The sequence below is a fragment of the Paraburkholderia sp. GAS448 genome (assembly GCF_050435685.1).
Lineage (GTDB): Bacteria > Pseudomonadota > Gammaproteobacteria > Burkholderiales > Burkholderiaceae > Paraburkholderia.
Genome location: NZ_JBNDKT010000001.1, coordinates 566,986 through 624,656, shown reverse-complemented (window position 1 = coordinate 624,656; position 57,671 = coordinate 566,986). Strand labels below are relative to the sequence as shown.

Here is a 57,671-nt window from a genome sequence, read left to right as displayed (position 1 = left end):
TAGATCTGTTGTTCGGGATCGGTCGGTACGATATTGCCGAACGCGTCCTGTTTGTGATCGAGCGCCGCGAGCAGGTAAAACGGCGAATAGCGGCTGCCGTTCTTCGCAATGGCCTGCCAGTAGGTGACATCGTTCCAGCGCTCATCGATTTCAACCAGCTTTGCGCGGATCTGGGCCGGCGCAAGCGCGTGGCCCGCGTCGTCGTTGAGCGGCATCGCGCGCGCGGTCTTCGCGACCATCGAACGATAGCCGGGGATTTCCGTGTTCAGGCGTCGCGCAAGCGCGCCCATCGATTCGCCGTCCGCGACGGCTGTCAGATCGGTGGCGAGCGCAGCGAACGCGGCGTCTGACGGCGGCGACTTGCGATCCCAGTCGCGCAGCACCGTCACCGTATGCGGCAAGGCAGTCGCGATCTCGGGGTTTTGCACCGCACGCGTCAACAGCGCACCAATCGGTACAACGAAAATCAGCAGTAGAAAAATCGCCAGCGGCGCGACCAGCAAGAGCGCCATCGCGCGCTTTCTTGCTTCCGCGGCCTTGAGCTCGCGCTTCAGTTTGTTCGACGATTCGGGCGTGGAATCGGCGGCGATCGTCATCGTGGTCACAGCTGTCTCCTGCTTTCTATGCATGGCATCGAATCGCGCAACACAGGCCTGCATGCATGCGCGTTTCTGCTTCGATGCGGCGCTGCTTCGCGTGCGAAGCAGCGCCATCCGGGGTTACTGCACACTACGTCCAGCTGGCACTTCCCTGTGCTTACTTCGCGGCCCACGAAGAGAAGCGTTGCTCCAGCTCGTCGCCGTGGTCAGTCCAGAACGTCAGGTTCTGCAGCACGGCGTTCTTGCCGTTGGCGGGCGAGTTCGGCAGATTGGAGAGCGTCTTCGCGTCGAGCGACTTGATGGCCGCGTCGTTCACCGGGCCGTACGCAATGTGCTTCGCGTATTCCTGCTGCGGCTTCGACGACACCGTGTAAGCGATGTACTTCTCGGCGAGATCCTTGTTCGGCGTGCCCTTCGGAATCGCCCAGTAGTCGAGGTCATAGATGCTGCCGTTCCACACCACCTTCAGGTTCTTGCCTTCCTTCTGTGCGGCGTCGATGCGGCCGTTGTACGCCGTCGACATCACCACGTCACCCGCGACGAGGAACTGCGGCGGCTGCGCACCTGCTTCCCACCACTGGATATTCGGCTTCAGTTCGTCGAGCTTCTTGAACGCGCGGTCCTGGCCTTCCTTCGTGGCGAGCACCTTGTACACATCCTTCGGTGCGACGCCGTCGGCCATCAGCGCGAATTCGAGGTTGTAGCGCGCGCCCTTGCGCATGCCGCGCTTGCCCGGGAATTTCTGCACGTTCCAGAAATCGGCCCAGCTTGTCGGGCCGGTCTTCAGCTTGTCGGCGTTGTACGCCATCGCCGTCGACCATACGAAGATGCCGACGCCGCACTGCTGCGGCGCTTCAGGAATCAGATCCGACTTCTTCGCGATCTTCGACCAGTCGAGCTTTTCGTACAGGCCCTCGTCGCAGCCGCGTCCGAGGTCGCCGGATTCGACTTCGACGACGTCCCAGTTCACGTGCTTCGCTTCGACCATCGCCTTCACTTTGGCCTGCTCGCCGTTGTATTCGACGGCGGTCACCTTCGCGCCGGACTGCGCGGCGAACGGCTCGTTGAACGCCGCCTTCTGCGCGTCGCCATTCGCGCCGCCGAAGTTGACAACCGTCAGCTCGGCAGCCATGGCCTGCGCCGAACCGAGCGCCAGTGCAAGCGCACCGACGGCGATGGCGCAGCGCGATTTCCCGATCTTCAACATGGTGTGTTCCTCTCTCTCTTCTGGTGGTCCGTCAGGGTCGTTATCGTGCTTGAGTACTGCTCAACTCAGGCGAAAACGCGCAGATGCTCAGGCGCGAATTCGAGTGCGACCGGTGCTCCGGGCGCAAAGGTATCGAGTGCTTCGGTGCCGAGCGGCACCTTGACGAAGCACTCGTCCTGTTCGGGCAACCCGCAGCGCATGCGCACGTGGTCGCCGAAATAGATGAGGCCGCGCGCCTCGCCGGCGAGCGCGTTCGAGCCGTGCCGGCTCGCGCCGCCGGCGAGCTTCATGCGCTCGGGCCGGATACACGCGACGGCCGGTGTGCCCGCCTGCGCGCCGCCGATGTTGCGGCCTTTCAGGCGCGTGCCGTCGGCCAGGTGGAATTCGCAGAACTCGCCGTCGACATGGGCGATCGTGCCGCGCAGCTTGTTGCTGTCGCCGATGAAGTTCGCGACGAACTCGTTGCACGGCGATTCGTACAGGCTGTCGACGGTATCGAGCTGCTGCACGATGCCCTTGTCGAACACCGCGACGCGGTCGGACATCGTCAGCGCTTCGCCCTGGTCGTGCGTCACGTAGACGAAGGTCACCCCGAGCTTTTCGTGCAGCGATTTCAGTTCGTACTGCATGTGCTCGCGCAGCTGCTTGTCGAGCGCACCGAGCGGCTCGTCCATCAGCACAAGCTTCGGTTCGAACACCAGCGCACGGGCGAGCGCAATACGCTGCTGCTGACCGCCCGACAGTTGCGCCGGATAGCGCTTCGCGAAGCTCTCCATGCGCACCATCCTGAGCGCGTTATCGACACGATGCGCGCGTTCGTCCGCCGACAGTTTGCGCACCGTCAACGGATACGCCACATTCTGCTCGACTGTCAGGTGCGGGAACAGCGCGTAGTTCTGGAACACCATGCCGATGTTGCGTTTATGCGGCGGCACCGTGTTGAGCAGCGTGCCGTCGAGCCAGATCTCGCCGCCCGTCGGAAATTCGAAGCCCGCCAGCATCATCAGGCAGGTGGTCTTGCCCGAGCCCGACGGCCCCAGCAACGTCAGGAATTCACCCTGATAAATGTCGAGATCGAGTTGCTTGACGACGAGCGTTTCACCGTCATACGTCTTGCGCACACCTCGAAAGCTGACGATCACATCGTTCGTTTTCATCGACTACGTCTCCTTCGTCATCCCGGCTGGCTCCCCTCGAAAGAGGAAATTGCATTAATCGCGTGATCCACTATAGCCCGTCCCGGTTCTACAATATGGAACCATTTCATTATTCCGGATAGAACCACTTGGACACGGTCATTTTGTCTGACTGGCTCGCCGCACGGCTCGACCGGGTGGCGGCCGAACCCGTCTACCGGCAGGTGCTGCGGCTGATGCAGCAGGCCATCCTGACCGGCCAGCTGCCGCCCGGCGCCAAGCTGCCAAGTTCGCGCACGCTCGCGGGCGACCTCGGCATCGCGCGCAACACGGTGCTGCACGTCTACGACCAGCTGACCGCCGAGGGCTACGTGATCTCGACGACCGGAAGCGGCACCTATGTCGCCGACACGCGCCCGGACAGCGCCGCGGTGGGCGGCCGCAAGACGGCCGCCACGGTCGCGGCACAGGTGCCAGCCAGCGTCGCCGGCGTCACGGATCTTGCTGCACTGCCGCAGCCGCCAAAGCGTGAACGCCGCTGCCTGTCTTCGCGCGGCAGCCGGCTGATCGACAAGGCGGGCGTCTCGCTCAAACAGTGGGGGGCGTTCATGCCGGGCGTGCCGGATGTCGCCGAGTTTCCGGCGCGCACCTGGAGCCGCCTGCAGGCCCGCCTGTGGAAGGAAGCCAATCCCGATCTGCTGACCTACGCGCCGGGCGGCGGCTACCGGCCGCTGCGGCGCGCGCTGTCGGACTATCTGCGGGTCGCGCGGTCGGTGAACTGCACGCCGGACCAGATCATCATCACAACGGGTATTCATCAATCGATCGATCTCGCGGTGCGGCTCCTGACCGATGTCGGCGACCGCGCGTGGGTCGAGGAGCCGTGCTATTGGGGCGCGCGCAGCGTGCTGCAATCGTCCGGGTTAACACTCGTACCGGTGCCGGTCGACGAAGAGGGGCTGAACCCGCGCGAACAGGATGTGCAGGATCCGCCGCGCCTCGCACTCGTTACGCCATCGCATCAGTATCCGCTTGGAATGGTAATGAGTCTCGCGCGCCGACGCACACTGCTCGAATACGCGAGACAGCACGGCGTCTGGATCATCGAAGACGACTACGACAGCGAGTTCCGTTACGGCAGCCGCCCGCTCGCGTCGCTCCAGGGGCTGGACGATGCGGGCCAGGTGATCTATGTCGGCAGTCTGGGGAAGATGCTGTTTCCGGGTTTGCGGATCGGCTACATGATTGCGCCGGAGCATATGGTCGATACGTTCCGGACGGGCGTCGCGGAGCTGTATCGCGAAGGGCAGCTGATGCAGCAGGCCGTGCTCACCGAATTCATCATGGACGGCCACCTGACGTCGCACGTGCGGCGCATGCGTGCGTTATACGGAGAACGCCGGCAGATCCTGATCGACGCGATCACCGCGCAGTTCGGCGACGCGTTGCCCGTCATGGGCGACGAAGCCGGCCTGCACCTCGTGCTCGGCCTGCCCGACCACGCAAACGACCGCGAAGTGGTGGCGGCGGCCTACGACGCAGGCGTGATCGTGCGGCCGCTCACCTCGTACTACAGCGGCGAAGGGCCGATGCGGCGGGGGCTGCTGCTCGGCTATGCCTGCGTGCCGAATGAGAAGATCGGGCCGGCCTTCGCGACGCTCGCCCGCATCATCGAACAGACGGCGCTGCGCGTGCCGACGCGCGCCGCCTGATCTCCGCGCCGCCGAAAGCGCCGCTCATTTCAGTCCGAAATCGACGCGCGTCGGCGCGCCCTTGTCCTTGATGCCGTCCGCGTTGAGCTTCGGCGCGACGATGAAGACGCGGCTGCTGTCGATCTTGCCTTCGAAGTACTGCTGGATCGCTTGCGCACGCCGTTGCGCGAGATCGCGCAGGTTCGCCTCGGTGATCGGCGCGTGTTCGGCGAGCGCGGCCTTCATCTCGTCGTCGGGCAGCGTCTTCGTCAGGCCAACGAAGTTGCGTGGCTTCTTGAAGTCGCCATCCTTATAGGCCTTCGTCAGATACTTTTCGTACTCTTTCTCATCGACTGCGATTGTCGACGGATCGATGCTCTCGCCGTTGCCGACCACGTCCTTGACCTTCTGCTGCTTCACCAGACGATCAACGTACAGCGAGCGCAGCGCCGGCTCGTCGACGGCCGGGTCGACGCGGCCGATCAGGTCGATCTTGATCGACGGCTTGTCGGCGAGCGCCTTGGCGATCGTGTCGAGCTTCTGGGTGGCGGCGTCCGTGAGCTTCGCCGAGCCCGCATCGAACTCGACGTAGCCCATTTCTTCGCCACCGCCGCCAAACGCGTTGGCAAGCAGCGAGAACGGCGCGGTCACGGCCTTCTCCAGCAGGTTCAGCACCGCGTGCCAGATCAACCCGCCGATGCTGAACTCCGGATTCGAGAGCGAGCCGGAGACGGGAATGTTCACGTCGATCTCGCCGCGCGAGTTCTTCAGCAGCGATATCGCGAAACGCACCGGCAGCTTCGTGGCGGTGTCGTTGTCGATGTGGTCGCCGAACGTCAGCTGGTCGATGAACAGGTGGTTATTCGCGGTGAGAAGATCGTTGTCGAGCTTGTAGTGCAGATCGACGTTCAGCTTGCCCTTCGTGATCGGGTAACCCGCGTACTTCGCCGAGTAGGGCGTGAGGTTCGTCAGCTCGATGCCGTGCGCGCTCGCCGTCAGGTCGAGCGCAGGCTTCGCGATCAGCGGATTGACCGTGCCGCGAATTGAGATCGGACCATTTGCGGCCAGTTTCGCGGCGACGTCGACGGGCGCGGGCGTGGTCAATTGCGTGCCGAACGCGCCGATGGTCCCCTGAATCGAGACGAGGTTCGCGGTGAAATTCGGTTTGATGAAGTTGTCGGTGTACGTGACCCTGCCGTTCTGCAGAACCAGCTGACCGAAGTGCATCTTCACCGGGCTCTGCGGCGGCGTCGCGGCAGTCACGGTCTGCGGCGTGGCCGGTGCCGACGCGGGTTCTGGAGCCGATGCGGCTTGCGGCGTCAACGGGATGGGCTCCCTGCCACCGCTCTTGTCGCGCGTCAGCGATTTCGCGGCACCGCTCTCCTGTGCGACCACGTCTTTCAGGTTCAGCTTGCCCTGTGCATCGAGCAGGACGCGGCCATAGAAGTTCGAAAAAGTCACCTTGCCAGCGTCGACGTTGGTGCCGTGCTCGTCGTAGTTCGCCTTCAGGTTCGTCAACGCGAGCGAACCCCAGCCGGCAAACGGATCGGAGGTTGCCTTGTCGAGCATACGGACGTCGACGAGCGCGGTGTCGCCCTGATACGACGCCTTGAGCGCGCTTTCGCCTTGCCTGTTTTTCGCACCTTGCGACAGCGCGAGTTCGCCCTTCGCGTTCAGGAGCGCGCTCGCGATCGTCGCGTTCAGCTTGTTGCCAAAGTACGGCTCAAAAGCCGCCGCGTCGAGACGGTCCGCGTCGATCTTCAGCCCAAGCTTCAGCGGCGTCGCGGTGACATCGCCAGTGACGCCAAGCGTGCCCTTGCGATTGAGCGTCGCCTGAAGGTCGACGGGCAGCGGCTTGCTCAGGTCGTCGGTGATCTGTTGCACTTTCAGCTGCAACGGCGTGAAGCTGAGTTTGACCGGATGCGGCGTCGTGTTGTCGGTGAAGTTGGCGGAAGCGTCTTTCAGGTTAAGTTCGCCGATCCGGTATTGCCACGACGGCCCCTGCTCCTGCGCCTTCTGAACCTTGTGCAACGCCGTGTGCTCCGGCGCGGCTTCGTGCGGACCCGCCAGCGCAGCCAGATCGATGCTGCCGTCCTTCAGGCGCTGTGCCTCCACCGTGAGGCCCGTTACGTCGACGCCGGTGATATCGGCTTTGCGCCCCGAGACGTCGACCTGTTTCACCTTCACACTGCCCTCTGCGAGCGTGACGACGGGTTCTTTCGTGCCGCGCGCCGCAAGCTTCAGCGATTGCAGATTCAGTTCGCTTTCACCGACCAGCAATTCCGGCGGCGACTTCGCCCAGTTCGCGCTCACGTTCGCGGTCGTGCCGAGCGTGCCGTCCATGACCTGCGCGGCCGTCACACCGTCGAGGTAAGGTTGCAGGAACGGCAGGCGCACGGCCTTGAGGTGGATTTTCGAGTCCGCGGTTTTCGCGGCGAGACCGAGCAAGCCGGACGCGTTCAACGAACCACCGTCCTTGAACGCCATCGCCAGCGTGTATTGCGCCAGCGGCTGACCGAGCGTCGAGAAGTTTGCCAGCGTGACATCGATGTTCGCGAAGCCCAGCGTAACCGGCGTCGCCACGCCATGATCCGCAACCTGCACTGTGCCGTTGTTCAAGGCGAAGCGTTTGATCGACAGATCGAGCGGCGGTGCGGCCTTCTGTTCCGCCTGCGCCGGCGAAGCACCGACCGGCGCGCTGGCGGACGTGCCGGCTGCCGCGGCTGAGGCGCCCGTTGCGGCCGAGGGCTGCGCTCGCGCGCCGGCCTGACCCTGCGCTTCGCGCGCCGGCGCGAACATCCGCTGAACGTTCGACACGCCATCCTTGTCACGCGACAACGCCACGTTCGGCGTATCGAGCCGGATCTCGTCGAAGCGATACACGCTCTTGAGCGGCTCCAGCGATGCCGCGGCCACATGCAATCCGTGCGCAGCGAAGAACGGCGCCTTGCCCTCATCGACGATATCGATATCGGCGAGATCGGTGGTGCCGGTGACGCTAAGCGTCGGCGCGTCGCCCGTCATCACGAAGTGTAGCTTCAGGTCGCTCGAGAGCTTGCCCGCCTGAATAACGACAGGCAGCTTCGCGGGCACATATGACATCAAGCGCGGCACGTCGAGCCCGTCGAAACGAAGCGCGACTTCCGATTCACGCGATGCGGAGAACGGCTTCGTTCTGCCGTCGATAGCAAGCGGACTGCCGTCGACCCGCGCACGCAGTTGTGGCTGCACGAAAATGTCCGTCTTCGACGGCAGTGTCGCGATGAAAGGAATGCCGAGCGACCAGCGGTCAACCACATGCTGCACGCCAAGCAGGCGGTCGTCGAATTCGATGCGGCCGTTTTCGATGTGAATATTCGACACCGAGAAGGGCGTCGGCTTGCTCTCCGGATTCGACGGCTGCTTCGTAAACTTCTCGATCAGATCGGTGAAATTGAAGCGTTGCGCATCGTAGCGAACGATATGAAAGCGCGGCGAATCCACCCTCACTTCATCGATGATCGGCGACGCACGAAACAGCGACGACCACGACGGCCGTACGATCAGCCGCTCGATGTCGATGAAATTGCCCGCACCGCCGCGCTCGCCGATATGGATGCGGTTCGCTTCCAGATTGAGCGTGTACGGATTGAGTGCGACGCGGCCGATGGTGGCAGGCCTGTCGAGTTGCTTGCTCAACTGTTGCTCGGCGATGTGGCGAATCAGCGGAGGCGCCGCAAAAAAGCCGAACAGACCGAACAGCACGAGGAAAATCAGCAGGCCGAAGATGATGCGTCGGGTTCGACGGGCTTGCGCGACGCCGCGCGCGGCCTGCAGGGAAGAAACGAGGGTTGCCTTGTTGGTGCTTGCCATGCTTGGTCGCCGGTGATGCGGCGGCAGCCCACCGCGATGACGTAAGTCCAGATTGCGGGAAGTATACTTCGCTAAACTTGCACGACAACAGCAATGTCAGGAAAGGTGAATCGTACGCAGTGCGTTTCGTGCCGCGTACTACCGCGAGTCGTGCGCCACCTGGTGCGGACCCGCGTCTGTCACATCACTGACGCACGACGGCCGGCGGCTGCCACGTGCCGTCAGTGGCCTGCGGCTTTGGCGCATACAGGCGCATCACAAGCTGAAAGTCTGCGCGCGGCGCCGGCAACCAGTTCGCGGATTTCCCGCGCGCTGACGAGACAGTCACATCCAGCGAACCGTCCCGATTGCGGTGCGCGCCGTTGCGGTCGCCCACCGCGACGTGCGCCGGTGCGCTTTCGCCGAGTGCGCCATCCTTCGTGTAAGCCGTAATCGACCAGAAGCCGCGCACCGGCGGCAACTGGTTCGGCTCGAAGCGGATCACATAGCGGTTCGCGCCATTGAGCGCATGACCATCGCTATCGAGCGCCACCATCGCGCGCACTTCGTCGTCCTTTGTACCGACGCCCGGCTGCGTGAACGCCGCGTACGCACGCAGCGCATAGTCGGGTCCATAGTTGCCGACACCATCGCCGAACCATTTCCAGCCATTGGCCATCAGCAGGTTGGACGGAGGCGTGGCGACGCGTTCGCGACCGTCGGCGAGGCCCGCAGCGATCGCGTCGCTGGCGTTCTTCGGCAACTGCACCGGCTCACCGGGGTTCACGCCGAGATTGCCGAGAATGTTCAGCGCATGCGGGTCATCCGGCGACGGTGGGTTGTCCTGCAAGGCCTGCGCCAGCCGGTTGAAGAAGCCATTGGCGTCGAGCGCGGCGACCTGCGTGGCCGGCGTACCGGATACGCCCATATCCGGCGGATTGCTGCGCGCGACCACCGAAGCCACGCGCGTATCGCCGTTGAACACGCTGAGCGGCGCGACGCGGATCGCGCGTTGCAGTTTGCGCACAGCCGTCAGGTCATGCTTGCCGTTCGACTGCACGCGCACGTCGATCCAGACATAGCGCGTCGGTACATCGATGCGTTTTGCATTCGCGGGCAACGTGCCCTGCCAGTCCTTCTGGACAAACGCAATCGTTTTCGCTTTCAGGCCGCCAACACGCGCGTCGGTTTGCGCGCCCGTCGACCAGATCACGTTGGTCCACATGTCGAGCGCGCGGGCGTCGACATAGCGGCCATGCGAATCCGGCAGCGACAGGATCACAGGTTCGTCGCTGACATCCAGCCAGCCGGTCGAATCGAGCGTGTCGAGACTGGGCGTCGATGGGCTGGTGGCGCCGACGGGCGGCAATGCCTGGGCGTGACGCAGCGTGTTGACGGGCGCCTGCCCCGGATCGGTGCCGGTGGCCGCTTCGCGGGCCAGGTCCATCAGAACGAGCGGATAGGCGAAAACATAGGAGTCGGCGACTTCGTCCTTGATCCAGCCGGTAGTCTTTGGCGCGACGGTGGGTGAAGAGGCGCATCCCGCAAGAAACGCAAGGCCGGCGAGCGACGCGCAGGTCGAGGAAAGAGAAAACAGTTCTCGTCGAGTTTTTATCATTCGTTGATTCTTGCGGAACAGCGGTCCATTGGGTGCCGACGCTCAGCGCGGTCCTGTTCGCATGGCGCCCCCCCGGGTCCGATGCGAAGCTGTGCGAATCTGATGCCGACATCGGGTTGTATCGTATCCTTGGCGGCCAGGCAAGAGCAACGGCTCGCGGATACTGTTCCCGTGAACGCGACGCCGATTGTTGCACTATCGTAAGCGGTAAGCGGTCTCGCCCCGCAATTGTTGCCGTCCTTTCGCATCCGGAGCTTGTATGTACATCCCTGCCCACTTCGAAGAAAACCGCCCTGAGATGCTGCACGGGCTGATGGCCGAACACCCGTTCGGTACGCTCGTCACTCATGGACCCAATGGGCTCGATGCCAACCATCTGCCGTTCGAATTCGATCCGGCCAGCGGGCCGCATGGCACGCTGCGCGCGCACGTCGCGCGGGCCAACCCCGTCTGGCGTGAGGCTGCCGACCGGCCCGACGCGCTGGTGATCTTCCAGGGTCCGACGGCGTACATCTCGCCGACGTGGTACCCGAGCAAGCATGAGACGCATCGCCAGGTGCCGACCTGGAACTATATGGTGGTTCACGCGCATGGCCGGATCGCCGTGCGTGACGACGAGGCGTTCGTGCGCGGTTTCGTCGCCCGGCTGACCCGCAGGATGGAAGCGGGCGAGCCGCAGCCGTGGAAGATGGGCGACGCTCCAGCTGACTATCTTTCCCAGATGCTGGGGGCGATCGTCGGCATCGAGATCGAGGTGACGCAGCTCGTCGGCAAGTGGAAGCTGAGCCAGAACAAGGCCGGCGCGGACCGGCGTGGCGCCGCGGACACACTGCGCGAGCGAGGCCGCGACGAGCAGGTGGACATCGCCGACGCGATGCTGAAAGCGCCGCCCGCGCTCTGAGCGTCGCCAGGTTTCCCGGTTGCTACGTGACGACGCCGCGCCCGGGTTGCCCTTGGGTGGCGGATGAGCGTATCGGGCGCTTAAACAGTGCTTGACCTTCCCACCATGGGAACGTCGAAACTGGTTTCATCGGGCGGACCCTTTACCGCCAGCGGAACCGGAGCAAAACATGACCGATCTTTCCACCCCCCGGCGTGTCGCGCCCACACCGGATGCAGCCACGGCGGCTTCATCTGTCGAATCAGTCGAACTCGACATCGGCGGGATGACGTGCGCATCGTGTGCATCGCGGGTTGAAAAAGCGCTCGCGCGGGTGCCGGGCGTTACACGTGCCACCGTCAATCTGGCTACCGAAAAGGCCACCATCGAGGCCGAAACGTCTGTCACGGCTGACACGCTCGTTGCGGCTGTCACGAAAGCCGGCTACGAAGCGACGCCGGTCGTTCATGAAAGCGCCGCCCCCGCCGCCGCCGATGAAAAGCCCCGCGACAGCGCCCGCCATGACCTTTACGCCGTTCTGCTGGCTGCGCTGCTGACGCTGCCGCTCGTCGTGCCGATGGTCGGCGAATGGTTCGGCCTGCACGCCATGCTGCCCGTCCCGGCCCAACTTGCGCTGGCGACGGTCGTCCAGTTCGGTTTCGGCGCGCGCTTTTATCGCGCGGCGTATCGCGCGGTACGGGCTGGCGCGGGAAACATGGATCTGCTGGTCGCCCTCGGCACGTCGGCCGCGTACGGAGTCAGCGTCTACGAAATGGTGACGCATCCCGGTGACACGATGCATCTGTATTTCGAGGCGTCGGCCGTGGTGATCACGCTCGTGCGCTTCGGCAAATGGCTCGAGGCACGCGCCAAACGGCAAACCACCGATGCGATCCGCGCGCTCAACGCGCTCCGGCCCGATCGCGCACGCATTCGCGTCGGGACCGACGAACGCGAGGTGCCGCTCGCGCAGGTGCGCGTTGGCACGCTCGTCATCGTGCTGCCGGGCGAGCGTGTGCCGGTCGACGGCGCGGTGCTCGAAGGCCGCACGCACATCGACGAGTCGCTGATTACCGGCGAAAGCCTGCCGGTCGCAAAGCAGCCCGACGACACCGTCACCGGCGGCTCGATCAACGGCGAAGGCGCGATCGTCGTCACGACGACAGCGATCGGTGCGGAAACGACGCTCGCGCGGATCATCCGGCTCGTCGAATCGGCGCAGGCGGAGAAAGCACCGATCCAGCGACTGGTCGATCGCGTCAGCGCGATCTTTGTGCCGGCGATCCTGGTCGTCGCGGCACTGACGCTCGGCGGCTGGCTGATCGCCGGCGCGGGCGTCGAAACTGCCATCCTCAACGCGGTCGCCGTGCTGGTGATCGCCTGTCCGTGCGCGCTCGGCCTCGCGACGCCGGCGGCAATCATGGCGGGCACCGGCGTCGCCGCACGTCACGGCGTGCTGATCAAGGACGCGCAAGCGCTTGAAATCGCGCATCGGGTGAACGTGATTGCGTTCGACAAGACCGGGACATTGACGCTTGGACAACCTTCGGTCACGGCGTTCGAGGCGATCGGTATCGATAGCGGCGAGGCGCTCGCGCTCGCCGCTGCGGTTCAGCGGCACAGCGACCATCCGCTCGCCCGGGCGGTGGTGGCCGCGTATGAGCGGGCACAAGGCGAAACGAAATCCGCTACAGCTTCGCGTGCGGGTGCTTCCGTGGCCGCGTCCGCCGCGCGGGCGGTGGCCGGTCGCGGCGTCGAAGCGCATGTCGACGGCCGCACGCTCGCCGTCGGAAGCGGCCGCTGGCTGCAGGAAACCGGCATCGTCCTGCCGGATCAGTTTGACGCCCGTGCCCGCCAGCTCGAAACGGAAGGCAATACGGTTTCATGGCTGATGAGCCTGGACACGCCGCCCGCGGCCCTCGCACTGATCGCCTTTGGCGACACCGTGAAGCCGACCGCGCGCGAAGTTGTCGCCCGCCTCAAGGAAATGGGCATCAGGAGCGTGCTCGTCACCGGCGACAACCGCGGCAGTGCGGCGAGCGTCGCCGCCTCGCTCGACATCGACGAGTTCCATGCCGAAGTCCTGCCTGACGACAAGGCCCGCGTGGTCCGCGACCTGAAGATGCGCACGGCGGGCATCGTCGCGATGGTCGGCGACGGCATCAACGACGCCCCCGCACTCGCGGCCGCAGACATCGGCATCGCCATGGCCACCGGCACCGACGTCGCCATGCAGGCCGCCGGGATCACGCTGATGCGTGGGGATCCGGCGCTCGTCGCCGCCGCCGTCGATATCTCCCGGCGCACCTGGCGCAAGATCCAGCAGAACCTGTTCTGGGCGTTCGTCTACAACCTGATCGGCATACCGCTGGCCGCATTCGGACTGCTGAACCCCATGTTGGCAGGCGCGGCGATGGCGTTCTCGAGCGTCAGCGTGGTGACGAACGCGTTGTTGCTGAGGACATGGCGCGGCGCTCGCTCGGAGCGCTATCAGGGCAGCGCCTCAGCCAGCTCCGAGGAAAGCCCGTTGAAAGAAAAAGTGGCCCAAAGCTAAAGATGCCCTGGTGACCTGCCGTTAAAGGGATTGGCTGCATTGTCGTCGCACGTGCCGCGCAGCAAAAATCGTCCTGTCCTTTTACGGCAAAAATCCATGGATATTCTTTCTCTGCGTCGCGCCAGCGTTGGCGCCCGGCTGGCCATGCTCTCGTGCGTCCTCGTCGCGGTGATCTTCGCCGTGTTCACGTGGGCCGTGACGCGGTCGGCGGGCCACCAGGTCAATGAGCAGATGCTGTCGCGCATCGCCGAAAAAGACCGCTCGCTCGCCGCGACAGTCGCGCTCGTCGACAGCGGCCTCTCGGCTGAAGTCGGCCGCTCGATGTCGCTGTTCGCGAGCTTCCTGCCAGGCGGATATTCGCTCGACGAAACCCAGAAGGTCGACATCAACGGCGTCGCCACGCCGACCATCAAGGCCGGCGACAAACCCCTGAATCTCGACTTTTCGATCCCAGACCAGTTTCTCGAACGCAGCGGCGCGATCGCGACGGTATTCGCGCGCAACGGCGACGACTTCGTGCGCGTGACGACGTCGCTGAAGAAGCAGGACGGCTCGCGCGCGATCGGCACACTGCTCGATCGCAAGGGTCCGGCGTACGCACCGTTGCTGGCCGGCAAGCCTTATACCGGCCTTGCCGCGCTGTTCGGCAAGCGATTCATCACGCAATACAAGCCGGTGACCGACGCCGGCGGGCGCGTGATCGGTGCGCTCTTTGTCGGCATCGATGTCGGCCCGCAGATCCAGTCCATCCAGGCAGGCATTCGCCAGCTGAAGATCGGCGAAAGCGGCTATTACTTCGTGCTCGACGCATCGAACGGGCCGGATCGCGGCAAATTCATCGTGCATCCGGCGGCGGTCGGCCAACCCGCTGACGAAGACAATGCGCCGTACAAACAGATGCTTGATGCAAAGGAAGGGCAGCTCGCATACACGTCGAAGGACGCAACACTCGGCGAAACCGGCGAGCGCGAGAAGTACGTGTCGTTCATCACCGTGCCCGAGTGGCAATGGCTGATCGGCGGTATCGCGCCGCGCGACGAGGTGATGGCGAACGTCAACGCGACACGCAATCGCTTCCTGCTGATCGGCTTCGTGCTGGTCGCCGCGTTCGCAGCGATCTTCCTCGTCGCCGTGCGCCGGCTGGTGAGCCGTCCGCTCGACGAAGCGGCGAAGGCATCGGAGCGCTTCGCGTCGGGTGACCTGAGCGTGCGCGTCGGCAACGGACGCGCCGATGAAATCGGCCGGCTGATGGACGCGATCGACGGCATCGGCGAAGGTCTTGCGCGCATCGTCACGCAGGTGCGCGGCGCATCGGCGGAGATGACGGATGGCACCGCGAAGATCGCCGCGGGCAGCGGCGACATCGCCGCGCGCATCGCGACGCAGGCAAGCAGTCTCGAAGAAACCGCCGCGAGCATGGAGCAGATCACGTCCACCGTGCAGCAGAACGCCGACCATGCCGCACAGGCGAACACGCTCGTCTCCAGCGCCTCGGAAGCGGCGCTCGAAGGTGGCCGTGCGGTAGAGCGCGTCGTATCGACGATGGGCGACATCAGCCGCTCGTCGCGGAAAATCGCCGACATCACGACCGTGATCGAAGGCATCGCGTTCCAGACCAACATCCTCGCCTTGAACGCGGCCGTCGAGGCAGCGCGCGCGGGCGAGCACGGCAAGGGCTTCGCCGTCGTGGCGTCGGAAGTGCGCGCGCTAGCGCAGCGCAGCGCGGCCGCCGTCAAGGAGATCGAAGCGCTCATCGGCGAATCGACGGCACGGGTCGAGTCCGGCTACCGGATCGCTGAGGAAGCGAGCACGACGATGCACAGCATCGTCGAACGCGTGGGCCAGGTGCAGGCAATCATGAGCGAGATCAGCGTCGCTTCGCGCGAGCAATCCGGCGGCATCGAGCAGGTGAATCTCGCCGTCACGCAGATCGGCGAAGCGACGCAGCAGAATGCGGCGATTGTCGGCGAAGCTGAGCAGGCCGCCGCCGAACTGCGCGATCACGCCGAGCGTCTGGCGCAGGTGGTCAGCGTGTTCAAGCTGGACGCGTCCGGGCGCGGCTGACCTGGGGTTGCATCACGGGGTGGTATCGCCGCGTTGCGGGGTCGTAGAAGCCCGCGCCGCTGCGCACGCCGACGCGTCCCGCGTCCACCTGCTCGCGCAGAAGATCGATCACATCTTCATCCTTGGCAAGCTCAGGCATCAGGTGCGTCGAAATGTCGACGGTCCGGCGATACCCCAGCGGCGTCCAGGCGACGCCTTCATCACACGGTCTACGACCTCCGGTGTCGCCGGGCCCGGGCGCACGATGTTCAGCGCCTCGCGCAGCACCGCGAACTGCAGCCGGTTGCCGACGCCAATCAAGCCCGTGCCCACCACGCCTACAACTGACTTGCCCGGGTTGCTCCTGTCCACGCTGCTCTCCTGCCGTGATGTCGATGAAAACCCGGGAGCATAACGCAGCAGCCATTTTCTCGAGACTGAAAGACACAGGGCCGGTCTCTCATGCGAGAGCCGGCCCTGTGGCAGGACTGCGTCAACCTCATGACGCCATTGCTGGCGTCATGCCGGTTGCGTCATCAGTACCGCGGTTGCGGACGATGGTCGTCATCGTGGTGACGACGCGGATCCGGGTCATGCGGGTGATGGCGCATCCATTCGTCGTGCTCCCAGTAGCGATGTCCGTCGTAGTAACGGTCGCCGTGCCAGCCAGTGTCGATGTTCACGCCGACGGGCATCATGTGCGGGCGTTCGTACGTCGCGGGCGGCGGGCCGCCATGGACATACATCGGATCCTGCTGCGCAAACGCGGCGCTTGCGCTCAGCAATGCACCGCCAGCAAGCAGGGTTGCAATGACGGAACGTGACGTGCGATTCAAGGTTTTCATGTTTTACCTCCCTTTAGGGTTGTTCGCCGGCCGGGTGAAATATCGGGAATCCGGTGCCGTGCGCTTGAGACCCACTTTAGCGACACAAACCGGCGGGGAACGTGAGGACTTGTAAGCACACATTTCAAATTAACGATGCATACCAATCCCGGGTGATGCCAAAAAACTCCAGCCGCACAGAGGCTTGCGAGCCGGCTCGAGGGACGGCGGCTGCCAGCTATCTGTGAGCCCTGGTTACATCCCTTCCAATCATGAAATAACGGCGGAGTCGGAGAACAAAAGTCAGGTGAAAGGACAGTCCAGTGATTAGCGGCTTGGACTCGCAACGGGTGCGCAGGGCGTGCGGTTGTGCGGGATGGTGCGCGAGGGATGGAAGCAGGCGCTGTCGAATGAAGCGCGGATTTCGCGGAGAAACAAAAAGCCCGGCGCGCGTTAGCGCACCGGGCCCTGAAAACAATGCGCACGAGAATGCGCGCACTCGACCCGCGGACGTGCCGCGCGCCGGACAGTCGATCAGCCGCGCAGGAAGCCGAAAACGGCGAAATATTGCGACTTGCGAACACGCTCCGCTTCGCGGTGGCGCGCTTCGTACGAATAATCAGAATCCATCGGCAGGAACGGCGACGCGAAGAGGTCGCTAACCTTATTGAATAGTGCAAGGATCAAGCTCATGGCGACTCCCGGTTGATTAAAGATGCAGGGTTTTCCCTTAGAAAGAAGTATAGGGTTTTCCCTGATCAAAATCTAGTGCAATGCAACATTTATTTGCGTGTGACCCGCTGTCACACAGTCAAGACTGCCAATGGTGCGTTGCATCAATACAACAACCAGTGCGAATCAGCATCGAGCGGGATTTCTTCAGACAAGGAAATTAGTCCGTCCCCATTCAGCGGAACAGGCGCTGCGGTGCGTTCGTCCGAATCCGTCCAGGAAAAGGCTGCTTCGGAGGGAGCGGTTGCTGACCAGTCGCGCGGAAATGCCTTCGACTTGGGCGAAGGCGATATGGTCCCCGCCGGAGCGTCTGACGACCGGATCTGGATCTTTCAACCTGATGAGAGGAGCGACGACGCGGGCCGCCGACGACGACCTGCTGGAACCCCGCGGCGCAGACGGTGTGCCTACCGGCCGCAGAGGTCGCTACACGGACCGTCGTACCGCACATCCAGCGACGACAGGTCCTTGAACACCAGTCGCTTCACGATTCCACCGCTGTGGACCACGTGGACTGCGCCGCGATTGACGAAAACACCGGGACGTTCGTCGGGGAGTACCAACTGCATCAGCGGGCCGAACTTTTGTATTGCCTCGAAGAAGCTGTCTTCGCGCGATGGTTCGGACACGCCAAGCCAATAAACAAGCGCGGCGGCAGGATTGCTGGAATCGCGCGCGACAAAGCGCGGAACAGAATCAGTCTGGGTATAGAGCGACCGTTGAACGTCTGGCACTTCGCGCATGAAGGTGTCTCCGGTGTTGAATGTTTGTATTCAATGCGTGACCTGTTGTCTTCTCTGCTTCTGTCGAACCAGCCTGTACCGCTCGCTATTGGCGCGACGGATACAACACGTTTCAGCGACGGCAACCGGCCGTGGTTCCCCACGTGATTGCCCGCCTGATCATCGAAACGCGCGTGAACCCTGCTGATCTGCTTCGGCTCCCGACATCAGCATGACTTACGGACAACGGGCGCAAGCTCATGTTCCGTTCACGCCGTCGATGCAGACCATCGATTCGCCGCCGAAGGAAAGCCTCCCGGCGCAAGAAGTAGGCTGCGTCGAGAATTCCAACTATTGGGATTTATAACGTCGATGAAAATTACAAGCAAGCACCCGCAGCGAATACGCGGGTTAACTCCACGTAGCCGATCGCCATGTCCCATAAAGCGGCACGATGTCTCGAACGCTCGTGCGAATTTCTGACCGGGATTCTGTTTGTACTGCTTGGGTGTCGATGAGACCTATGAGGCGGGGCGCCCTCCGGCGCGGCCGCCTCGTCCCGGCAAAACGTCACTGACCAAAGAAGATGTCGCATCGAGGTCCGGTAGAGCAGTGTGCGTTGCCCGGACCACCTGTCTCGCCGTGCGTGGCGGCGACCCCGCCATATGATGCGTCCTTCATGAATTGACCTGACGCATTGGGGCTCCACCCCAGGTTGCCAAACGACATGTCGGTCTCTGCTTGCGCAGACTCGTTGGCGTTCTGCTGCATCCTCGCATGAGCGGACCACTGCGAATCCGGTTGAAGTCCCTGCCCATTCACCTGCCCGGCCATCGCAAACAGCAAAACGCTTGCGAACGGCAATGCCAGATATGATTTCATTTCATGACTCCTTGAATCTGATGCCAGTTGCGCGGGTCCTCTTCCCGGCAATTCGCAAACCTGGATACCCGCCGTAGTAGTCGCTCTCAAATGGACAGGCACGCGGCCACGGCAAGCGGAACAGCCAGACTGGCCGTGTATGAGCGGCATCTGGCCTACCTGGTAATTAGTATGATTAGGCACGCCCCCATCGATTTTGGGCGGGCACTGGCGGCGCAGCGAAGGATTGCTCAGGCTGTCGCGTGGGGTCTCAGAGCAGATAACGTGTCGCGCTGCAACCTCTGTTATAGGTCGCGTGCGCGAGACTTCAACGAACTCGCGTGGGGGCGTACCGAATCGGCGAATTTACTGCCTGTGCCGGCGTGAAACGTCAGAAATTCATCGCGGTAGATCAAGCGCGATCGCCGTACGCGTCTTCGCATGGCACCTGCGAAAGTCTGTCGCAAAGGTCGCGCCTTCAACCGCTTTGCCCGTTTCGCGGCCTAAACAACAGGTTTCCAAGGCCAGGACGGGTAGATGCGATCGCTGGTTTCAACGCTGTCCCGGTCGACGGCGGCCTGGCCATCGGTACCCTCGACATCGGCAACGCTGGACACCTCGCTCGCCAGTTCGACTCTGGACTCTTCGGCCGTCGAGTCGGCGCGCGCGTCTTCAGCGGATTCGGCCGGTGACAAGCCGGCACCGAACCACACCACCTCGCTTCTCATATCAGCCACGTACGCCCGCCATCCTGTTGGATTGCCGGCAAACAGATTCCGCCGGACTGCGGAGGCAAGAACCTCGCGATCCAGTTCGAATTCGAGCAGGTCTTGCGGCCACGTCAGGAAGGCGTCGGCAGCGCGCTGTGCGAACTCTTTCGGCATCATGTGCTGCGAAATCTGGGTCAGTAACCGAAAGCTTGCCAGCGAATCGTTCGCCGCCGACAGTTCGTGCACAGTTTTACGGGTATCGCCGTATCTCAGCAGACGGCTGACTGCCTGCAGTACCTCTCCGAGGTGCAACAGCAACGCGCGGCGTTCAAATGCATCTTTCATCGGCTCAGTTCTCCGCGTAGGTCGAGCCGCAATTCTATCCTTCGCGCGTGTCGCGACTCTGACCCCTTCCACACCATGCTGCCGCGGTGTATCTGTGAACCGTTCAGACCGCATATGAAGAGCCACTATGAGGCGGCCATATCCCGGCGGCCCAAGTTCAGGTACACAACCGGTTTGCGCCAACCGCGTCATATATTTGACTTCGCGCAAGCCTAAGCTTCGCTGCAGGAATCGTGCGCTCTGCCAGCCAGGGTGCGCCTCACGCTCGCCGTTTGCGCTTGCCGGACGTCAAGTTTGCTGACTGACAGTAATCGCCGCCGCTTCGGCATCTTGATTAAATCGATTGACTTCCGGGGATTCGCCCGTACAATGGGTTTTGTTGCAATGCAGCAATTGGCCTTTTTGGTCCTCGCGGCGCGTGTCTTCTGTCTTCGTCAGAGTCCTCTCGCACCCGCCGCCTCACCCCCTACCGGAGCAGTGATGAGCACTCTTACCCCCCAACAGCTGGTCGCCGCGCAGCAAGCAGGCGTGGAAACTTTTTTTGGCTTTGCAAACAAGGCCTTCGAAGGCGTTGAAAAGCTGGTCGCGCTCAATATGCAAGCTGGCAAGGCCACCCTGGCTGAAAATCAGGAAATCCTGACGAAAGCGTTCTCCGCCGGCAACCCGTCTGAACTGTTTGCGCTCCCCGCAAGCCTGTCGCAACCCGTAGCAGAAAAAGTGACTGCGTATGGCCGTCAGGTTCACGAAATCGTGTCAGGCGTGCAGGGCGAGTTCCTGAAGTCAGCCACGGAGATGTTCCAGCAATCCCAACGGGATGGGCAGGCTTTCGTCGAGAACCTCGCGAAAAACGCTCCGGCTGGAAGCGAAGGGGCAATTGCAGCATGGAATTCCGCCTTCTCCGCGATGAATTCGACGTACGAATCAGCGAACAAGGCCGCAAAGCAGTTCGTGGCGACTGTATCGGCTGCCTGATAGAGACTCTTCTCCGGGCCGCGGCGATTGGCGCCGCGCCTGGTAGCCGGTTTTCCACCCGGCTTTGTATGTCTCAAATGCGAACTTCGGTTCGCATTTTTTTTACCGGCCGCAAAGGCGCCCACGACCGGAAATGCCGGCTTTGTCACGTCGGCGCAAAGACGACGGCCTGGCAGTCCGCAATATACCTGTGCGTTCGCTTGAAGCGATAAGTCTGGCCGTCGGCGGTTATCCGGTTCACACCCGGTCGCGTCAGCAGAAGCATCTCGTCCGCGAGCGAGGCGGCGACCGTGCCGCTGCCCGACAATTCGTCCAGCGAGCCCTCAGGGTTGCCGATGTACACGAGGCGTTCACTCTCCCCGTACCGCATCACGAAGACGGCCTGGCCGGCGTCCAGCGCCAGTTCGAGATAGCTGGCAAGCTCTCGCAGTGATGCCGGCGTGTGTGACTGCGTCGCGTAAGCTGAACCCATCGCTGCTGCCATAGCAACATCCCCCGTCAAATTCGCTCGTCCTGACGCAGAAGGCTCGCGTCACCGCTGACACGCCGCGCTTCTACTATAAGCTGCTGCCAGGGAATGCGAAACTCGCAAGGCGGCCTCTTTATGCCCAATATCACGTGATGACAGGGCTCTGGTAGCTAGCGCCGAGTCGCCAGAAAGGATTGAATGCGTAGAGGCCGCCCGCATGGCTCTTTGTGTAGTCGCGATGATCGACGCCGCGCGAGCAACGGTTCGAGCGCATTGAAGGGATGGTAGAAACATGCTGGCGGATATCCGCACTCCCACACTGCCACACTTAGTGCGGAGTAGCGGGTTTCGCTTTGTGCGCGTGCCGGGACTTCGTCGCGTGCTTCGCCGCCGGCTGCTCCGAAGGGCGGGGTGCAACAGCAGGAGCCGGAGCCGCCGGCGAAGGCGGTGCGATTGCAGGTGCGCTGAACGTCGCCGAATCGGTGTCGAGCAGGGTCGACAACGTGGCTTGCTGGTTCAGCATCATCTGCTCGATGCGTTGCTGCTGCGCAGTGGTTTCTCGTGTGAGACGCATCAGAAGCATCGTTTGCGTGATGCCGATCGCGACCGTCACAAGCAGCGCCCCTACGACGATCGACAGCATCCACTTCATTCGCCGCGAGTGATCGGTCGCCGCGCGACGCTGGTCGGAAATCACGCCGTAAAGCGCATCGACGGTATCGGCGAAGGCCGTCGCCCGCGCACGGTCAAGTTCCGGAGCAGCGTGCGTCGCGGGCTGCGGCTGCAAAGCAACATAAGGGCGCGCCGACCTGCCGCCCGATGCGACCGACGAGTCAGGCATGTCAGTCGACAGAGCCGCAGACGCGCGCCCTGCAAATGACGACGCCTTCGCGGCCACATCGCCAGCGGCCGTTGCGTCGCGAGACGCAGCCGCTTCGCGCGAGGCCGTAGCCGTCTTTGCGACGCTCGTTGCAGAGCGCTGCTGTGATGCGGCGGATTGTGCCGAGGCGACCGCGTCGCTGGCGCGGGCAGCCGCGACACTGCGCAGCGCCGAAGACGACATCGAAGGCGCAGCGGGCAAGACCGCAGCTACCCGCGAGACCGCCGCACTCGAAGCGGAAGCGTCAACTGGTTCCGCTACAGCGGCTTCCTGCCCAGCCGCTGCCGGATTCGCCGCTGCACTGCCCGCGCCTTGCGCTGCATCTGCCGCCTTCGCAGCGGCGTCATCGATTGCCGGCATGACCGTCGCAGCCGTCGCGCCCACTTCTGCGCCTGCGCCGTTCGCCACGCTCAGTGTCGGCTCCTCACGCTCATCCAGCACGCTCGCCTGCACCGAAGCCGAAGCCGTCTCCCCTGCTTTTGCCGCACGCGTCACGCGTCGCGCAGGCTTCGCATCATGCCCCTCCAGCGCCGGCTCGCCGCCGTCCGCCAGCCCCACCGCTGCCAGCACTTCCGCGGGCAATTCGAAGCCCCTCAGCGTGCCTTGGCGCACGTCGATGGTCATCGCTTCCAGCGTCGCGCGCGTGGGATCGTCGGGGAACAGGTCGAGCGTGCTGTCGTCGCGCGCCACATCGCTCAGCTGCGCGAGCCGCTGAGCGGAGCGCGCGGCGCGGGCCAGCTTGTTTTCAGTTTCGGTGGAGACGGTGGCCGTGCGCTGCTTCGTCGAACGGGAGCGGGGCGCGCGGGTATTCGGGGATGCTGCGGAATCTGCCATAGGGAGAGGAGCGGTCGTCGTAGCCGTCAGGCAGCGGTCGCCTGCCGCGGGTCGCCGCTGCAAAATGCCATCTTCGTTTTTCGAGACCTCATTGTCTCATGGCCGCACGCAGGCGCCGACGGGAATTCATGTAAGCGCCTGCGCTGCCCGTGCTCCAGCGCTGTCAGGTCGACAAAATCTGGTTTATCCTTGGACGCACACAGGAACCCACTATCGCGCGAGGCTGCCCGTCATTGCCGTCTGGCCGTGTCGTTGCCGTGTCCGTCGACCTTCACTATCAGTAAGTACACGCAGCATGAATACATCCGCTTCCTCGGCCACCCTCGCCGCCGAGCTACGTGAACACTTCGCGCAGCTTGTTCTGCCGCTATGGCGGGGGCCGGGGTTCAACGCCGCGCTCAATCTGCCGTATGAAGCCGTGGACAGCGCACATCGGCCGCTGCCAGTTGTGCGCTATCGGGCGATGGCCTGCGCTCGACAATTGTTCGTTTTCTCGCAGGCGGGCGATGCCGCCCATGCCGATACGCTGTTCGATGCACTACTCAGCCGCTTTCACGACACGCTGAACGGCGGGTGGTTCTTTAGCGTCAATGCAGAAGGCGCGCCGCTCGATACCTCAAAGGATCTGTACACGCATGCGTTCATCGTGTTTGCCTGCGCGGAATATTTCGTGCGCTCGGGCAATCAGGATGCACTCGACGTGATGTACGACACGTCCGCGCTCATCACCGAGCGCTTTGCGCACGCGCGCGACGGCTTGCTCAACGCGTCGCTCGATGCGGATTTCTCCACGGTCACCGGCACGCCTCTGCAAAACCCGCTGATGCATCTGACCGAAGCGTGGCTCGCCGCGCGCGAGGCGACGCAGGATGGCGCATTCGGCGACGCACTCACGCGCCTCGTTGAAGTGGTCGCGCGCAACTTCATGCATCAGCCGACAGGCTGTATCGCCGAATTGCCGCTCGGCTCGGACGACAATCGCCTCGAACCAGGTCACCAGTTCGAATGGTTCTATCTGGTGCGACGTGCGGCCGGCCTGCTGGGAACGTCCGGCCTCGACGAAGCGCTGACGCGCGCGTTCAGCTTCGCGCAGCAGCATGGTATCGACCCGACGACGGGCGGCGTGGCGGCCGCGCTCGACGAGGCAGGAGCCATCAAGGACAGCGCCCAGCGGATTTGGGCTCAGACCGAATATCTGCGCGCGCTCGCCACACACGACAGCGAAGCCGCACGCATCGCGTTGCCGCAGCAGATCGAGCGTTTTCGCGCGCGCTTCCTGCGCCCGCATGGATGGATCGAAAGCATGACGGCCGCTGGCGACATTACGCGTGCCGAGATGCCTTCGACCACGCCCTACCATCTCGCTACGGCATACGCGTCGTTGCCGGCATAAACGCGCGCCGGCGCTCGCGATAGATAACAAAAAGCCCGCGCAAGCGGGCTTTTCTGCATTCCAGCGAATCGCAACGCGTCAAAGCGCCGACATCCCCGCGAACGCACCCGAAGCATGCTGGCCGGAATACACTCCGCCACGCTGCCCGACCACGAGCACGGCATCCGAAATCTCGAATGAAGAAACCGCCTGCTTCAGGTGCTGCGTCTGTTCGTGGAGCGAAGCCGCAGCGGCCGCAGCCTCTTCAACCAGCGCCGCGTTCTGCTGCGTCATTTGATCCATCTGCACCACAGCCTGATTGACCTGCTCGATGCCCGTGCTCTGCTCCGACGACGATGCACTGATCTCCGCCATCATCTGCGTGACGCGCGATATCGACCCGGACACATTGCGCATCGCGTCGCCCGCACGTTCGACGAGTTCCGAGCCGCCCTGAATCTCCGCGACCGACTCGCTGATGAGCGTCTTGATCTCCTTCGCCGACTGCGCGCTGCGCTGGGCGAGGCCGCGCACTTCGCCCGCCACCACCGCAAATCCGCGCCCCTGCTCGCCGGCGCGCGCCGCTTCGACGGCAGCGTTCAACGCGAGGATGTTGGTCTGGAACGCGATGCCGTCGATCACGCTGATAATTTCCGCGATCTTGTCCGAGCTTTGCGCGATGCCGCGCATCTTCTCGACCACTTCGTTCACCACGTCGCTGCCACGGGAAGTCGCATCGAGCGCCGTTTCCGCCAGTGCGTTTGCTTCGCGTGCGTGCCCGGCGTTCTGACGGACTGCGGCGGTCAGCTCTTCCATGCTCGAAGCGGTTTCCTCGAGCGAGGCCGCCTGATTCTCGGTGCGCGCCGACAGATCCGCATTGCCCGTCGCAATTTCGTCGGCGCCGATGTAGATCGAATCGGCGGATTCGCGCACGGTCTTGACGGTACGTGCGACGCTCGCCTGCATCCTGGCCAGGCCAGAAAACAGTTGGCCGATCTCGTTCGTGCCGCGTTCGGCGATCGGCTGGTCGAGACGTCCTTGCGCGATGCGGTCGAAGTGGCGGCCCGCTTCTTCGAGCGGCGCAACCACGCCTCGCTTCAACGCGACGTACACCGCGATCGTCCCCGCCAGCAGCAGCACGATGATTGCAATCCCTACGCTGCGAAACAGCGCGAGGCGGCTGTCGATCGAATCGAGCGAAGCGCGGCTTGCGGCATCACCGAACTGCACGAAATTGCGCTGTTCCGCGAGATAGGCGTCCTGGAGAGATTGGGTCGGCTGGTCGAGAAACGCCTGAATGTTGCCGGCGTCGAGGTATTGCACGAGTTCGCCGAGCGCCGTGTGCAGCTTGCGATATCGCTCGGTGAGTGCCGCCGCGCGGGCGCTGTTTTCGTCGTTCATCTTCGGCGCGTTCGTGAACACCTCGAATGAATGTTCCGCCGCCGTCAGTTGCTCACGCGCGTGCTGAACGATGTCGGCCGGCTCGGCGCCGCCGCGCACCATCCGCGTGCCGGCGCGCGACAGGTTGATGCGCGCGTCCATCAGATGCTGCGTCGTTTCGCTGACCGCGTCGACCTGCTTCAGCGCGACGTTCGACAGATCGCCGACGTCGTCATGCGTGCGGGTCAACGACCAGAATCCCAAGCCCGCCGTCACCAGCTGGAACACACAGAAAGCGATGAGAACACACAACAGGCCGGAAGCGACCTTGATCTTGCTGAACATCGAAAACACCTGAATTGCTGAGAAGGGCAGGAACTACGTTCGGGTTAACGGCAGGTCCCGTCAGCCCTTGAGTCGAATTGAGTGAAAAAGCCCGACATCCGCGCCTTACAGCGCTTAACCCGCAAATTGCCGCTGTTTTTCACAATAATTAGAAGGCAATTTTTCCAATTCACCTTGACGCGACGCACAGGCACTTCCTAGAGTGGACAGGAATCAGTGCGGGCAACGCCCGAAGGAACGGAAATGACAGATCTACTGGATCGCGCACGCGGGGCCTTGCATGCCCAGCCGTTCAGCATGCTGCTTGGCGCCGAACTCATGAGTACGGGCACGCACGAACTCGCGCTGTGCCTGCCGATTCGGGACGAACTGAGGCAGCAACATGGCTTCGTACACGGCGGGGTCATCAGCTATCTGGCGGACAACGCGCTGACCTTCGCAGGTGCGCTGGCGCTCGGGCCGCGCGTCGTGACCGGCGAATACAAGATCAACTTTCTGCGGCCAGCGATCAACGGCACGCTGATGGCGCGCGCCCAGGTCGTGCACGCCGGACGCAGCCAGGCGACGTGCCAGTGCAATATCTTCGTGATGGACGACGGCAAGGAAAAACTCGTCGCGGTGGCGCAGGGCACGATCAACCGCGTAGGAGAGGGCGCGGAAGGCGCAGCGCCGCCGGCCTGAGGAATGACGCGAGATGACTTGAAGATGGCGCGCGCGACTGAAGAGCCGCGCGCGTCACTCACTGCCTTGATCCGGCGTTATTCCGCTGGGTAAGTTTTCTGCTGCTGCTCGCCGAGGCCCTGAATGCCGAGGCGCATCGTCTGACCCGGCTTCAGGAACACCGGGTTCGGCTTCACGCCCATGCCGACGCCCGGGGGCGTGCCGGTCGAGATCACGTCGCCCGGTTGCAGGCTCATGCACTGCGACAGATAGGAGATCAGCTTCGCGACGGTGAACACCATCGTCTTCGTGTTGCCGTTCTGGTAGCGATGGCCGTCCACTTCAAGCCACAGGTCGAGTTTCTGCGGATCGGCGACTTCATCGCGCGTGACGAGCCAGGGGCCGATCGGGCCGAACGTGTCGAAACCCTTGCCCTTGTCCCACGTGCCGCCGCGCTCGATCTGCCATTCACGCTCGGACACATCGTTAATCACGCAATAGCCCGCGACGTAATCCAGCGCGTTGGCTTCGTCGATGTATTTGGCCGGCTTGCCGATCACCACGCCCAGTTCGACTTCCCAGTCGCACTTCTTCGAGCCGCGCGGAATTTCGACGTCGTCGTTCGGGCCGATCACGGCGCTCGTCCATTTGTTGAAGACCACCGGCTCGCTCGGCACCGGCAGGTTCGATTCCGCCGCGTGGTCCGCGTAATTCAGGCCGATACAGACGAACTTGCCGATGTTGCCCACACACGGACCGATACGCGGATTGCCTTCGACCACCGGCAGCGAGGCTGGATCGACTGCGCGCAGTTTCGCGAGACCCGCGTCGGTCAGCACATCGCCGCCGATATCGGCGACCACCTTCGACAGATCGCGAATCTTGCCTTGCGCATCGAGCAAGCCCGGCTTTTCCTGACCTTTCGGCCCATAACGAAGCAGTTTCATCGTGGCACTTCCCAAATGTTCAGTGAAAAAAATGCTGCACTCAGTTCGACCAGCCGCCGTCGATCACATGCGCCTGGCCAGTCGTGAACGACGACTCGTCCGACGCCAGATAGAGCGCAAGCGCGGCGATCTCTTCCGGCTTGCCGACACGGCCCATCGGCTGGCGCGCGACAAAGGCCGCCTGCACCGCATCGAGCGACGCGCCCTGCGCCTGCGCGGCGATCCGCTGTTCGAGCGACGGCGAGGCCACCGTCCCCGGACAAATCGCGTTGCAACGGATACCGCGCGTCACGAAGTCTGCCGCAACCGCCTTCGTCAGTCCAATCACCGCAGCCTTCGACGCACCATACACGAACCGGTTCGGCACACCCTTGATGCTCGACGCCGCCGACGACATGTTGATGATAGAGCCTGCGCCTTTCTCCAGCATGGCGGGCAGAAACGCGCGAATCGTCCGGTACATCGCCTTCGCGTTCAGATCAAAGGCAAAGTCCCAGTCTTCTTCGCTCGCTTCGAGAATCGAGCCCGCGTGCACGTAGCCCGCGCAGTTGAACAGCACGTCGATCGCGCCGACTTCGGCAGCGAGCGCCTTGATCGCGGCATCATCACGCACATCGAGCATACGCGCCTCGACGGGCTTGCCGGCGAGCGCATCGATGCGGATGTCCGTCGCGATCACGCGTGCGCCTTCGCGCGCGAAGAGCTCCGCGGTCGCGAGGCCGATGCCTTGTCCGGCAGCAGTGATCAGGGCCGTCTTGCCGGCCAGTCTTTGTATCATCTACGGCTCCAGTTGAAATGGCGTTTGAGTCATAACGGGTATTGCAGCGCCTGTTGAGTCAGTCAGATCGGCGCGCGAGGCGCATCGATCGATCTTTCAGCGGCGTTACAGCCGGTAGAAGGCCGCAGCGTTGCCGCCGAAAACCGCCGCACGGTCCGTATCGGACAGCGACGCGAGCAACGCGTTCGCCACGGCGTGCCACAGGAGATAGTCACCGTTCAGGTTGAGCACCGGCCAGTCGCTACCCCACATCAGCCGGCGCGCTCCAAAGCAGGCCAGCAGATGATCGACATACGGCCGCAACGTGGCCTCGGTCCAGCCGGGTGCGGCTTCCGTCGCGAGCCCCGATAGTTTGCAGTGAATGTGCGGCAACCGGGCGAGCCGCTCGATACCGTCAGCCCATGGTTGCCAGCCGGCGGCGCCATCGTGGATCGGCGGCTTGGCGCCATGGTCGACGACAATGCGCAGCCGGGGAAAGCGCTGCGCGAAGACTTCGAGCGCGTCGACGTGGCGCGCATAGATCAGCGCATCGAATGCGAGGTCGTGCGCGATGACCGCTTCGACAGCCGGCGCGAGTGCGGGATTCGCGATCCAGTTGTCGTCCGCGAGATCCTGAAGCATCGGACGCACGCCCCTGAATTTCGGATCGCGGGCAAGCTCGGCGATCAGCGCGGGCGCGCCGTCGTCGAGCATCGGCACCCAGCCGACCACGCCAGCAATCGATACCTCGCCGCGTGCGATGTCCAGCAGATAGCGGGTTTCTTCGACCGTCGGCGCGGCCTGCACGACCACCGTGCGGTCGATTCCGGCGCCTGCTCGAAGCGGCGCCAGATCGCCCGGACCGAACGTGCGGTAGAGCGACGTCATCTCCGGCTTGAGCCAGCCGTAGTCGCCCCGCTCAGGACTCCAGTAGTGCTGGTGAGCATCGATGCGCTGTGTCACGTCAATCCTCCGGCACGGGTGCGCGCGGGTCGAGCAAGCCTTCTCGCAGGGCCTTCCACAGCGCGGCCGGCAGCTTGCGTTCGAAAGACGCGACGTTCTCGCGCAACTCTGCAGCGCTACGTGCGCCTGTCAGCACCGACGCGACGGCTGGATGCGCATACGGAAACTGCAGCGCTGCCGCGGCAAGCGGGGCTTCGTGCACGCGGCAGATTGCCTCGAGCCGCGCGACGCGGTCGATGATTTCCTGCGGCGCGTCGGCGTAGTTGAACTTCAGATCGCCCTGTACGCCGCGCGCAAGAATGCCCGAATTGAACGCGCCGCCGAGCAGGATGCTCACGTGACGCGCTTCGCATTCGGGCAGCAGGTCGTCCAATGTCTGCTGCTCCAGCAACGTGTAACGGCCCGCGAGCAACGCACAGTCGATATCGAATTCCGCCATCACTTCGAGGATCGCCGCACCTTCGTTCACACCCAGGCCCACTGCTTTCACCGCGCCGCTCGAACGCAGTTCGTCGAGCGCGCGAAACCCGCCGCCCTCGGTCAACTGCTTCCAGTAGTGCGCGTTACGATCGCCATGCGTATAGCGGCCGATGTCGTGCACCAGCAGGATATCGATGTCGACCATGCCGAGCCGTTGCTGGCTGTCTTCAAAGGAACGCAGGATGCCGTCGCGCGTGTAGTCGAAGATCGCTTCGAAAGGCAGCGGGTTCTGCCAGCCTTCGCTGCCGTCGTACGGATGCGTGCGCGGCACGAAATGGCGGCCGACTTTGGTCGACAGCACATACTCGCTGCGCGGATAGCGGCGCAGCGCCTGACCTAACCGGTGCTCGGCCTTTGTATGGCCATAGTGCGGCGCGGTATCGAAGTAACGGATGCCGGCGTCCCACGCGGCATCGATTGTCGCCTGCGCTTCCTCATCGGATAGATCGCGATACAGACCGGCGAGTGGCGCCGTGCCGAGACCCAGGCCGGTCACCTTCAGCTCGCGCCGGCCAATGCCGCGTCGCTGGCTGACCTTCGGATTCATCGCTGCTGTCATCACACGTCTCCTTTTTTATCCGCGCTTCAAAGCGACGCGATTTCCATTACGCTACGCGGTATCGCGCTCGACGGCAGGCACGCCGGTCCGACCGGCTCGAAGGTCTTGTAGGTCAGGATGAACTCCTGGTGCCCCAGCGCCTCCGACTTCGACGCCGTGCCTTGCGCCACCGCCACCGTCTGCCCGAACACTTCGCGGCCGACGTCGTCGAGTGTGGCGCGGCCTTCCAGAATACGCCCGGCATCGACGTCCATGTCGCCGGCAAGATTGCGATAGGTCGCCGGGTTCGCACATACCTTGATCACCGGAGAGATCGCCGAGCCGACCACCGAGCCGCGCCCTGTCGTGAACAGGATCACATGCGCGCCGCACGCGATCAGTTCGCCGATTTCCGCGTTGTCGCTGATATTCGGAAAGCCGAAGCGCGGTTCGCCATCGGGCACGACGTCGAGCAGATACAAACCGCCGGTAGGCGGAACATCGCCCGGTTTGATGATCCCGACGATCGGCGATGCGCCGCTTTTCGCATACGCGCCGAGCGACTTCTCCTCCTGCGTCGTCAGCCCGCCGTCCGCATTGCCGACGGCAAAACTGCCGTGTCCGAGAATGGAATAGTAGCGCGCCGCCTTCGCGACGCAAGCGACGATTTCGTCGCCGAGGTCCACGCTCGCCGCGCGGCTCTTCATATGGTATTCGCACCCGACCAGTTCGCCGGTTTCCTCGAAGATGCAGGTCGCGCCCGCGTCGATCAGGTGATCGAACGCACGCCCCACGGCTGGATTCGCGGTGATGCCGCTCGTGCCGTCCGAGCCGCCGCAGATCGTTCCGATCACGAGTTCGTCGAGCGCCATCGGCACCTTTTGCTGTGCTGCAAGCTGCCTTCGCGCATCGCGGACCCAGTCGACACCGTATTGAATCGTGCTGCGCGTGCCGCCCTTCTCCTGGATGGTGAGCACCTCGACGGGACGGCCGCTCGCGCGCACGACCTCCACGAGGTAATGCTTGTTCATGCTCTCGCAGCCCAGCGACACGAACAGCACCGCGCCCACGTTCGGATGCGTGGTGAGCTGTTGCAGCATTCTCTCAGCGTAGCTATTCGGGTAGCAGCCGGGAAAGCCGATCAGATGGACGGGCGGCTCGCGTTCGGCGGACGGATCATCGAAGGCGTCGAGCGGCTCGCGAAACTGCGTGACGATCTCGCGTGCGACGTGATGCGCGCATTCGACGAGATACGCGACCGCGACGACATTGCGGATGCCTTTGCGGCCATCGCTGCGCAGATAGCCGTGAAGCATGGGCCGCGCAGCGGCAGGTGCAACGGAAGATTCAGTCATGATCGTTGGTTCCAGCGCGGCGCGCGGGCCGCGTCAATGGTGCACAAATTCGTGGCCGGCATCGTGTGTATAGGTCGGCAGATAGTCGCTTTCGAGGTTATGCGTGTGCAGGTGCGCGCCGCGTGCAACCGCTTCGGTCACGTGACCGATCACGGCGCCGTAGCGCAGCACCTTTTCGTCCTTCATGAGCGCACGGCGCGCGACCTTGTGGCCGAGGTCGATGGTCTTCGCGAGCGTCACCTGCTCGCCTTCGATCTCGACCTGCGAACCCGACTCGAGCCGCGCCGCCGCGATCAGGCAGTTGTCCTGCGGACTCAGCAGGATCAGGCGCGGGTCTGTCTGAAGTGAAATGCTCAAAATGGGTCTCCGTAAAAGCGCAGATTCCTGTGGATGGGAACGGCGATCAGTTCTGGCCTTCACCGCTCGCGAGCCGCGCCACCATCAGCGAGCCGAGGATGATTGCGCCGTAGATCGCCTGAATCCAGAATGACGGCACCTGGGCAAGCGTCAGCAGGTTCTGCACGACGCCGAGCAACAACACTCCGGACAGTGCGCCGAGCATCGTGCCCTTGCCGCCATCGAGCGAAATGCCGCCAATCACCGCCGCCGCGAATACCGTGAAGATCATCCCGTTGCCCTGATTCGCATTGATCGCGCCCACGTAGCCGGTGACGATCAGTCCGCCAATCGAAGCGAGGATGCTGCCGAGCACGAACACGCCCCACGTGATGCGCTCCACGCGGATACCCGCCGCACGCGCCGCTTCCGGATTGCCGCCGATCGCGTACAAGGCGCGGCCGATGCGGTGATAGCGGAGCATGAATGCCGCCACCCCGAACGCGGCGGCCGCGAGCCACACGGAGATGGGCAGGCCGAGCACGATGGTGGTCGCGAGCGTGAAGAATGCCGGCGGCATGTCGAACAGCGTGCCGCCCTTGGTCGCGCCGACCAGCATGCCGCGCAGCACGATCAACATCGCCAGCGTGACGATGAACGCGTTCAGACGCAGCCGCACCACCAGAAAGCCGTTGATGAACCCGATCAGCGCACCGACGACGACGATCGCCAGCAGGCCCACCGCCGTCGGCCATTGCAGCCCGAAGCCAGCGGACGCAGCCGGCATCACGAGCATCGCGCCGACCGCAGGGGCGATGCCCACGGTCGACTCCAGCGACAGATCGAACTTGCCGGTCAGCACGATCAGCGATTCGGCGAGCACGACGAGCGCGAGGGCCGCCGACGCGCCCAGCACGCTGATCAGATTCGCCTTCGTGAGAAAGCTCGGGCTGACGAACGCGCCGATCACCAGCAGCAGCACGAGCGCCGGCAACAGTGCGAGATCGCGCAGGCGGGCAAATTCGATACGCGGGCGGTCACGCTGCGCGGCGGCGACGCTGGCCTGTCCCTGGTTCGTCGCGAACGCGGGGGTGGGCGCACTATTCTTCATGAAGACTGACTCCTTCAACTGAGGCGATGAGGTCGTGGTCCTGCCAGCCGGCCGGGAATTCGGCGGCGATGCGGCCACGGAACATGACGAGGACGCGGTCACAGGTACGCAGATCGTCGAGTTCGCCGGAAACGACGAGCACGGCCTTGCCGTCCTCGCGCACGCGATCCACGACGGACAACAGGGCTTCCTTCGATTTCACGTCGACGCCCGCCGTGGGGTCGATCAGAACCAGCACGTTCGGGTCAGTGGCGAGCGCGCGCGCCATCACGACCTTCTGCTGGTTGCCGCCGGAAAGCCCCGACACGATATGTTCGGGACCCTGGGCGACGATGCCGAGCGAGGCGATCATCTTCTGCCCGAAGGCGTTTTTCTTCGCGGGCGGTGCAATGCCGAACCTGCCGAGCATGTGTGCGATTGTCATCGAGGCGTTTTCCGCTACCGATTGCGTGAGCACGAGCCCTTCATGATGGCGATCCTTCGGCACACAGCCGATGCCGGCGGCCAGCGCAGCGGGTACATCGCCGTGCGGCAAGCTGACACCTTCGACGCGGATCTCGCCACGCGCCGGCGAGCGCAGTCCTGCGATGGCCTCGGCGACGCTCGTGCGGCCGCTGCTCGTCGCGCCCGTGAGGCCGATCACTTCGCCACGCTTCACTGCGAACGACACCGCTTCGTAGTCCGCCCCCGCGAGATCCGAGACTTCGAGCGCGACCTTCGTATCCGCCGGAAGCGCGGCGCGCGCCGCGGCGTCGGCGACATTCAGACCGCCGCGTTCGCCGGTCATGGCTTCGATCAGCTGCTCGCGAGGCAAGGCGGAAACCGGCGCGCTGACGATATGCCGCGCGTCGCGCAACACCGTCACCGCCTGGCAGATCTCATATACCTCCTGCAGGTGATGCGAGATGAAGAGGAACGTCACGCCTTCGCGTTGCAGTTCCTGAATGCGTTTGAAGAGACGCTTGATTTCGTCGCCATCGAGTTGCGCGGTCGGCTCATCGAGAATGATGAAACGCGCCCCGTACGACAACGCCCGGGCGATTTCCACCAGCTGGCGCGCTTCCACGCTCAGGTCGCCGGCGCGCGCGTCTTCGCGCACATCGATCTTCCAGTGGTCGAGCAACGCGCGTGCGTCGCGCCGCATCGCGCGCCAGTCGATGACACCGTGCCTGCCCGGCTGACGGTCGATGAACAGGTTCTCCGCGACGCTGAGGTCACGAATGATCGTCGAATGCTGATAGACGCACGCGACGCGTTCGCGCCACGCGTCGCGGTCCGCGACCGGCGGCGCAACCGCGCCGCCGAAGCGCACCTCGCCGGCATCCGGCTTGCGCAGGCCAGTGAGAATCGACACCAGCGTCGATTTCCCGGCCCCGTTGCGCCCGACGAGTGCATGCGACTCGCCGGGCATCACGCGGATGCTCACGTCTTTCAGCGCGGCCGTCGAGCCGTAGCGCTTCGTGACTTCAAGCGCCTCCACGACCGGAGGGAGTCCCTGTGGGGCGACCGGAGAGAGTCTCTGCGGATCGACGGGCACGGCAGAAGACATCACTTCGCTCATTTGAGAGTGTTGCCCCAGAGGTTCTTGTCGTCGACATTGGCCTTCGTCACGAGCGGCGCAGGCAACTGGTCTTCGAGAATCCCCGGCGACAGCTGGATGATCTTGCTGTCGTGGTCCGTCGGGCCCGGCTTGAAGGTCTGCCCGGCAAGCGCGGCCTTGATGTAGTAAAGGCCGTACTTCGCATACAGGTCGGCAGGCTGTGAAACGGTCGCGTCGATATCGCCGCGGCGGATCGCGTCGTATTCCTGCGGGATGCCGTCATTGCTGACGATCACGACATGCTTCGCGTCGCCGGTCGGATACAGCATCTGCTTGCGCCGCAGCGTCTGCAGCGTCGGCGACAGATACACGCCGCCCGCCTGCATGTAGATACCCTTCACGTCCGGGTTCGCCGTCAGCAGGCTGTCGAGCGCCGTGGCCGCGACGTCGCCCTTCCAGCTCGCCGGAATTTCCAGCAGCGTCAGACCCGGGTACTTCTTCAGGCACGAACGGAACGCTTCCGAACGATCGCGGCCATTCACCGAAGCCAGATCGCCCATGATCTGCACGACCTTGCCCGACTTCACATGCTCGCCGATGTACGTGCACGCCTTCTCGCCGTACGCGTGATTGTCGGCGCGCACGACCATCGCGACCTTGCCCTGCGTCGGCGCGACGTCCACCGCGACGACCGGCACGTTCTTCGCCGCGGCGGCATCGAGGGCGCGGCTAATCGCAGCCGAATCGAGCGGCCCGACGACGATGCCCTTCGAACCCAGGTTCAGCAGGTTGTTCATGTCGGTGATCTGCTGGACAGGATCGCCGTTCGAGTTGACCGGCGCGAGGATATCGATGCCCATGTCCTTCGCGTACTTCGGCAGGTAGTTGTTGTACGACTGCCAGAACGGCGAAGTCAGTAGCGGCAGGCCGAGGCCGACCTTGCCGGCTTCCGCGGCCTGCGCGGTGCCGGCCAGCGCCGCCCCCGCCACGCATGCAACGGCGACGCTGGTGAATAAGGTCTTCTGGATGAAACGGCGAGCCGCGTGCGGCCGCTGTGCGAACGTCATGTCTGTCTCCTGGTCTGCGTTGTTGAATCAACCGAAACCGGTCTCAACGGTGTGTTGGCGACCGGAACGTCGTCCTGCGCTCTTCTTTCTTATTTATTGGTGTGCGTTCATTCACCAATGAACGTATTATTCATATACGGATATTTTTAAGTCAAGGAATGTGCACTGCACCAACCGTCCGTGTTTTCCCTGGCCGATTGCGAGATGCAACCCACTACACTCACCCGCCGGGCAAGATGAGAACTGAACAAGGGGACCCAACACCATGGCAACCGATCTGCAAGACAAGGACGACGCCGATCGATACCGCGCGCCCGCGCTCGACAAGGGCCTCGACATCCTCGAACTGCTCGCCGAGCAGAAGGAAGGGTTGACGCGCGCGGAAATCACCAAGCTGCTCGGCCGCAATGCGAGCGAGATGTACCGGATGCTGGAGCGGCTGGTGGCGCGCCAGTACGTCGTGCGCTCGGCGGGCGGCGACCGTTATTCGCTGAGCCTCAAGCTGTATGCGCTTGGCCATCGCCATCCGCCGATGAACCGGCTCATCTCCGAAGCGCTGCCGCTCATGCAGCGTTTTGCCGATACGGCCGAGCAATCGTGTCACCTGGCCGTGTACGACCGCGGCAATCTGCTCGTGATCGCGCAGGTCGACGGCCCGGGCACGTGGGGTATTTCGGTGCGGCTCGGCTCGCGCGTCGGCCTGATCGATACCGGCTCCGGACGCGTGATGCTCGCGTTCCAGACACCCGAGCAGCGCGCGCACATGCTCGCGGAACATACGAAGGTGAAGGGCGAGGTGACGATCGACCGTGACGCGCTCGAAGCCGTCTGCGAACAGACGCGCGCCGCAGGCTATTCGCAGAAGGACAGCCAGCAGACTTTCGGCGTCACCGACCTGACGTTCCCGATTCTCGGACCGTCGGGCCAGGCGATTGCGGCGATGACGTGCCCGTATATGCGACGTATCGACGAATACGTCGCGCCGACACTCGAAGCCGTGACCGCGCTGTTGCGCGAGACGGTGGACGCGCTGTCGATGTTTCGCGAACGGGCGGCATGACCAGGCGCGATAAGGCGGATTCTGGAGCAGGGTCGCGCGAGGCGTTAGAATAGCGGCCCTTCCAAAAACCGCCGCACGGTTGAATGCCGTGTGTGCTCTTCGTACACGTAATGGCGAAACTTCTGAACGACCACGAATTCCAGCGTTTTTCCGAACTTCAGCAGAAGCAGTCGAGCTTCACGATCACCAGTGAGGAAGCCGACGAGTTGCGCGATATCGTCGCCCGCGCGCAGAAAAAGCGCGACGACCGCTCGGCTGCCATGCAGGCCATCGAAGCGTATATCCGGCAGTTCGAGATCACCCCGGACGAACTCTTCTCGCCCGAACAGATCGGCGACGCCGCGCGTACCTACGGCTTGATTCCGGCTGCAAAGAAGGAACGCGTACTGCCGCCGTCGTTCACGTTCAACGGCAAGCCGTATCAGTGGACACGCACGCTGCCCGATGAAGTGCGCGTGCCGTTGTTCGAGGCATTCTCGGGTGGTCAGTCGGTGAAGAGCTTCATCGCCACGCCGAAGGACGCCGTGCGCTGCGCGGCAACGATCGCGCGTCTGGAGAAGGAAACCGGCGCGGTGTATGCGGAGGCCTGGCTCGAGGAGCTGGCGGTTTCGCGCGCGCAGGTGGATGAACAGGCCTCGAAGCTGGCTGCCTGATTTTTCTGTCCGGCTGGGAGCGATGGCGCGCCGTCGCTCTCAGGCTTGCGCTCCGTCATCCAGCGCGAGCCTGAACCCCACCACGGCGGGATCCTCCGTCCGCGTCACGGTAAAGCCGCATGCCTGCGCAAGCCGGATCATCGGCGCATTCTCGCGCAACGCCTCACCCACCAGCCAATGTGTGCCGCGCACCCGCGCATACGCGATGATCCGCTCCATCAGCAGGCGCCCGAGCTTGTGCCCCTTCTGATCCGAGCGCACGGCTACCGCGAATTCGGCCGTCTCGTTGTCGGGATCGGCGATTGCGCGCACCACGCCCAGCGTGTGCTCCGAGCCATGCTCATCGGTGATCGTCGCGATCAGGGCCATTTCACGGTCGTAGTCGATCTGCGTCATCCGCGCGAGCTGGGAATGATCGAAGCCGCGCACCGCGCCAAAGAAACGCAACCGCAGATCGTCGGGCGTCATCGCTTTCACCAGTTCGCTGTGCGCTGCCTCGTCCTCCGGGCGGATCGGGCGGATCGTCACGCGCAGACCGTGCCAGTCGAGCGTTTCTTCGAAGCGGCGCGGATACGGCATGATCGCGAGGCGGCTGCGCTTGCGGGCGAGCCGGATACAGGGCGCAACCACGACCGTTCGCGTGCGAAACACGCGCAGCGTAAGCGACAGGCCCACGATCTCGCGAACATCGCAAACCGCCTGCGACAGCGCCGTCAACGCAACGAGCGACGGCTCGGCAGGTACGCGTCGCGCGTACGGCGAGCGGGAGACGATGTCGCGCGCGAGGATCTGATTGAGCGGCGGCAAACCATAGAGGCGCATCGGCGGCGATACGTCGTCAGGTGACGGTGCGGTATACAGGAAGACCGGGCCGAAGTTATCGTCGTCGTGGAGTTCCACCGTGACATCGACGACGATTTCCTCCGTCGTCTCCTTCGGCTCGACTGCCAGGCCGAAGTGGCCGAAGAGGCGTGCGGCGGCTTCGCCAGTTAGCCATACCGGGGGCGCTTCGCTTTTTGCTTCGCTTTTTGCTTCGGATATGGCTTCGTTGCTGGTGCCACTCGTCGCTTTAGTGGACAACTCGCCCTCTGCCGCCACGAGCGCGGCCTGCGCCTCTGCCTGCGCCGCCTCTATCGAACCCGGCAGCTGCGCGGGCGAACCTTCTGGCGTCTGCATCAGCAGTTCGCGGCCCAGCCTGTAATCGACGAGACGCGCGAACGCGCTGGCAAGCCGTTGTGGCGTCGTGTGAACCGGAATGCCCTGCGCGTGCAGCGCATCGCGAGTCGCCGTGTCCACGCCGCCAAAGAAGCACGCCAGCAGCCCGCGATAAGCGAACTTCTGATGCGCGATCAGCGCCTGCGCCACCTCGGCCACCGGCGCGCTATGCGTCGACGTATGAACCACGAACGCCGTCCCGGTCGCACGATGCGGCGCGAGCACTTCGAGCGCTTTGCCGAAGTGCTCAGGCCGCGCGTCGTCGCCGAGCAGCAAGGGATTGCCGGACACGGCGTGCGGCAAAGCCTGTGCGAGCGCTTCGGTCACCGGCTCCGGCCAGTGTGCGAGCGTGTCGCCGGCAGCGGTGAACGCGTCGCACGAGAGCAGCGCCACGCCCCGGTCGCCGGTGATGAGCGTCGCGGTATCGCTGGCAGCGACACGGCCTACGCCGAGCGTTTCGATTTCATCGAGCAGATCGTCGAGCGAGTCGACGCGCACCATCCCGGCACGACGGAAAGCCGCCGTGTAGAGCGCATCGGCGGAATCGGAGCGACCGGCCCGCAAGGCCAGCACCGGCTTGTTGCGCGCGGCCGCGCGCGCCGCCGACATGAACTTGCGCGCAGCGCGCACCGAATCGAGTTCGAGCAGGATCGCGCGCGTACCGGGATCGCACGCCAGATAGTCGAGCACGTCGCCGGCATCGACGTCCGCTTCATCGCCCAGCGCAACCGCGTGCGAGAAACCGAGTCCGCGTGCATGCGCCCAGCCAAGCACGGCGTTCGTCAGCGCATTCGACTGCGACACCCACGCGACACCGCCTGCCTTCACCGTCCACAACGGCGCGCCCAGATGCGCCCGCAATGCAGGGCTGACGACGCCGAGACTGCCCGGCCCGACGATACGCAGCAGATGCGGCCGCGCCGCTGCGAGTGCATGACGCAGCCCGGTGCGGTCGTCGTCCGTGCGCGCTTGACCGACGATGATCACCGCCCGCGTCCCCATGCCACCGAGACGGTGCACGATTGCCGCCCATGTGGCGGGCGGCGTGCAGATCAGCGCGACCGTCGGCGCTTCGGGCAGATCACCGGCATCGGCGAACACCGGGTGGCCGTCGAGTTCGTGGTGTTTTGGATTGACCGGCCACAGCGGGCCTTCGAACCCGCCGTCCAGCACGCGCGTCCAGACCATCGCGCCGATGCTGCCGGCCCGCTTCGAGGCGCCGATCACGGCGACAGACTTCGGTTGAAACAAGGCGTCGAGATTGCGAACGGTCACAGGCGCTCCGCGAGGCGAGGTCAGGGTGGCGCGTTCAGGGAAACGCAAACGGTAAACGCGCGCGCCATCATCAGGATAGGCGAAGTCTGGGGGACATGGGAGGGCGCAAGCCGGCTTCACCGCCAGCAAGCTTGTTGAAAGCACTAACTGTCGCTAGAATCGCCCGGTCACTGGGGAGTAGCCTTCCTCCTGCCCCGGAGGAGAACGCGTCAACATACCTGGCCTAACGCCATGGCGCATTCGACCGAACGGTTTGGCGAGACCACTGACGCACAGCTTCGTCCGGGGTCGGACGGGAAGCGGTGCGTCATGGTTCGTATTCGTCCGACCCCGGAGACTCCCTTGAAGCTATACCGCTCCCTGCATCCCGCTGCTACGCCATTCCACGCACGCAGTGCAAAGAGGTGCGCATGACCTCGCTGCTCCTCGAACTTGCCGTCATGCTGGTCGTCATTCTCGTGGCGGCCGAACTCTTCACCAACGCGCTCGAACACCTCGGTGAAAGGCTGAAAATCTCGGAGGGCGTCACCGGATCGCTGTTTGCTGCCGTCGGCACGGCGTTGCCCGAAACCATCGTCCCCCTGCTGGCGATCGCCGGCGGCCCGACAAGCGGCAACGTCAATCAGGAGATCGGGGTCGGCGCAATCCTGGGGGCGCCGCTCATGCTGTCAACGCTTTCAACCTTTCTGATGACGCTCGCCGTCCTGCGTTCACGCGGCATCGCCGGACGGGTGACGCCGGAACGCACGGGATTTACGCGCGACCTGAACTATTTCCTCTGCGCATTTTTCCTCGCCGCCGCTGCGATGTACGTACCGCATGAGCAGATGGTCGTACGGGTGCTGTTCAGCATTGCGATGGTGGGTGTCTACGCTACCTATGTGGCGATGACGTTCCGCGCGTCAGACAAACTGGTCGCGGGTGGTCACGGCACCGAAGCGCCCGGCACCATGCTGCTGTCGCGCATCGGGCTGCCGACCCATCTCGCCACCATCGCCATCCAGCTGCTGCTTGCCGTGGCGCTGCTGGTCTGGGGCGCGGAGGGCTTCATTCACGGTGTGCGCGGGGTCTCGCAAGGGCTCGGTGTTTCGCCGTTGCTGCTGTCGCTCCTGATCATCCCGATTGCGACCGAACTGCCCGAGAAGGTCAACAGCATCCTGTGGATCCGCCGCGGCAAGGACACGCTGGCATTCGGCAATATCACCGGCGCGATGGTCTTTCAGGGCACGCTGCTGCCCGCCATCGGCATTCTGTTGACGCCGTGGGAGCCGCGCGTCGAGGTCGTTACCGGGATTGTCGTCACGCTCGCGGCCGCCACATGGATGCGCGTGAATGCGCGGGCGCGGGGGCTCCCGATCTGGGCGCTGCTAATTAATGGCCTGCTCTACCTGGGCTATCTGATCGTCACATTGACGCGCTAGGCGCCTGGAATCAAAGATATTCGTCGCACTGCGTCATGAAAAGTCAGCGCACGGCGCTGAAACTTGCACGGACTGGCGGTAACATTCGCCCCGTGACCTGCGCCGCCTGCGTATCGCTTGCGGCATCGCAGGTCTACGCGACGGAAGGCCACCGAACCATCGGGACACACGCGGGTTGCGGAGACGAACCCGTGCGGCGCGCCGCCGAAACTTCAGAAAATGCGGAAGGACCAGAACATGCGGCGCTTGCCATCGCTGATCGCGTTGCGCTTCTTCGAGGAGACGGCTCGTCACCTGAGCTTCAACCGGGCTGCCACGGCGCTGTGCGTCACCCAGGGCGCAGTGAGCCGGCAGATCAAGATTCTCGAGGAGTCGCTCGGCGCGAAGCTCTTCGAACGTGACCACAAAGGCATCAAACTGACTGCGGCGGGCCTGCAACTGCTGCCATGCGTATCGGAAGCGTTCGACACGATCGAGCGCGGCACGCGGCAGCTCACCACCGGGCGCGGACGACGCCGGCTCGTGCTGTCGGTGCCACCCACGTTCGCCACGCAGTGGTTCTCGCCACGGCTCGGGTCGCTCGCCGTCGAACTGCCCGATGTGGAACTTTCGGTGCGCACCGAACCTACCGACGACTGTCACTGCAACATCCGCTTCGGTCGCGAAGGGTTACCTGACGCGCAGTCCGAGCTGCTGATGATCGAGCGCCACACGCTCGTCGGGGCGCCGAAACTCGCTGGAGAACCGCTCGAAGCACTGCTTCCCAAAATGCCGGCGCTGCACGTATTGCACAACGAAGCGCGGCTCAACCTGTGGCCGGCGTGGCTCGAGACAGCTGGACTCCCGGCGCGCTACGCGGAAGAAGGCATCGAGTTTTCGAACCTGCAGCAGGCGATCAACGCAGCACGCAAGGGCGTCGGCCTTGCGATCGTCGATCGCAACATGATCGTCGATGAGCTGGCGGATGGAAGTCTTGTGCGGATGTCGGAGATCGAGGTCAGCGGCCCGTTTGGCTACTGGCTCGATGTCGTGCAGCGGCATGCGGCGCTCGAACACGTGCAGGCGTTCGCTAGCTGGCTGCGCGAGGAAGTGCTGAAGATGGGTTGAAGCCGCCGGGCCGACCCGCGCCCGGCGTTGTACAGCGAGCGTCTACGTTACATCGCCTTCTTGAACGGCGCGCCGGAGTGCTCGCGCAATTCGTTGAAGACGATCTTCGGCCACGCTTTCTGCGCAACCTCAATTTCGGAGATGTGCGAGGCGAGATACGTCGGCGCGTTGGATGCATCGAGCGCGATCCGGGCGGCGTACGAATCCGTGAAGCGACGCAGTTCCGCGGCGTCGTCGCAGGTGACCCAGCGCGACATCCGGTAGCGTGCAGGCATGATCCGCACGTCCACTTTGTATTCCGTCGACAGCCGGTGCGACACCACCTCAAACTGCAGCTGACCGACCGCGCCGAGAATCATCGATCCGCCGTGCACCGGGCGGAACACCTGGATCGCCCCTTCTTCGCCGAGCTGCTTGAGCGCCTCGCCGAGTTGCTTGGCGCGCATCGGATCGACCACTTCGACGGTCTGGAAGATTTCCGGCGCGAAGAACGGCAATCCGACGAACTGCAGCATTTCGCCTTCAGTCAGCGTATCGCCGAGGCTCAGCGTGCCGTGATTCGGGATGCCGATGATGTCGCCCGGATACGCTTCGCTGACCGTCTCGCGACGCTGCGACAGGAAGGTCACCACGTTGTTCGCACGGAACGTCTTGCCGGAGCGCGTGACCTTCAGCGCCATGCCACGCTCGAAATGCCCCGAACACACGCGGATGAACGCAACGCGGTCGCGGTGCGCCAGATCCATGTTCGCCTGCACCTTGAACACCACGCCGGTGAACTTCGACTCGTCCGGCTGCACCGGACGCTGGACCGTCATGCGCATCGACGGCGGCGGCGCCAGGTCGACCAGCGCATCGAGAATTTCCTTCACGCCGAAGTTGTTGATCGCCGAACCGAACAGCACCGGCGACTGCTCGCCAGCCAGGAACGCGTCGCGATCGAATGTCGGCGAGGCGCCCGTGATCAGCTCGACTTCGTCCTTGGCACGCGTCCACGCCATGCCGAAGCGCTTCTCGCCTTCTTCGTCGGTGATGTGCTGCAGCGTTTCCACCGCGCCGCCCGCCGTGTCCTGGCCCGCGCGGAACACACGGACCTGGTCGCGCTGGATGTCGTAGACGCCCTGAAAATCCTTGCCCATCCCGATCGGCCACGTGAACGGCACTGCCGCCACGCCGAGGTGCTGCTCGATTTCGTCGAGCAGTTCGAGCGGCTCGCGCACTTCGCGGTCGAGCTTGTTGATGAACGTGACGATCGGCGTCTTGCGGCTGCGGCACACTTCCAGCAGCTTGAGCGTCTGCGCTTCGACGCCGTTTGCGCCGTCGATCACCATCACGGCCGCGTCGACCGCGGTCAGCACGCGATACGTATCTTCAGAGAAATCCTCGTGGCCCGGCGTGTCGAGCAGGTTGATCACGGCGTCGCCGTACTCGAACTGCATCACCGAACTCGCCACCGAAATGCCGCGCTGCTTTTCGATTTCCATCCAGTCGGACGTCGCGTAGCGATTGCTCTTGCGGCCCTTCACGGTGCCCGCGATCTGGATCGCGCCCGAAAACAGCAGCAGCTTTTCAGTAAGCGTGGTCTTCCCTGCGTCGGGGTGGGAAATGACCGCAAAGGTGCGGCGGCGTTTGAGTTCGGAGACTGACATCGGTGCTGGGAATCACGGTAGGGGTTCGAGCGCGCGCAAAGGCGGGCTGGTGCGTCGGCTCAGCCTGACGCGGGCGGCGAAGAGCGGGGGAATTCGGGGTCGACAGGGTCGAACCAGGCGGGAATTCCCGGCACAGAACAGCGCCGGGACGAATGATACACGTCATGGGCGCCCGCGTCGGGAAACGGGCGCCGGATTTCTGTCCAGCGCGGGTCAGCGGCCAAGGCCGCCCATCATCATGTACTTCAGTTCCGTGTACTCATCGAGACCGTACTTCGACCCTTCGCGGCCGAGCCCCGATTCCTTCACGCCACCGAAGGGCGCCACTTCGGTCGACAGAATCCCTTCATTGATACCGACCATGCCGCTTTCAAGCGCCTCCGCGACGCGCCATGCGCGACCCAGATCACGCGTGTAGAAATACGCGGACAGGCCAAACGGCGTGTCGTTGGCGGCGGCGATCGCCTCTTCTTCGGTGTGGAAGCGGAAGCACGCCGCGACCGGTCCGAACGTTTCTTCCGCGGCAATCAGCATCGACTTCGATGCGTCCACCAGCACCGTCGGCTCGTAGAACGTGCCGCCGAGCGCGTGGCGTTTGCCGCCCGTCAACGTTTTCGCGCCTTTCTGCAAGGCATCGGCCACGTGCGTTTCCACCTTTTTCAGCGCAGCCTCGTTGATGAGCGGGCCCTGCTCGACTTCGCCTTCCAGCGCATTGCCCACGCGCATCGCCTGCACGGCCCTGGTGAGCGCCTGCGTGAACGCATCGTAGATACCGTCCTGCACGTAGAAGCGGTTCACGCATATGCAGGTCTGGCCGGTATTGCGGAACTTCGAGGCCATCGCGCCCTGCACGGCGGCGTCAATATCCGCGTCATCGAACACGATGAATGGCGCGTTCCCGCCGAGTTCGAGCGACAGCTTCTTCAGCGTATCGGCCGACTGCTTCGCGAGCAGCTTGCCGACCCGCGTCGAGCCGGTGAACGACAGCTTGCGCACCACGGGCGATGCGGTCAGCACACCGCCGATCGCGACCGCGTCGCCCGACACGATGTTGAACACGCCCGCCGGAATGCCGGCCTGCTCCGCCAGCACTGCCAGCGCAAATGCGGACAGCGGCGTTTCTTCCGACGGCTTGAGCACCATCGTGCAGCCGGCCGCGATCGCCGGCCCGGCCTTGCGCGTGATCATGGCCAGCGGGAAATTCCACGGCGTGATGGCGGCGACCACGCCGACCGGCTCGCGCGTCACTATGATCTTCGCTTTCGGATTCGGGCTCGGGATCACATCGCCGTAGCTTCGTTTGGCTTCTTCGGCAAACCATTCGAAGAAGCTCGCCGCGTAGCCCACCTCGCCGCGCGCCTCGGCGAGCGGCTTGCCCTGTTCACGCGTCATGAGTTCGGCCAGCGCGTCGCGGTGTTCGAGCATCAGCTCGCCCCAGCGTTTTACGCGGGCCGAGCGCTCTTTCGCGGTCAGCGCACGCCACGCCGGCAATGCCTTGGCTGCCTCGGCAATGGCCTGCGCCGTCTCGGCCGCGCCGCCTCTCGCGACCTCGGCGATCAGTTCGCCGTTCGCCGGGTTGCGAACCGCATACGTGTTGCCCGGCGCAGCCTCATACCACTCGCCGCCGATGTAATGCCCAGTACGAAGAAATTGACTCATGCTGCCCTTCCCAATGTGTCGACAAACGCGCCCTGTGCGGCGCGCGGCTCACGCGCGATGCGCCGGCCTGCCGTGTAGTCGTTGATCAGATCGCACGGCGTGTAGTTGCGTTCGAGTTCATGGAGTTCGTCGGCATCGAACTTCGTGTCGAGTGCCGCAAGCGCGCTGTCGAACTGCGCCGGCGTGTCCGCGCCGACCAGCATGCTCGATACGCCGCCGTGATTCAGCACCCAGGCCTGCGCGATCTGCGCGGCGCTCACGCCACGCCGTGCCGCCACACGGGCCACCGACGCCGCGATTTCACGCGATGCCGCATCGCCATACATCTGCGCGGTGAAAAAATCGGTCTGGTTGCGCGTCGAGTTCGGGTCGCTCGTCAGGAGGCCGCGCGCAAGCGGGCTGAACACCGACACGCCGACGCCCTGATCGACACAGTACGGAATCATCTCGCGCTCTTCCTCGCGATAGGCGAGGTTCAGCTGCAGCTGCATGTTGATCGGCTTGTGCCAGCCGTTGCGCTCGCAGACCTGCATGATTTTGGCGAACTGCCACGTGTACATCGTCGACACGCCGATGTAGCGCGCCTTGCCTGCCCGCACGATGTCATTCAGCGCGCCCATCGTTTCTTCGACGGGCGTGTTCACGTCGAAGAAATGCAGCATGTAGATATCCACGTAATCCATGCCGAGACGCGTGAGCGAGCCGTCGATGCCATCCATGATGTGCTTGCGCGAATGGCCGCCGGCATTCTGGTAGGCGCCCATGTCGTAACCGACCTTGGTCGTCACGACGATTTCCTCACGGCGCGCCAGCCGCTTGAGAATCCGGCCGACCACTTCTTCGCCCACGCCTGTCGAATAGAAATCCGCGAGGTCGATAAAGTTGACGCCCGCTTCGAGTGCGTGACGCACGATCGGCTCGCTTTGCGCTTCGTCGAAGATCCAGGGCTTCCATTGCGGCGTGCCCATGTTCATCGTGCCGAGGCACAGACGCGAAACTTTCAGGCCCGACTGGCCCAGACGAATGTATTCCATGAAGCTGTCTCCTGAGTCCGCGACCGCGCCGCCATTGCTACCCGCCTTGCACCGTGCGGCGGGTAAGGGGCGCGATTCGCGTCGTGTCTGTTAGCGTTGTTTGGGGGTGTAGAACGGGTTTGACACTTCGCGCGCGGCGGCGAACACTTCGTCGCGATGCGGCAGGCCCTTCATCGCGGCGAGGATCGCGTTCTTGCAGGCGCGGTAGTTGTTCTCGTAGACGGCGTCGAGATCGTCCGTCTTCGGATTGACCCAGTTCGCCGACACGACCACCCAGTCGTTTTCCGCTTCCGGCGGCAACGTGCCGTTTTCCAGCGACTCGGCAACCGCCTTTGCAATACCCGCCTGCGACGCGCCCCACGTTGCGTTGCCGTGGAAGTCGCCGTCGATCTGTGCCTTGTTCACATACAGCGTGAGCGGCTTGGTCGGCACACCCGGACGGGCGATCACGACGAAGGGCGCATGTCCGGCCGAAGGCGTCGCGAGCGCGGTCGCGAAGGCCTGGCCCGCCGGGCCGCTGCGCGGGCCGACCAGCACGTTGATGTGCGCGAGGTTCACGCCCGGGCCTTCGAACCCTTCGCCGATATAGAGTTGCTTTTCCGTTGATGCGCTCATGTCTGTCCCGTCTTTGGGGGTGGTGGATGGCCGGATTGTGCTGCGAGCCATGCGGGACCATGAATCGATGTTTTGTGATCCGGGGTATGAGACGGACTCATTTCCGGGTTTCCACCTAAGTGCGGCAAAGGGCTCGTGGCGCGGGTTAGCGCAAAGGTGAGTGTTTTCGGGACCTTCAGGTCGACAGGCGCGCCAACGGGTTTCAAAGGCAAAAAGGCATCGCGCTTTTCGAACTGCCGCGCGCGCATTTCAGCCGGATACACCACGCCTCGCGACCTTGCCGATGCCCGCCTTCGAGTTGCGGAACGTCACCGGGCACACCCTGAAAGCCTTGTTTTATAAGGCTCTGCGGGTGTCACATGCTGAATGGAAGCGTCATGCGCAGCGAAGGGAAGCCGTCCGGCGAGGTCGCTCGTTGCGACGCCGGAGCTTTCCTTCGCCTTCGCGCAAATCATCAGGAATGCGTCGCGACGCGCGGGTGCGGTGGACGAAAGGTGAGCGTTTTCGGGACTTCGGGAAGAGGTGCGGTAGAGCGCGTGTGAAGACTCACCCGGCACGCAGGGGAAAAACGGCCGTAAGCCGCAGCCGCCCCATGACAGATATCAGCTTTCGACCAGAAAGCGCTCGCGATTCTTGCCCGCGAGCCAGCCTGGCGTGCGCCCGCGTCCGCTCCACGTCTCGCCCGTCTTGGGGTTGCGGTATTTCGCCGGCAGCCCGGACTTGCGCGCCTTGCCTCTCGCGCCCTTCGCGCCTGCGGCCGGAAAACCCAGCTCTTCGGCGGTGATGTCGTAGTCGGCGATCAGTTGCTTGATCTCGGCGACTGCCTGCGCGACTTCCTTCTCCCGCGCGAGGGCAACCTCCTTGTGCAGCTTTTCGAGTTGCGCCGTCAATTGCTTGTAGCTGGCCATAAAGAAGAGCCTCCGTTCCGTTTCGATGACGACGGTGTGACTCTAACAGGCCCAAAAAGTGCCGGACAACTCCTGCGATGCGGCGCGCGGAACCGGTGGATCCTCTCGGGATCAGTCATCGATGGCGTCGTACACGCGGCGTTCGAAGTCGACCACCATCGGAAACGGCTCGATCGAACGCCGCTGGATCAGCATGATCGCAATCATGTCCTCGACCGGATCGGCTAGCCAGCTCGTGCCGTACGCTCCCGGCCAGCTGAACGAGCCGACTGACCGGTAGCCGAGCGGAAGCTGCTGCGCGGCATCGTCGACGATGGAAAGACCGAGGCCGAAGCCCTGCCCCGCCCACACGACATGCCCGAAGGCCGGCTGCCGGCGCTGGTCGCGGCTCAGAAAATTCGAGCGCATCAGGTCGACCGAGCGGTGCGACAGCAGCCGCGTGTCGCCCAGCCGCCCGCGCGCCAGCAGCAGCCGGGCGAACTGCAGATAGTCTTGCGCCGTCGACACCAGCCCGCCGCCGCCGCCCTGGAAGCGCCCGGAATTGGCCCAGCGGCTGTTCGCCGGATGATCTTCGACGACGCGCTGCTTCGTGGCCGGATCGATCCCGTAAGCGGTGGCAAGGCGCCCAAGCTGCGCTTCGGGTACCCAGAAAGCCGTGTCCCGCATGCCCAGCGGCTCGAAGATGCGAGTACGGAAGAAGTCGCCCAGCGACTGGCCCGTGATGCGCTGGATCAGCACGCCCAGGATGTCGGTTGCAATCCCGTAGTGCCAGCGCGAACCCGGCTGGAACATCAGCGGCAGCGTCGCGACGCGCGAGAGCCACGTGTCCGTGCTCACCTGCGATTCAAAGCCGTTGAACACCGCCGAGTAGGCGTCGGCAAGCGGCCCCAGCGCGGTGAAGTGATAACAGAAGCCCGCGCGATGCGTGAGCAGATCGAGGACCGTGATCGGCGAGCGCGCCTCCACGGTCTCGCCGAGGGGTCCCGCCGGGTCGCGCAGCACCCGGGGTCCGGCCAGTTCCGGCAGCCAGCGGGCGACAGGCGCATCGAGCGCCAGCAAGTCCTCTTCGATCAGCATCATGATCGCCGCGGTGGTAACCGGCTTGGTCATCGATGCGATGCGAAACAGTGTGTCGCCCGCCATGGGCAACCTGTCGGCATCGTCGCGATAGCCGAGGGCGTCGATCTGCGCGATTTCCCCGCGCCGCCAGACGAGCGTCACCACGCCTGACACTTCGCCCCGCTCGACATAGCCCTGCATGGCCGCCGTCACCGTCGCGAGGCGTGCGGCCGAAAATCCTGCGTGCTGCATGGGTCGTCCTCATTGGACGGCGTGTGCGTGGAGACCCGACGAGCAATGCGGCACCGTCGTGACCCGGCTCGCGCCAGTGAACGGCGCCCGCGCGCCGCATGCCGGATTGTCACACGAGGAATACGTCGGGATGGGTGCGCCTGCGCGCATCGCCCTGAGCGTCGTCATTTCACCTGCGTGCCGACTTCCAGGACGCGCAGCGCTTCTTTCAGGCGCTTCATCCGGCTCGCCTGCGACGGCACCAGCGACGCACTCAGCACGCGATCGATACGGTCGCGCCAGTACGACAGCGGAATGCGGTCTTCCCCCGAAAGCCGGGCAATTACATGTTCCAGATGCTCGATGTCTTTTTCAAGCTGGTGGTGATTCATTGTTTTTCCCCGGAAATACGAACAAGACCATGTGTAGCGCATGAAACGTGCCGCTCAAGCTCATTTCTGCCGAAAGGGTAAATCCTGCGTCCCGCGTTCTTTTTAAGTGCCGACCCGGGAAAATTTACGCAGGTACCGATTACACACGTCCATGGACGACGACTATAAGCCACCCATTGTGACTGATCCGTTAGCCGCCGCACTGAAGCAGTGTGCTTGATGCGGCAAATTCCTGTTCATGAAATGGAAGATTAAGGACAGGTAATCCAGCTGTATATACCTCATCTGTGGAAAAGCAAAAAAGCGGAGCCCGCGGAATAATTCCTCGGCTGCGGTGGGCCGCGATATGACGGGGGCGTGGTGGACGAAGGCGAACAACGATACGACCGGCTTGTGCACAGGATTTACGATACCGTCATGGATTCGCAGGCCTGGCAGGCGCTATACGCGGAACTGGCCGCGCTCGTCGACGCGAAAAGCGTTCATGTAGTCGGTTTCGATAAACAGCATAACGCGTTGTCGTTTAGCGACGGATTTAATCTGGCCGCCGGCAGCGAACTCGGATACATCCGGCGTTATCACCGTATTGATCCACGACTTGCGTTGTGGTGGTCTCAACCGGTACTCAAGTGGTTACATTGCCACGAACATTTCGATGATGAATTCGTTCGCGGCAATCGATTTTTTCAGGAGTTTCTGTTACCCACCGAACGCCGTTATGCATCGTGCTGCAAACTCGTCGACGACGAGGCGGTTACTGTTTTTTTTGCCTGCCTGAGAAGCGCCGAACAAGGCCCGCTCGGTGAAGATGCAATTGCGATCCTTGAACGCCTGACGCCGCATCTTGCACGCGCGGTCAAACTGCAGGTTCAGCGCTTCGTATTTTCAACCGATGCCCTCATTGGAGACGCGTTTATCAACCGTGGACTCCAGCCGGTGATTCTGTCGACCACCGAAGGCGAGTTGCTGCGGCTGAACGATGCGGCACAGCGGCTTTTGCAGAGCACGTCGATGGTGCGCGTGAGCGGCCGCAAGGTGCTGTTGCCGATGCCGTTTCAGCAGCGCTTCCTCGAAGACTGCGCGCAGACCGAAGCGCGCCTGCGGGTGGCCGATGCCAAAGTGCACGCCGACGCGTCGCGTTACCGGGTGATGCGCATCATCAACGACGACAACAACAACAACAACAACAACAACAACAACAACAGCCCCCCTTCCGGGCATACGCTGTTCGCCTTTTACAACCTGATCGTGCCGGGCAAGGTATCGGCCATGTTCGGCCTTCGGGCCATTGTCATGCTGGCGTTTTATCACCCGCCTTCGTCGCCCTCTGTCGACGAATCCCTGCTCGCCGCCGCCTTCGACCTGACGCCGGCAGAATGCCGGGTCGCCCATTTCCTCGCAGAAGGCATGTCGCCCAAGGAGATCGCAGCGCGTGTCGGCGTTCAGCACGATACCGTGCGCAAGCAGCTGCAATCGATCTACCAGAAGACATCGACGAACCGGCAGCCGGATCTGATCCGGCTTCTGCTGCATCTTCCCGGAATAAGCAGCCTGTAGCGTCGCACAGGCGGCTTCAGGCGACTTCAGTCAGCTTCAGGCGGCCTCAGCCTGCCTTGCAGGCAAACAGCAGGGTGCGCACACCGCCGCCAGTCGTCTGACGCACGACGTCGAACGCGCCGCCGCACATGCCGCGCGCGTGCTGCATGCACGCGTCCCACGTGCCGGCCGCGGGACATTGGACCTGCGTCGTCGGCCGGCCATCCGGCGCGAAGAGCGGCGCGCTGCTGCTGCAGCCCGCGAGCGCAGCAAGTGCGGCCATGGCAGGCAAGACGCGCGCAGCGCGCCTGCTACCGGAAGAAAGAAAATGATTGAGTTTCATTGAAAACCCGGATTGCCTTTTTTGTTCTGTCGATCCCGCAATTTTGCCACGCGGCGGTGACATTGCGTCACTCCGGCGCAGCAAGCGTCTTGTAGGGAAGCGGCGCGTGCGGGTCGATCGTGACGCGCATGAAAACCTGTTCGACATCCGGGATCGCTTCAAGCCTCTGCTGTAGCGCGTGAGCATCGAACGATGCCGGCGCGCAGCCCTCCGCATATACGAAACGACGCTGCACCGTGATCCAGATGCTGGTGCCGTCGAGCCCTTTCGCGTCCTTGAACTGCGCATGGATCGCATCAGCGATCGGTGCGTCGTACATATACGAATTCGGCTTCGTGCATTTGTGCGCCAGCCAGCAGGTCGTGCCACGCTCGACGCGGTAATGCGCATCGTCTTCCATCTGCGCCTTCGTCATCAGTGGACCGAGCGGCAACGGACAATCGGCCATCGCATGCGACAGCGTAAAAAACGGATCGTTGTACCAGTTCTTGCGTTCGGTTGCCGACGTATCAGTCTGCTGCGCATGCAGCGATGCGCTCATCACAAACAGCACAGCCGCGGCACGCCAGCGCTTCATGTGATTTCTCCGTTAGACGGGCAGCCTGCTTGCCTTGCGGACAACCTGACACGCGGCAACCGGCAAACAAGGCGCCCGCTTCAAATCTCGATACCGTATGCCGCAACCTTCTTGTAAAACGTCGCGCGGCCCATGCCGATACGGGCGGCCGCTTCGGTCACGCGGCCGCCGCTCGCGCGCAGGGCGTCACACAAAAAGCGCCTTTCGAAGGCGGCCATCGCGTCGGTCCACGATTGCTGGCCTGGCGCTTGCGCGGCACCCATCGACGCAGCAACGGGTTCGCGCGCCGGCGCCTGGGCGGATCCGATGAAAGGCGCGAGTGCGTGCGCGTCGATGCGCTCGCTGTCCGACAGCATCACCGCGCGCTCCAGCGTATTGCGCAATTCGCGGACGTTGCCAGGCCACGCATACGAACACAATAGCCGCAACGCGTCATCCTGCAACTCGAAGTGACCGCCGGGCCCGAGCGACGACAGATCCTCGAGCGTCGCGTACGCAAGCGATTCGATATCCGGGACCCGTTCGCGCAGCGGTGGCGCGTGGATCGTCAGCACGTTCAGGCGATAGAACAGGTCCGCACGAAAACGTCCGGCCGCGACCAGCGCAGGTAGGTCTGCCGACGTAGCGGCGATGATCCGCACATCCGGGCGCACGATGCGGTTCGAGCCGAGCGGCTCGAACTCGTTGTCCTGCAACACGCGAAGCAATTTGCCCTGCAGCGGGATCGGCATTTCGCCGATTTCGTCGAGAAAGAGCGTCCCGCCGTCGGCGAACTCGAACTTCCCTACACGCCCCTTGCGATCCGCGCCCGTGTATGCGCCCGGCGCCGCGCCGAAGAATTCGACTTCGAGCAGCGTGTCGGGAATCGCGGCCACGTTGACGGTGACTAGCGGTTTGTTGGCCCGCGACGACGCCCCGTGGATCGCATGCGCAAGCAGTTCCTTGCCCGTGCCGGTCTCGCCGAGCAGCAGCACCGGCGACTCGAGTTGCGCCGCCCGCCGCGCCTGACGCTTCACTTCGAGACTGGCCGCACTGGTGCCGATGAAACTGGCAAACGTATATTTGGCGCGCCGTGCCTGCGCGAGCGACTGGCGCGTCGCAATCAACTCCTGCTGAACGCGCGAGTAGTGCGAAAAGAGGGGCGTCAGCGCCTTGAGTTCGTCGAAGAGCGCGAAACCGACCGCGCCCACCGTTGCGCCGGTGTCGTCCTTCAGCGGCAGACGCGTGACGACGAGCGGCTCGCGATCGGTCTCGAGAATATCGAGCAGGATCGGCTTGCCGGTCTTCACGACTTCGCGCATCAGGCTGTTGGGAATCACGGCTTCGCAGTCGCGGCCGATCGCCTGCTGCGGGTCAGAGAAACCGAAGCGCGCCGCATAACGCTTGTTGATCCAGACGACGCGCGCATCGGCGTCGACGATAAACGTTCCTTCGCTGAAATTCTCGAAAGTCTTGAAAAGCGAATCCATCGCCCGGCGCAATACGTCGCCGTAGTTCTCGGGCAGGCCTGCCCAGTCGTTCATCATTCTGTCGCGGTCTCCGGATAGCTTCTTATCGTTCTGTCTGTCTCAATTTGTGGACAGCTTATCTCAGTCTGGAGACCAGCGGCAAGCCCATCGATAAAGGCATCCGTCGAGATGAAGTCATTCATCAGGTCTTTTTCTGTCTCAAAACAAAGACGTTTCTGTACAATCGGTCGGATCGCGCGGCCGCCAGCCACCCTCAGGATTTCGCAGAAGCACGCTCAGCGCCCGTTTCACCCTGGGTCCCTGCTGCATGGCACAAACCCTGCGTACGCGAGCGCCGGCTCGCGGCGCTCTGTGTCTGGACCCGCGCGTACAACAACCAAGCTTTGGAGACTCAATGTCCTTTGTCATCGTCCTCGCCGCCCTGGCGTTCCTGATGTTCGCGGCGTATCGCGGCTACAGCGTGATTCTCGTCGCGCCGATCGCCGCCCTCGGCGCCGTCCTGCTAACCGATCCGGCCGCCGTTGCGCCCGTTTTCTCCGGCATCTTCATGGAGAAGATGGTCGGCTTCGTGAAGCTCTATTTCCCGGTGTTCCTGCTTGGCGCAGTATTCGGCAAGGTGATCGAGCTGTCGGGCTTCTCCGAGTCGATCGTCGCCGCGGCGATTCGCTACATCGGACGCTCACGCGCCAATGCGGTGATCGTTGCGGTGTGCGCGCTGCTCACCTATGGCGGCGTGTCGCTGTTCGTCGTCGTGTTCGCGGTGTATCCGTTCGCCGCCGAGCTGTATCGCCAGAGCAATATTCCGAAGCGCCTGATGCCTGGCGCGATTGCACTTGGCGCGTTCTCTTTCACGATGGACTCGCTGCCGGGCACCCCGCAGATCCAGAACATCATCCCCACCACGTTCTTCAAGACGACCTCGTGGGCCGCGCCGTGGCTCGGCGTGATCGGTTCGCTGTTCATCATCGTGGTCGGCCTGACGTATCTGGAATGGCGTCGTCGCGCCGCGATGGCGACAGGTGAAGGCTACGGCACCGATCTGGTCAACGAACCGGAGCGCATCGAATCGAAGGCCCTGCCGCATCCGCTCCTGGCCGTCGCGCCGCTCGTGCTGGTTGGCGTGGCGAACTTCGTCCTGACGCGGATGATCCCCGAATGGTACGGCGCAAGCGTGACGGTCTCGCCGGACACGCTGCCGGGCATGCATACGCCGGTGACGACGTCGGTGAAGGCCATGGTCGCGATCTGGTCGGTGCAAGGCGCATTGCTGCTCGGTATCCTGATGGTCGTGGTGACGGCGTTTGGCCGTGTGAAGGAGCGGTTTGCCACCGGTACCAAGGCCGCCGTCTCAGGCGCATTGCTGGCTTCGTTGAATACGGCTTCCGAGTATGGCTTTGGTGGCGTGATCGCCGCGTTGCCCGGCTTTCTGGTGGTCAGCGGTGCGCTCAAGAGCATTCCGAATCCGCTCGTCAATGCGGCCGTGTCGGTGAGTTCGCTGGCGGGGATTACCGGCTCGGCGTCAGGCGGCATGAGTATCGCGCTGGCAGCCATGTCGGATCTGTTCATCAAGGGCGCTGAAGCGGCACATATTCCAATGGAAGTGCTGCATCGCGTGGTCGCGATGGCGAGTGGCGGGATGGATACCCTGCCGCATAACGGCGCGGTGATTACGCTGCTCGCGGTGACGGGGTTGACGCACCGGCAGTCGTATCGCGATATCTTCGCTGTCACCGTCATCAAGACGCTGGCGGTGTTTTTTGTGATCGCGGTTTATTACACGACCGGGCTGGTTTAAGCCCGGTTGCTGGGGGCGGTGCCGGTAGCCGCATCGTTCCTCTTCAAGAGAAGATGTCATCCGGGTTGCGGCAGGTGCTGCAACCGCTACGCACGGTAAATCCAGTTCTGGTTCGCTCCCACCGCTGTCGCCACCTGTCGCAGACGCATCGCCCGACATATCGCCAATACCTTTGTCGGTGCCCATGGTCGGCTCGTCAAAACAGGCGCGGCCTGTAAAATCGATCAGGATCGTGGCGTTTCGAGGTACTGGTTTTGACTGAGCTTCAGCAGGGGTTTCTTCTGACCCGGCATTGGCGGGACACGCCCGCGGGAACGGAGGTGGAGTTCTGGCTGGCAACCGACAGCGGGCCCCGGCGCATCCGGCTGCGTCCACAACCGTCGGTGGCGTTCATTCCCACCGAACAGCGAGAGCGTGCGGAGACCGTGCTGCGCGGTGAGTCGCAGGTCGAACTGCGCCCGCTCGGCCTGCACGACTTTCATCATCGGCCCGTGCTGGGCGTCTACTGCCAGCAGTACCGGCAACTCACCGGAATCGCGAGAAAACTGAAGCAGGGCGGCGTCGATATCTACGAGGCGGACATTCAGCCGCCCGAACGCTACATCATGGAGCGCTTCGTTACGGCACCCGTCTGGTTTGGCGGCGCCGAAAACGGCGAAGGCCCGCTGCTGAACGGCGAAATGAAACCCGCGCCGGACTATCGCCCCAAACTGAAGCTGGTATCGCTCGACATCGAAACGAGCGCACAGGGCGAACTGTATTCGATTGCGCTGGAGGGTTGCGGTCAGCGCCAGGTGTACATGCTCGGCCCGATCAATGGCCCCATTGACGGCGGCGACAATCGGCCCGACTTCGATCTCGAGTACTGCGACACTCGCCCGCAAATGCTCGAGCGCCTGAATGACTGGCTGCGTCTTCATGACCCGGATGCGATTATCGGCTGGAACGTGGTGCAGTTCGATCTGCGCGTTCTGCACAAGCATTCGGAAGAGTACCGCATCCCCCTGCGCCTTGGTCGCGATGGCGCGGTGATGGAATGGCGGGAGCATGGTCAAAGCCAGGGCCATTTCTTCGCCTCCGCGGCGGGCCGGTTGATCATCGACGGCATCGAGGCGCTGAAATCCGCGACCTGGAGCTTTCCATCTTTCAGTCTGGAATACGTGGCGCAAACGCTCCTGGGCGAAGGCAAGGCGAGCAGCAATCCCTACGACAGGATGGATGAAATCCAGCGCCGCTTCGACGAAGACAAACCGGCACTCGCGCGCTACAACCTGAAAGACTGCGAACTGGTGACCCGCATCTTCGCTAAAGCGGAGCTTCTGCACTTCCTGCTCGAGCGAGCCGCCGTCACGGGTTTGCCGGCCGACCGTAGCGGCGGATCGGTGGCCGCGTTCACGCATCGCTATATGCCGCTCATGCACCGGCTGGGTTACGTCGCGCCGAATCTCGGCGACGTGGCGGGAGCGCCGAGTCCAGGCGGCTTTGTCATGAACTCGCGGCCCGGCCTGTATGACTCGGTGCTGGTGCTGGACTACAAGAGCCTGTATCCGTCGATCATTCGCACCTTCCTGATCGACCCTGTCGGGCTGGTGGAAGGCTCGCGCGATCCTGAAGGTAAAGACTCTGTGCCGGGCTTTCTAGGCGCACGCTTTTCGCGCAGCAAACACTGCCTGCCGTCCATCGTGAGCCAGATCTCGGAGGGACGCGAGGCCGCCAAGCGCGAGCAGAACAAGCCGCTTTCCCAGGCGCTGAAGATCATCATGAATTCCTTCTACGGCGTGCTCGGTTCGACCGGATGCCGGTTCTTCGATCCGCGCCTTGCGTCGTCGATTACGATGCGGGGTCATGAAATCATGCACAGGACGCGCGAGCTGATCGAAGCCGAAGGCTATGAAGTGATTTACGGCGACACGG

The 57,671-nt window shown here is 63.6% G+C and carries 47 protein-coding genes, 1 pseudogene and 1 riboswitch (2 of these 49 only partly in view); of the genes and pseudogenes, 14 read left to right on the top strand and 34 right to left on the bottom strand.

Going from position 1 to position 57,671, the window contains the following annotated elements:
- The 3 genes from P3T23_RS02940 to P3T23_RS02930 form a co-directional block, all read right to left on the bottom strand.
- On the bottom strand, positions 1 to 605 hold the beginning of the coding sequence (locus P3T23_RS02940) for an ABC transporter permease (protein ID WP_429314677.1). The gene continues 667 nt to the left of window position 1, outside the view; only the first 605 of its 1,272 coding nucleotides appear in the window; it begins with the start codon at positions 603 to 605; the stop codon falls past the left edge of the window.
- Between the two features lie 151 nt (positions 606 to 756).
- On the bottom strand, positions 757 to 1,806 hold the full coding sequence (locus P3T23_RS02935; protein ID WP_429314676.1) for an ABC transporter substrate-binding protein: 1,050 nt from the start codon (positions 1,804 to 1,806) through the stop codon (positions 757 to 759).
- 65 nt (positions 1,807 to 1,871) lie between these two features.
- Entirely contained in the window at positions 1,872 to 2,963 is a 1,092-nt protein-coding gene (locus P3T23_RS02930; RefSeq protein ID WP_429314675.1) for an ABC transporter ATP-binding protein, read from the bottom strand.
- A 128-nt stretch (positions 2,964 to 3,091) separates the two neighbouring features.
- On the opposite strand from P3T23_RS02930, the gene P3T23_RS02925 reads away from it, so the two are divergent.
- On the top strand, positions 3,092 to 4,654 hold the full coding sequence (locus tag P3T23_RS02925; RefSeq protein ID WP_429314674.1) for a PLP-dependent aminotransferase family protein: 1,563 nt from the start codon (positions 3,092 to 3,094) through the stop codon (positions 4,652 to 4,654).
- A 24-nt stretch (positions 4,655 to 4,678) separates the two neighbouring features.
- Here P3T23_RS02925 and P3T23_RS02920 read toward each other — a convergent pair whose 3' ends face one another.
- A complete protein-coding gene (locus P3T23_RS02920) occupies positions 4,679 to 8,485 on the bottom strand; it encodes a DUF748 domain-containing protein (protein WP_429314673.1) in 3,807 nt (1,268 codons plus the stop codon).
- Positions 8,486 to 8,669: 184 nt separating this feature from the next.
- Positions 8,670 to 10,082, bottom strand: a complete 1,413-nt coding sequence (locus P3T23_RS02915; protein ID WP_429314672.1) for a DUF1254 domain-containing protein — start codon at positions 10,080 to 10,082, stop codon at positions 8,670 to 8,672.
- Positions 10,083 to 10,341: 259 nt separating this feature from the next.
- Between P3T23_RS02915 and P3T23_RS02910 the strand changes: the two genes are divergently transcribed.
- The 3 genes from P3T23_RS02910 (at position 10,342) to P3T23_RS02900 (ending at position 15,580) form a co-directional block, all read left to right on the top strand.
- Positions 10,342 to 10,983, top strand: a complete 642-nt coding sequence (locus P3T23_RS02910) for an FMN-binding negative transcriptional regulator (protein WP_429314671.1) — start codon at positions 10,342 to 10,344, stop codon at positions 10,981 to 10,983.
- 169 nt (positions 10,984 to 11,152) lie between these two features.
- Positions 11,153 to 13,516, top strand: a complete 2,364-nt coding sequence (locus P3T23_RS02905; RefSeq protein ID WP_429314670.1) for a heavy metal translocating P-type ATPase — start codon at positions 11,153 to 11,155, stop codon at positions 13,514 to 13,516.
- A 96-nt stretch (positions 13,517 to 13,612) separates the two neighbouring features.
- On the top strand, positions 13,613 to 15,580 hold the full coding sequence (locus P3T23_RS02900) for a methyl-accepting chemotaxis protein (RefSeq protein WP_429314669.1): 1,968 nt from the start codon (positions 13,613 to 13,615) through the stop codon (positions 15,578 to 15,580).
- On the opposite strand, the pseudogene P3T23_RS02895 reads toward P3T23_RS02900, so the two are convergent.
- From P3T23_RS02895 to P3T23_RS02870, 6 genes and pseudogenes are all read right to left on the bottom strand, one after another.
- Positions 15,552 to 15,871: pseudogene (locus tag P3T23_RS02895) on the bottom strand (3-hydroxyacyl-CoA dehydrogenase family protein); the annotation flags it as partial. The gene P3T23_RS02900 and the pseudogene P3T23_RS02895 overlap by 29 nt on opposite strands.
- A 224-nt stretch (positions 15,872 to 16,095) precedes the next feature.
- Positions 16,096 to 16,404 (bottom strand): hypothetical protein, encoded by a 309-nt coding sequence (locus tag P3T23_RS02890; protein ID WP_429314668.1) that lies wholly within the window; start codon positions 16,402 to 16,404, stop codon positions 16,096 to 16,098.
- A 513-nt stretch (positions 16,405 to 16,917) separates the two neighbouring features.
- The gene (locus P3T23_RS02885) at positions 16,918 to 17,076 is read right to left on the bottom strand and encodes a hypothetical protein (protein WP_166656310.1); all 159 of its coding nucleotides are present in this window, start codon (positions 17,074 to 17,076) and stop codon (positions 16,918 to 16,920) included.
- Between the two features lie 446 nt (positions 17,077 to 17,522).
- Positions 17,523 to 17,858 (bottom strand): hypothetical protein, encoded by a 336-nt coding sequence (locus P3T23_RS02880; protein ID WP_429314667.1) that lies wholly within the window; start codon positions 17,856 to 17,858, stop codon positions 17,523 to 17,525.
- 549 nt (positions 17,859 to 18,407) lie between these two features.
- Positions 18,408 to 18,719 carry a hypothetical protein gene (locus tag P3T23_RS02875; protein WP_429314666.1) on the bottom strand — a complete coding sequence of 104 codons (312 nt, stop codon included), beginning with the start codon at positions 18,717 to 18,719 and terminating at the stop codon, positions 18,408 to 18,410.
- A gap of 482 nt (positions 18,720 to 19,201) precedes the next feature.
- Positions 19,202 to 19,726, bottom strand: a complete 525-nt coding sequence (locus tag P3T23_RS02870) for a hypothetical protein (protein WP_429314665.1) — start codon at positions 19,724 to 19,726, stop codon at positions 19,202 to 19,204.
- 321 nt (positions 19,727 to 20,047) lie between these two features.
- Between P3T23_RS02870 and P3T23_RS02865 the strand changes: the two genes are divergently transcribed.
- Positions 20,048 to 20,725 (top strand): phasin family protein, encoded by a 678-nt coding sequence (locus P3T23_RS02865; RefSeq protein WP_429314664.1) that lies wholly within the window; start codon positions 20,048 to 20,050, stop codon positions 20,723 to 20,725.
- Between the two features lie 145 nt (positions 20,726 to 20,870).
- On the opposite strand, the gene P3T23_RS02860 is transcribed toward P3T23_RS02865, so the two are convergent.
- Both P3T23_RS02860 and P3T23_RS02855 read right to left on the bottom strand, forming a co-directional pair.
- On the bottom strand, positions 20,871 to 21,209 hold the full coding sequence (locus P3T23_RS02860; protein WP_429314663.1) for a hypothetical protein: 339 nt from the start codon (positions 21,207 to 21,209) through the stop codon (positions 20,871 to 20,873).
- Positions 21,210 to 21,522: 313 nt separating this feature from the next.
- Positions 21,523 to 22,908, bottom strand: coding sequence for a hypothetical protein (locus P3T23_RS02855; RefSeq protein WP_429314662.1), 1,386 nt, complete (start codon positions 22,906 to 22,908; stop codon positions 21,523 to 21,525).
- Between the two features lie 295 nt (positions 22,909 to 23,203).
- On the opposite strand from P3T23_RS02855, the gene P3T23_RS02850 reads away from it, so the two are divergent.
- Complete coding sequence (locus P3T23_RS02850; protein ID WP_429314661.1) at positions 23,204 to 24,301, top strand: AGE family epimerase/isomerase; 1,098 nt, start codon at positions 23,204 to 23,206, stop codon at positions 24,299 to 24,301.
- Positions 24,302 to 24,379: 78 nt separating this feature from the next.
- On the opposite strand, the gene P3T23_RS02845 is transcribed toward P3T23_RS02850, so the two are convergent.
- Positions 24,380 to 26,005 carry a methyl-accepting chemotaxis protein gene (locus P3T23_RS02845; protein ID WP_429314660.1) on the bottom strand — a complete coding sequence of 542 codons (1,626 nt, stop codon included), beginning with the start codon at positions 26,003 to 26,005 and terminating at the stop codon, positions 24,380 to 24,382.
- A 243-nt stretch (positions 26,006 to 26,248) separates the two neighbouring features.
- Here P3T23_RS02845 and P3T23_RS02840 point away from each other — a divergent pair, with 243 nt between their 5' ends.
- Entirely contained in the window at positions 26,249 to 26,686 is a 438-nt protein-coding gene (locus tag P3T23_RS02840; RefSeq protein ID WP_133665771.1) for a PaaI family thioesterase, read from the top strand.
- Between the two features lie 77 nt (positions 26,687 to 26,763).
- Here the strand turns inward: P3T23_RS02840 and P3T23_RS02835 are convergent, their stop codons facing one another.
- The 9 genes from P3T23_RS02835 to P3T23_RS02795 form a co-directional block, all read right to left on the bottom strand.
- The gene (locus P3T23_RS02835) at positions 26,764 to 27,612 is read right to left on the bottom strand and encodes an ureidoglycolate lyase (protein WP_429314659.1); all 849 of its coding nucleotides are present in this window, start codon (positions 27,610 to 27,612) and stop codon (positions 26,764 to 26,766) included.
- A gap of 40 nt (positions 27,613 to 27,652) precedes the next feature.
- Complete coding sequence (locus P3T23_RS02830; RefSeq protein WP_429314658.1) at positions 27,653 to 28,390, bottom strand: SDR family oxidoreductase; 738 nt, start codon at positions 28,388 to 28,390, stop codon at positions 27,653 to 27,655.
- A 105-nt stretch (positions 28,391 to 28,495) separates the two neighbouring features.
- Positions 28,496 to 29,332: an amidohydrolase family protein gene (locus P3T23_RS02825; protein ID WP_429314657.1), complete on the bottom strand. Its 837-nt coding sequence runs from the start codon at positions 29,330 to 29,332 to the stop codon at positions 28,496 to 28,498.
- Between the two features lies 1 nt (position 29,333).
- Positions 29,334 to 30,371, bottom strand: a complete 1,038-nt coding sequence (locus P3T23_RS02820) for an aldo/keto reductase (protein ID WP_429314656.1) — start codon at positions 30,369 to 30,371, stop codon at positions 29,334 to 29,336.
- 26 nt (positions 30,372 to 30,397) lie between these two features.
- Positions 30,398 to 31,705, bottom strand: a complete 1,308-nt coding sequence (locus P3T23_RS02815) for a UxaA family hydrolase (RefSeq protein WP_429314655.1) — start codon at positions 31,703 to 31,705, stop codon at positions 30,398 to 30,400.
- A 33-nt stretch (positions 31,706 to 31,738) separates the two neighbouring features.
- On the bottom strand, positions 31,739 to 32,062 hold the full coding sequence (locus P3T23_RS02810) for a UxaA family hydrolase (RefSeq protein ID WP_429314654.1): 324 nt from the start codon (positions 32,060 to 32,062) through the stop codon (positions 31,739 to 31,741).
- 46 nt (positions 32,063 to 32,108) lie between these two features.
- Positions 32,109 to 33,152, bottom strand: a complete 1,044-nt coding sequence (locus tag P3T23_RS02805) for an ABC transporter permease (RefSeq protein WP_429314653.1) — start codon at positions 33,150 to 33,152, stop codon at positions 32,109 to 32,111.
- The gene (locus P3T23_RS02800; protein WP_429314652.1) at positions 33,142 to 34,701 is read right to left on the bottom strand and encodes a sugar ABC transporter ATP-binding protein; all 1,560 of its coding nucleotides are present in this window, start codon (positions 34,699 to 34,701) and stop codon (positions 33,142 to 33,144) included. Before P3T23_RS02800 ends, P3T23_RS02805 begins: the two co-directional genes overlap by 11 nt.
- An 8-nt stretch (positions 34,702 to 34,709) precedes the next feature.
- Positions 34,710 to 35,759 (bottom strand): sugar ABC transporter substrate-binding protein, encoded by a 1,050-nt coding sequence (locus tag P3T23_RS02795; RefSeq protein WP_429314651.1) that lies wholly within the window; start codon positions 35,757 to 35,759, stop codon positions 34,710 to 34,712.
- A gap of 265 nt (positions 35,760 to 36,024) precedes the next feature.
- Here P3T23_RS02795 and P3T23_RS02790 point away from each other — a divergent pair, with 265 nt between their 5' ends.
- Positions 36,025 to 36,819, top strand: coding sequence for an IclR family transcriptional regulator (locus P3T23_RS02790; RefSeq protein ID WP_429314650.1), 795 nt, complete (start codon positions 36,025 to 36,027; stop codon positions 36,817 to 36,819).
- Positions 36,820 to 36,929: 110 nt separating this feature from the next.
- Positions 36,930 to 37,472, top strand: a complete 543-nt coding sequence (locus P3T23_RS02785; RefSeq protein WP_429314649.1) for a hypothetical protein — start codon at positions 36,930 to 36,932, stop codon at positions 37,470 to 37,472.
- A gap of 39 nt (positions 37,473 to 37,511) precedes the next feature.
- Here P3T23_RS02785 and P3T23_RS02780 read toward each other — a convergent pair whose 3' ends face one another.
- Positions 37,512 to 39,962, bottom strand: coding sequence for a GNAT family N-acetyltransferase (locus tag P3T23_RS02780; RefSeq protein ID WP_429314648.1), 2,451 nt, complete (start codon positions 39,960 to 39,962; stop codon positions 37,512 to 37,514).
- 160 nt (positions 39,963 to 40,122) lie between these two features.
- Positions 40,123 to 40,301, top strand: a riboswitch (yybP-ykoY riboswitch).
- A 71-nt stretch (positions 40,302 to 40,372) separates the two neighbouring features.
- Here P3T23_RS02780 and P3T23_RS02775 point away from each other — a divergent pair.
- Both P3T23_RS02775 and P3T23_RS02770 read left to right on the top strand, forming a co-directional pair.
- The gene (locus P3T23_RS02775; RefSeq protein WP_429314647.1) at positions 40,373 to 41,383 is read left to right on the top strand and encodes a sodium:calcium antiporter; all 1,011 of its coding nucleotides are present in this window, start codon (positions 40,373 to 40,375) and stop codon (positions 41,381 to 41,383) included.
- A gap of 237 nt (positions 41,384 to 41,620) precedes the next feature.
- Entirely contained in the window at positions 41,621 to 42,490 is an 870-nt protein-coding gene (locus tag P3T23_RS02770; RefSeq protein WP_429314646.1) for a LysR family transcriptional regulator, read from the top strand.
- Between the two features lie 47 nt (positions 42,491 to 42,537).
- On the opposite strand, the gene P3T23_RS02765 is transcribed toward P3T23_RS02770, so the two are convergent.
- The 7 genes from P3T23_RS02765 to P3T23_RS02735 form a co-directional block, all read right to left on the bottom strand.
- Positions 42,538 to 44,139, bottom strand: coding sequence for a peptide chain release factor 3 (locus tag P3T23_RS02765; RefSeq protein ID WP_429314645.1), 1,602 nt, complete (start codon positions 44,137 to 44,139; stop codon positions 42,538 to 42,540).
- A 213-nt stretch (positions 44,140 to 44,352) separates the two neighbouring features.
- Positions 44,353 to 45,798 carry an NAD-dependent succinate-semialdehyde dehydrogenase gene (locus P3T23_RS02760; RefSeq protein ID WP_429314644.1) on the bottom strand — a complete coding sequence of 482 codons (1,446 nt, stop codon included), beginning with the start codon at positions 45,796 to 45,798 and terminating at the stop codon, positions 44,353 to 44,355.
- Positions 45,795 to 46,832: an aldo/keto reductase gene (locus tag P3T23_RS02755; RefSeq protein ID WP_429314643.1), complete on the bottom strand. Its 1,038-nt coding sequence runs from the start codon at positions 46,830 to 46,832 to the stop codon at positions 45,795 to 45,797. The genes P3T23_RS02760 and P3T23_RS02755 overlap by 4 nt, the downstream gene beginning before the upstream one ends.
- Before the next feature lie 90 nt (positions 46,833 to 46,922).
- On the bottom strand, positions 46,923 to 47,447 hold the full coding sequence (gene fae, locus P3T23_RS02750) for a formaldehyde-activating enzyme (RefSeq protein ID WP_429314642.1): 525 nt from the start codon (positions 47,445 to 47,447) through the stop codon (positions 46,923 to 46,925).
- Between the two features lie 602 nt (positions 47,448 to 48,049).
- Positions 48,050 to 48,355 carry an H-NS family nucleoid-associated regulatory protein gene (locus tag P3T23_RS02745; protein WP_429314641.1) on the bottom strand — a complete coding sequence of 102 codons (306 nt, stop codon included), beginning with the start codon at positions 48,353 to 48,355 and terminating at the stop codon, positions 48,050 to 48,052.
- A 111-nt stretch (positions 48,356 to 48,466) separates the two neighbouring features.
- Entirely contained in the window at positions 48,467 to 49,666 is a 1,200-nt protein-coding gene (locus tag P3T23_RS02740; RefSeq protein WP_429314640.1) for a serine hydrolase domain-containing protein, read from the bottom strand.
- Positions 49,667 to 49,830: 164 nt separating this feature from the next.
- Entirely contained in the window at positions 49,831 to 50,037 is a 207-nt protein-coding gene (locus P3T23_RS02735) for a hypothetical protein (protein ID WP_429314639.1), read from the bottom strand.
- A gap of 417 nt (positions 50,038 to 50,454) precedes the next feature.
- Between P3T23_RS02735 and P3T23_RS02730 the strand changes: the two genes are divergently transcribed.
- Positions 50,455 to 51,594, top strand: coding sequence for a helix-turn-helix transcriptional regulator (locus P3T23_RS02730; protein ID WP_429314638.1), 1,140 nt, complete (start codon positions 50,455 to 50,457; stop codon positions 51,592 to 51,594).
- Between the two features lie 46 nt (positions 51,595 to 51,640).
- Here P3T23_RS02730 and P3T23_RS02725 read toward each other — a convergent pair whose 3' ends face one another.
- The 3 genes from P3T23_RS02725 to P3T23_RS02715 all read right to left on the bottom strand — a co-directional run bounded on the left by P3T23_RS02725 (position 51,641) and on the right by P3T23_RS02715 (position 54,019).
- Positions 51,641 to 51,916 carry a hypothetical protein gene (locus tag P3T23_RS02725; protein ID WP_429314637.1) on the bottom strand — a complete coding sequence of 92 codons (276 nt, stop codon included), beginning with the start codon at positions 51,914 to 51,916 and terminating at the stop codon, positions 51,641 to 51,643.
- Between the two features lie 67 nt (positions 51,917 to 51,983).
- A complete protein-coding gene (locus tag P3T23_RS02720; RefSeq protein ID WP_429314636.1) occupies positions 51,984 to 52,493 on the bottom strand; it encodes a BON domain-containing protein in 510 nt (169 codons plus the stop codon).
- 80 nt (positions 52,494 to 52,573) lie between these two features.
- Positions 52,574 to 54,019, bottom strand: coding sequence for a sigma-54 interaction domain-containing protein (locus P3T23_RS02715; protein WP_429314635.1), 1,446 nt, complete (start codon positions 54,017 to 54,019; stop codon positions 52,574 to 52,576).
- A gap of 337 nt (positions 54,020 to 54,356) precedes the next feature.
- Between P3T23_RS02715 and P3T23_RS02710 the strand changes: the two genes are divergently transcribed.
- Positions 54,357 to 55,757, top strand: a complete 1,401-nt coding sequence (locus P3T23_RS02710) for a GntP family permease (protein WP_429314634.1) — start codon at positions 54,357 to 54,359, stop codon at positions 55,755 to 55,757.
- A 254-nt stretch (positions 55,758 to 56,011) separates the two neighbouring features.
- Positions 56,012 to 57,671, top strand: partial view of a DNA polymerase II gene (locus tag P3T23_RS02705; protein ID WP_429314633.1) — the 5' portion only. The gene runs 719 nt beyond the window's last position; 1,660 of the gene's 2,379 nt are visible here — the first part of the coding sequence; it begins with the start codon at positions 56,012 to 56,014; the stop codon falls past the right edge of the window.

Excerpts from the sequence above, each read along its gene's own strand:
- P3T23_RS02935 (WP_429314676.1), bottom strand. The coding sequence starts at position 1,806 with ATGTTGAAGATCGGGAAATCGCGCTGCGCCATCGCCGTCGGTGCGCTT.
- P3T23_RS02930 (WP_429314675.1), bottom strand. The coding sequence starts at position 2,963 with ATGAAAACGAACGATGTGATCGTCAGCTTTCGAGGTGTGCGCAAGACG.
- P3T23_RS02920 (WP_429314673.1), bottom strand. The coding sequence starts at position 8,485 with ATGGCAAGCACCAACAAGGCAACCCTCGTTTCTTCCCTGCAGGCCGCG.
- P3T23_RS02915 (WP_429314672.1), bottom strand. The coding sequence starts at position 10,082 with ATGATAAAAACTCGACGAGAACTGTTTTCTCTTTCCTCGACCTGCGCG.
- P3T23_RS02910 (WP_429314671.1), top strand. The coding sequence starts at position 10,342 with ATGTACATCCCTGCCCACTTCGAAGAAAACCGCCCTGAGATGCTGCAC.
- P3T23_RS02905 (WP_429314670.1), top strand. The coding sequence starts at position 11,153 with ATGACCGATCTTTCCACCCCCCGGCGTGTCGCGCCCACACCGGATGCA.
- P3T23_RS02900 (WP_429314669.1), top strand. The coding sequence starts at position 13,613 with ATGGATATTCTTTCTCTGCGTCGCGCCAGCGTTGGCGCCCGGCTGGCC.
- P3T23_RS02890 (WP_429314668.1), bottom strand. The coding sequence starts at position 16,404 with ATGAAAACCTTGAATCGCACGTCACGTTCCGTCATTGCAACCCTGCTT.
- P3T23_RS02885 (WP_166656310.1), bottom strand. The coding sequence starts at position 17,076 with ATGAGCTTGATCCTTGCACTATTCAATAAGGTTAGCGACCTCTTCGCG.
- P3T23_RS02880 (WP_429314667.1), bottom strand. The coding sequence starts at position 17,858 with ATGCGCGAAGTGCCAGACGTTCAACGGTCGCTCTATACCCAGACTGAT.
- P3T23_RS02875 (WP_429314666.1), bottom strand. The coding sequence starts at position 18,719 with ATGAAATCATATCTGGCATTGCCGTTCGCAAGCGTTTTGCTGTTTGCG.
- P3T23_RS02860 (WP_429314663.1), bottom strand. The coding sequence starts at position 21,209 with ATGGCAGCAGCGATGGGTTCAGCTTACGCGACGCAGTCACACACGCCG.
- P3T23_RS02855 (WP_429314662.1), bottom strand. The coding sequence starts at position 22,908 with ATGGCAGATTCCGCAGCATCCCCGAATACCCGCGCGCCCCGCTCCCGT.
- P3T23_RS02850 (WP_429314661.1), top strand. The coding sequence starts at position 23,204 with ATGAATACATCCGCTTCCTCGGCCACCCTCGCCGCCGAGCTACGTGAA.
- P3T23_RS02845 (WP_429314660.1), bottom strand. The coding sequence starts at position 26,005 with ATGTTCAGCAAGATCAAGGTCGCTTCCGGCCTGTTGTGTGTTCTCATC.
- P3T23_RS02840 (WP_133665771.1), top strand. The coding sequence starts at position 26,249 with ATGACAGATCTACTGGATCGCGCACGCGGGGCCTTGCATGCCCAGCCG.
- P3T23_RS02835 (WP_429314659.1), bottom strand. The coding sequence starts at position 27,612 with ATGAAACTGCTTCGTTATGGGCCGAAAGGTCAGGAAAAGCCGGGCTTG.
- P3T23_RS02830 (WP_429314658.1), bottom strand. The coding sequence starts at position 28,390 with ATGATACAAAGACTGGCCGGCAAGACGGCCCTGATCACTGCTGCCGGA.
- P3T23_RS02820 (WP_429314656.1), bottom strand. The coding sequence starts at position 30,371 with ATGACAGCAGCGATGAATCCGAAGGTCAGCCAGCGACGCGGCATTGGC.
- P3T23_RS02815 (WP_429314655.1), bottom strand. The coding sequence starts at position 31,705 with ATGACTGAATCTTCCGTTGCACCTGCCGCTGCGCGGCCCATGCTTCAC.
- P3T23_RS02805 (WP_429314653.1), bottom strand. The coding sequence starts at position 33,152 with ATGAAGAATAGTGCGCCCACCCCCGCGTTCGCGACGAACCAGGGACAG.
- P3T23_RS02800 (WP_429314652.1), bottom strand. The coding sequence starts at position 34,701 with ATGTCTTCTGCCGTGCCCGTCGATCCGCAGAGACTCTCTCCGGTCGCC.
- P3T23_RS02795 (WP_429314651.1), bottom strand. The coding sequence starts at position 35,759 with ATGACGTTCGCACAGCGGCCGCACGCGGCTCGCCGTTTCATCCAGAAG.
- P3T23_RS02790 (WP_429314650.1), top strand. The coding sequence starts at position 36,025 with ATGGCAACCGATCTGCAAGACAAGGACGACGCCGATCGATACCGCGCG.
- P3T23_RS02785 (WP_429314649.1), top strand. The coding sequence starts at position 36,930 with ATGGCGAAACTTCTGAACGACCACGAATTCCAGCGTTTTTCCGAACTT.
- P3T23_RS02775 (WP_429314647.1), top strand. The coding sequence starts at position 40,373 with ATGACCTCGCTGCTCCTCGAACTTGCCGTCATGCTGGTCGTCATTCTC.
- P3T23_RS02770 (WP_429314646.1), top strand. The coding sequence starts at position 41,621 with ATGCGGCGCTTGCCATCGCTGATCGCGTTGCGCTTCTTCGAGGAGACG.
- P3T23_RS02765 (WP_429314645.1), bottom strand. The coding sequence starts at position 44,139 with ATGTCAGTCTCCGAACTCAAACGCCGCCGCACCTTTGCGGTCATTTCC.
- P3T23_RS02760 (WP_429314644.1), bottom strand. The coding sequence starts at position 45,798 with ATGAGTCAATTTCTTCGTACTGGGCATTACATCGGCGGCGAGTGGTAT.
- P3T23_RS02755 (WP_429314643.1), bottom strand. The coding sequence starts at position 46,832 with ATGGAATACATTCGTCTGGGCCAGTCGGGCCTGAAAGTTTCGCGTCTG.
- fae (WP_429314642.1), bottom strand. The coding sequence starts at position 47,447 with ATGAGCGCATCAACGGAAAAGCAACTCTATATCGGCGAAGGGTTCGAA.
- P3T23_RS02745 (WP_429314641.1), bottom strand. The coding sequence starts at position 48,355 with ATGGCCAGCTACAAGCAATTGACGGCGCAACTCGAAAAGCTGCACAAG.
- P3T23_RS02740 (WP_429314640.1), bottom strand. The coding sequence starts at position 49,666 with ATGCAGCACGCAGGATTTTCGGCCGCACGCCTCGCGACGGTGACGGCG.
- P3T23_RS02735 (WP_429314639.1), bottom strand. The coding sequence starts at position 50,037 with ATGAATCACCACCAGCTTGAAAAAGACATCGAGCATCTGGAACATGTA.
- P3T23_RS02730 (WP_429314638.1), top strand. The coding sequence starts at position 50,455 with ATGGATTCGCAGGCCTGGCAGGCGCTATACGCGGAACTGGCCGCGCTC.
- P3T23_RS02725 (WP_429314637.1), bottom strand. The coding sequence starts at position 51,916 with ATGAAACTCAATCATTTTCTTTCTTCCGGTAGCAGGCGCGCTGCGCGC.
- P3T23_RS02720 (WP_429314636.1), bottom strand. The coding sequence starts at position 52,493 with ATGAAGCGCTGGCGTGCCGCGGCTGTGCTGTTTGTGATGAGCGCATCG.
- P3T23_RS02715 (WP_429314635.1), bottom strand. The coding sequence starts at position 54,019 with ATGATGAACGACTGGGCAGGCCTGCCCGAGAACTACGGCGACGTATTG.
- P3T23_RS02710 (WP_429314634.1), top strand. The coding sequence starts at position 54,357 with ATGTCCTTTGTCATCGTCCTCGCCGCCCTGGCGTTCCTGATGTTCGCG.